The 48,539-nt window shown below is 67.3% G+C and carries 46 protein-coding genes and 2 pseudogenes; 27 read left to right on the top strand and 21 right to left on the bottom strand.

Features of this window, described 5'->3' with window-relative positions; all coding sequences use genetic code 11:
* Positions 1–526: 526 nt before the first annotated feature.
* Together JZ791_RS24455 and JZ791_RS24460 are read right to left on the bottom strand one after the other, a co-directional pair.
* A complete protein-coding gene (locus JZ791_RS24455) occupies positions 527–1,021 on the bottom strand; it encodes a rhodanese-like domain-containing protein (protein WP_216897551.1) in 495 nt (164 codons plus the stop codon).
* Positions 1,022–1,285: 264 nt separating this feature from the next.
* Positions 1,286–2,644 (bottom strand): MFS transporter, encoded by a 1,359-nt coding sequence (locus tag JZ791_RS24460; RefSeq protein ID WP_216897552.1) that lies wholly within the window; start codon positions 2,642–2,644, stop codon positions 1,286–1,288.
* A gap of 267 nt (positions 2,645–2,911) precedes the next feature.
* On the opposite strand from JZ791_RS24460, the gene JZ791_RS24465 reads away from it, so the two are divergent.
* Positions 2,912–3,742 carry an IclR family transcriptional regulator gene (locus tag JZ791_RS24465; RefSeq protein ID WP_216897553.1) on the top strand — a complete coding sequence of 277 codons (831 nt, stop codon included), beginning with the start codon at positions 2,912–2,914 and terminating at the stop codon, positions 3,740–3,742.
* 13 nt (positions 3,743–3,755) lie between these two features.
* Positions 3,756–4,565, top strand: a complete 810-nt coding sequence (locus JZ791_RS24470) for an NAD(P)-dependent oxidoreductase (RefSeq protein ID WP_216897554.1) — start codon at positions 3,756–3,758, stop codon at positions 4,563–4,565.
* A gap of 32 nt (positions 4,566–4,597) precedes the next feature.
* Here JZ791_RS24470 and JZ791_RS24475 read toward each other — a convergent pair whose 3' ends face one another.
* The 3 genes from JZ791_RS24475 to JZ791_RS24485 form a co-directional block, all read right to left on the bottom strand.
* Positions 4,598–6,220 (bottom strand): FAD-dependent oxidoreductase, encoded by a 1,623-nt coding sequence (locus JZ791_RS24475; RefSeq protein WP_216897555.1) that lies wholly within the window; start codon positions 6,218–6,220, stop codon positions 4,598–4,600.
* Positions 6,217–7,059: a sugar phosphate isomerase/epimerase family protein gene (locus tag JZ791_RS24480; RefSeq protein ID WP_216897556.1), complete on the bottom strand. Its 843-nt coding sequence runs from the start codon at positions 7,057–7,059 to the stop codon at positions 6,217–6,219. The genes JZ791_RS24475 and JZ791_RS24480 overlap by 4 nt, the downstream gene beginning before the upstream one ends.
* Positions 7,060–7,187: 128 nt before the next feature.
* On the bottom strand, positions 7,188–8,618 hold the full coding sequence (locus JZ791_RS24485) for an aldehyde dehydrogenase family protein (protein ID WP_216897557.1): 1,431 nt from the start codon (positions 8,616–8,618) through the stop codon (positions 7,188–7,190).
* 133 nt (positions 8,619–8,751) lie between these two features.
* Between JZ791_RS24485 and JZ791_RS24490 the strand changes: the two genes are divergently transcribed.
* The 4 genes from JZ791_RS24490 (at position 8,752) to JZ791_RS24505 (ending at position 13,483) form a co-directional block, all read left to right on the top strand.
* A complete protein-coding gene (locus tag JZ791_RS24490; RefSeq protein ID WP_216897558.1) occupies positions 8,752–10,524 on the top strand; it encodes a thiamine pyrophosphate-binding protein in 1,773 nt (590 codons plus the stop codon).
* 57 nt (positions 10,525–10,581) lie between these two features.
* Entirely contained in the window at positions 10,582–12,003 is a 1,422-nt protein-coding gene (gene tcuA, locus JZ791_RS24495) for an FAD-dependent tricarballylate dehydrogenase TcuA (protein WP_308163065.1), read from the top strand.
* Positions 11,990–13,153, top strand: coding sequence for a tricarballylate utilization 4Fe-4S protein TcuB (gene tcuB / locus JZ791_RS24500; RefSeq protein ID WP_216897559.1), 1,164 nt, complete (start codon positions 11,990–11,992; stop codon positions 13,151–13,153). The genes tcuA and tcuB overlap by 14 nt, the downstream gene beginning before the upstream one ends.
* 114 nt (positions 13,154–13,267) lie before the next feature.
* Positions 13,268–13,483, top strand: coding sequence for a hypothetical protein (locus JZ791_RS24505; protein WP_216897560.1), 216 nt, complete (start codon positions 13,268–13,270; stop codon positions 13,481–13,483).
* 4 nt (positions 13,484–13,487) lie between these two features.
* Here the strand turns inward: JZ791_RS24505 and JZ791_RS24510 are convergent, their stop codons facing one another.
* From JZ791_RS24510 to JZ791_RS24530, 5 genes are all read right to left on the bottom strand, one after another.
* The gene (locus JZ791_RS24510) at positions 13,488–15,239 is read right to left on the bottom strand and encodes a glycerol-3-phosphate dehydrogenase/oxidase (protein WP_216897561.1); all 1,752 of its coding nucleotides are present in this window, start codon (positions 15,237–15,239) and stop codon (positions 13,488–13,490) included.
* 227 nt (positions 15,240–15,466) lie between these two features.
* Positions 15,467–16,642, bottom strand: a complete 1,176-nt coding sequence (locus tag JZ791_RS24515; RefSeq protein WP_216897562.1) for an aminotransferase-like domain-containing protein — start codon at positions 16,640–16,642, stop codon at positions 15,467–15,469.
* A 95-nt stretch (positions 16,643–16,737) separates the two neighbouring features.
* A complete protein-coding gene (locus tag JZ791_RS24520; RefSeq protein WP_216897563.1) occupies positions 16,738–18,024 on the bottom strand; it encodes a DUF8176 domain-containing protein in 1,287 nt (428 codons plus the stop codon).
* A gap of 111 nt (positions 18,025–18,135) precedes the next feature.
* Entirely contained in the window at positions 18,136–19,245 is a 1,110-nt protein-coding gene (locus JZ791_RS24525) for a hypothetical protein (RefSeq protein ID WP_216897564.1), read from the bottom strand.
* A gap of 310 nt (positions 19,246–19,555) precedes the next feature.
* Positions 19,556–20,959 (bottom strand): NAD(P)H-quinone dehydrogenase, encoded by a 1,404-nt coding sequence (locus JZ791_RS24530; RefSeq protein ID WP_216897565.1) that lies wholly within the window; start codon positions 20,957–20,959, stop codon positions 19,556–19,558.
* A gap of 184 nt (positions 20,960–21,143) precedes the next feature.
* Between JZ791_RS24530 and JZ791_RS24535 the strand changes: the two genes are divergently transcribed.
* Positions 21,144–21,617 (top strand): gamma-glutamylcyclotransferase family protein, encoded by a 474-nt coding sequence (locus JZ791_RS24535; protein WP_216897566.1) that lies wholly within the window; start codon positions 21,144–21,146, stop codon positions 21,615–21,617.
* Between the two features lie 81 nt (positions 21,618–21,698).
* On the opposite strand, the gene JZ791_RS24540 is transcribed toward JZ791_RS24535, so the two are convergent.
* The 4 genes and pseudogenes from JZ791_RS24540 to JZ791_RS24555 all read right to left on the bottom strand — a co-directional run bounded on the left by JZ791_RS24540 (position 21,699) and on the right by JZ791_RS24555 (position 26,018).
* Positions 21,699–22,844, bottom strand: a complete 1,146-nt coding sequence (locus tag JZ791_RS24540; protein ID WP_216897591.1) for a M20 family metallopeptidase — start codon at positions 22,842–22,844, stop codon at positions 21,699–21,701.
* A gap of 128 nt (positions 22,845–22,972) precedes the next feature.
* Positions 22,973–24,163: a M20 family metallopeptidase gene (locus JZ791_RS24545; RefSeq protein ID WP_254206247.1), complete on the bottom strand. Its 1,191-nt coding sequence runs from the start codon at positions 24,161–24,163 to the stop codon at positions 22,973–22,975.
* A gap of 179 nt (positions 24,164–24,342) precedes the next feature.
* Positions 24,343–25,045, bottom strand: a pseudogene (locus JZ791_RS24550) (enoyl-CoA hydratase-related protein).
* Between the two features lie 55 nt (positions 25,046–25,100).
* A complete protein-coding gene (locus tag JZ791_RS24555) occupies positions 25,101–26,018 on the bottom strand; it encodes a ribonuclease Z (protein WP_308163070.1) in 918 nt (305 codons plus the stop codon).
* 240 nt (positions 26,019–26,258) lie between these two features.
* On the opposite strand from JZ791_RS24555, the gene JZ791_RS24560 reads away from it, so the two are divergent.
* Together JZ791_RS24560 and JZ791_RS24565 are read left to right on the top strand one after the other, a co-directional pair.
* Entirely contained in the window at positions 26,259–27,038 is a 780-nt protein-coding gene (locus tag JZ791_RS24560; RefSeq protein WP_216897569.1) for a purine-nucleoside phosphorylase, read from the top strand.
* Positions 27,038–28,885 carry a phospho-sugar mutase gene (locus JZ791_RS24565; RefSeq protein ID WP_254206239.1) on the top strand — a complete coding sequence of 616 codons (1,848 nt, stop codon included), beginning with the start codon at positions 27,038–27,040 and terminating at the stop codon, positions 28,883–28,885. The genes JZ791_RS24560 and JZ791_RS24565 overlap by 1 nt, the downstream gene beginning before the upstream one ends.
* Here JZ791_RS24565 and upp read toward each other — a convergent pair.
* Positions 28,831–29,454 (bottom strand): uracil phosphoribosyltransferase, encoded by a 624-nt coding sequence (gene upp / locus JZ791_RS24570; protein WP_216897570.1) that lies wholly within the window; start codon positions 29,452–29,454, stop codon positions 28,831–28,833. The genes JZ791_RS24565 and upp overlap by 55 nt on opposite strands.
* A 44-nt stretch (positions 29,455–29,498) precedes the next feature.
* Here upp and JZ791_RS24575 point away from each other — a divergent pair, with 44 nt between their 5' ends.
* Genes JZ791_RS24575 through JZ791_RS24595 form a run of 5 tightly spaced genes read left to right on the top strand, consistent with a single transcriptional unit; the run spans position 29,499 to position 32,977 of the window.
* On the top strand, positions 29,499–29,888 hold the full coding sequence (locus tag JZ791_RS24575; RefSeq protein WP_308163066.1) for a DUF2563 family protein: 390 nt from the start codon (positions 29,499–29,501) through the stop codon (positions 29,886–29,888).
* Positions 29,885–31,003, top strand: a complete 1,119-nt coding sequence (locus JZ791_RS24580) for an NlpC/P60 family protein (RefSeq protein ID WP_308163067.1) — start codon at positions 29,885–29,887, stop codon at positions 31,001–31,003. Before JZ791_RS24575 ends, JZ791_RS24580 begins: the two co-directional genes overlap by 4 nt.
* A gap of 10 nt (positions 31,004–31,013) precedes the next feature.
* Positions 31,014–31,361: a hypothetical protein gene (locus JZ791_RS24585; protein ID WP_216897571.1), complete on the top strand. Its 348-nt coding sequence runs from the start codon at positions 31,014–31,016 to the stop codon at positions 31,359–31,361.
* Positions 31,358–31,690, top strand: coding sequence for a YbaB/EbfC family nucleoid-associated protein (locus JZ791_RS24590; protein ID WP_216897572.1), 333 nt, complete (start codon positions 31,358–31,360; stop codon positions 31,688–31,690). The genes JZ791_RS24585 and JZ791_RS24590 overlap by 4 nt, the downstream gene beginning before the upstream one ends.
* A gap of 33 nt (positions 31,691–31,723) precedes the next feature.
* Positions 31,724–32,977 (top strand): SatS C-terminal domain-containing protein, encoded by a 1,254-nt coding sequence (locus JZ791_RS24595; protein WP_216897573.1) that lies wholly within the window; start codon positions 31,724–31,726, stop codon positions 32,975–32,977.
* A gap of 87 nt (positions 32,978–33,064) precedes the next feature.
* On the opposite strand, the gene JZ791_RS24600 is transcribed toward JZ791_RS24595, so the two are convergent.
* Positions 33,065–34,162, bottom strand: coding sequence for an adenosine deaminase (locus JZ791_RS24600; RefSeq protein ID WP_216897574.1), 1,098 nt, complete (start codon positions 34,160–34,162; stop codon positions 33,065–33,067).
* A 527-nt stretch (positions 34,163–34,689) separates the two neighbouring features.
* Entirely contained in the window at positions 34,690–35,976 is a 1,287-nt protein-coding gene (locus JZ791_RS24605) for a thymidine phosphorylase (RefSeq protein ID WP_216897595.1), read from the bottom strand.
* A 179-nt stretch (positions 35,977–36,155) separates the two neighbouring features.
* Here JZ791_RS24605 and JZ791_RS24610 point away from each other — a divergent pair, with 179 nt between their 5' ends.
* Genes JZ791_RS24610 through JZ791_RS24620 form a run of 3 tightly spaced genes read left to right on the top strand, consistent with a single transcriptional unit; the run spans position 36,156 to position 37,111 of the window.
* On the top strand, positions 36,156–36,425 hold the full coding sequence (locus JZ791_RS24610) for a hypothetical protein (protein WP_216897575.1): 270 nt from the start codon (positions 36,156–36,158) through the stop codon (positions 36,423–36,425).
* 10 nt (positions 36,426–36,435) lie between these two features.
* On the top strand, positions 36,436–36,753 hold the full coding sequence (locus JZ791_RS24615; protein ID WP_216897576.1) for a hypothetical protein: 318 nt from the start codon (positions 36,436–36,438) through the stop codon (positions 36,751–36,753).
* A 10-nt stretch (positions 36,754–36,763) separates the two neighbouring features.
* On the top strand, positions 36,764–37,111 hold the full coding sequence (locus JZ791_RS24620) for a hypothetical protein (protein ID WP_216897577.1): 348 nt from the start codon (positions 36,764–36,766) through the stop codon (positions 37,109–37,111).
* Between the two features lie 113 nt (positions 37,112–37,224).
* Here the strand turns inward: JZ791_RS24620 and JZ791_RS24625 are convergent, their stop codons facing one another.
* Complete coding sequence (locus JZ791_RS24625) at positions 37,225–37,626, bottom strand: cytidine deaminase (RefSeq protein ID WP_216897578.1); 402 nt, start codon at positions 37,624–37,626, stop codon at positions 37,225–37,227.
* Between the two features lie 356 nt (positions 37,627–37,982).
* Between JZ791_RS24625 and sdhC the strand changes: the two genes are divergently transcribed.
* The 7 genes from sdhC (at position 37,983) to JZ791_RS24660 (ending at position 42,873) form a co-directional block, all read left to right on the top strand.
* Positions 37,983–38,384, top strand: coding sequence for a succinate dehydrogenase, cytochrome b556 subunit (gene sdhC / locus JZ791_RS24630; protein WP_216897579.1), 402 nt, complete (start codon positions 37,983–37,985; stop codon positions 38,382–38,384).
* Between the two features lie 7 nt (positions 38,385–38,391).
* On the top strand, positions 38,392–38,823 hold the full coding sequence (locus JZ791_RS24635; RefSeq protein ID WP_216897580.1) for a succinate dehydrogenase hydrophobic membrane anchor subunit: 432 nt from the start codon (positions 38,392–38,394) through the stop codon (positions 38,821–38,823).
* Positions 38,824–38,838: 15 nt separating this feature from the next.
* Entirely contained in the window at positions 38,839–40,620 is a 1,782-nt protein-coding gene (gene sdhA, locus JZ791_RS24640) for a succinate dehydrogenase flavoprotein subunit (protein ID WP_216897581.1), read from the top strand.
* Complete coding sequence (locus JZ791_RS24645) at positions 40,620–41,393, top strand: succinate dehydrogenase iron-sulfur subunit (protein ID WP_216897582.1); 774 nt, start codon at positions 40,620–40,622, stop codon at positions 41,391–41,393. Before sdhA ends, JZ791_RS24645 begins: the two co-directional genes overlap by 1 nt.
* Positions 41,394–41,548: 155 nt before the next feature.
* Positions 41,549–41,761: a type II toxin-antitoxin system VapB family antitoxin gene (locus JZ791_RS46580; protein WP_308163068.1), complete on the top strand. Its 213-nt coding sequence runs from the start codon at positions 41,549–41,551 to the stop codon at positions 41,759–41,761.
* Complete coding sequence (locus tag JZ791_RS24655) at positions 41,758–42,192, top strand: PIN domain-containing protein (RefSeq protein WP_216897583.1); 435 nt, start codon at positions 41,758–41,760, stop codon at positions 42,190–42,192. The genes JZ791_RS46580 and JZ791_RS24655 overlap by 4 nt, the downstream gene beginning before the upstream one ends.
* Positions 42,193–42,453: 261 nt before the next feature.
* A complete protein-coding gene (locus JZ791_RS24660; protein WP_216897584.1) occupies positions 42,454–42,873 on the top strand; it encodes a hypothetical protein in 420 nt (139 codons plus the stop codon).
* A gap of 9 nt (positions 42,874–42,882) precedes the next feature.
* Here the strand turns inward: JZ791_RS24660 and JZ791_RS24665 are convergent, their stop codons facing one another.
* Positions 42,883–44,535: an L-lactate permease gene (locus tag JZ791_RS24665; RefSeq protein ID WP_216897585.1), complete on the bottom strand. Its 1,653-nt coding sequence runs from the start codon at positions 44,533–44,535 to the stop codon at positions 42,883–42,885.
* A 182-nt stretch (positions 44,536–44,717) separates the two neighbouring features.
* Here JZ791_RS24665 and JZ791_RS24670 point away from each other — a divergent pair, with 182 nt between their 5' ends.
* Complete coding sequence (locus JZ791_RS24670; protein ID WP_216897586.1) at positions 44,718–44,921, top strand: type II toxin-antitoxin system VapB family antitoxin; 204 nt, start codon at positions 44,718–44,720, stop codon at positions 44,919–44,921.
* Between the two features lie 84 nt (positions 44,922–45,005).
* Entirely contained in the window at positions 45,006–45,881 is an 876-nt protein-coding gene (locus JZ791_RS24675; RefSeq protein WP_216897587.1) for a phenylalanine 4-monooxygenase, read from the top strand.
* Here JZ791_RS24675 and JZ791_RS24680 read toward each other — a convergent pair.
* On the bottom strand, positions 45,878–46,447 hold the full coding sequence (locus JZ791_RS24680; protein ID WP_254206250.1) for an acyl-CoA-like ligand-binding transcription factor: 570 nt from the start codon (positions 46,445–46,447) through the stop codon (positions 45,878–45,880). The genes JZ791_RS24675 and JZ791_RS24680 overlap by 4 nt on opposite strands.
* A gap of 64 nt (positions 46,448–46,511) precedes the next feature.
* Positions 46,512–47,969 (bottom strand): MFS transporter, encoded by a 1,458-nt coding sequence (locus tag JZ791_RS24685; protein ID WP_254206251.1) that lies wholly within the window; start codon positions 47,967–47,969, stop codon positions 46,512–46,514.
* A gap of 347 nt (positions 47,970–48,316) precedes the next feature.
* Here JZ791_RS24685 and JZ791_RS24690 point away from each other — a divergent pair.
* Positions 48,317–48,539: pseudogene (locus JZ791_RS24690) on the top strand (hypothetical protein); the annotation flags it as partial.

A 48,539-nucleotide genomic window follows, 5' to 3' on the forward strand; every position in this document is an offset into this window, starting at 1 on the left:
CCACCCACCCTGGCGCCCCTACGTCTACGGCCGCCACCGCCAACCCTGCCGCCGCTGCGACACGAACCTCACCATGACCCTCATAGGCGACGGCCCCACCACCGAACGAGGCGTCTACTTCTGCCCCGGCTGCCAGGCGTAACCAACCGCCGCCGCACCCGGTACCGATAATTCGCTCGTACTCGATGGTCATCCGAGAACCCCGAACGATGGATCTACGGAAAGCCATGCAGCACTGGTATATCCATGGGGCGGCGACCACCTCACGATGCACCCGATACTCGATGTACCTGGGCTTCCTCCCGGCAGGCCCGGATTGGGGCAGCGCGAACGGCCCTGTGCCAGGCGACCGTGGACGCCGGGAACTCTGTACGGCGCGCCCGAACACTACCCTGAGCTCGAGCTGGAACCTCGCTGCCCGACGGTCCAGAAACCACGAGAGGACGGCTTACGACTCGCACGATGTCTGTTTTCGGCGATTCACGCACTCAGGCGCCGAGACGGGTTGCGGCGCTGGCGGACCCGCTCAGCACGCGCAGGATGTCGTGCCGACCGGAGCCGTCAGCGGGTCGGTCGCCGGGCTGAACCGTCCCTGCTTCGACTCATAGGCGAAGCCCTCACGCACCCAGTACTCGAATCCGCCGATCATCTCCTTGACCGGGTAGCCGAGCTCGGCCAGTGCCAAGGCTGCCTTTGTCGCGCCGTTGCAGCCGGGCCCCCAGCAATAGGTCACGACCGGTATGCCTGCCGGAAGGAGCGGGTCCAGTGCTCCGGCCGCGGCGCGCCGCACGATCAGTCGGGTCGGCAGATGGACGGCGCCGGGGATATGGCCCTGGTCCCAAGACTCGTCCGAGCGCGTATCGACCAGCACAAAGGCATGACCGAGCTGCCCTGACTCGAGATCGGCGTGCACGTCGGAGACATCGGCCTCGAACGACAGACGCGCCGCGAAGTGCGCGACGGCGACCTGGTTCGCAGCAACCGGACTCGACAACACCGCACTTGCCACCACCTGCGACATCCGCACCAATCCCCTTCGCTCACAAGACTCGCTTTCCGACGTGATCATCCTCGCGCGAATCCGCCCCCCACCCCAGTGGCACGAACGCCACCTACCGCCAAAATCGCGCCATACTCGTCGCGGCGGAACGCCTACACACTCCCGGACAACCCGCAAACGAACTCGGCAGAACCACCACCACCGCCTCTGGAACTTGCCGGGACCACCTCATGGGTGGCATCGATCAGTGCTCACCATCCCGGTTCTATGCTCCTGGGCGCAAGGTCAGCCGATGGTCTGGACGCCTGGGGCCGAGTCTGCCGGCACCTGTTCGATGAGGCTGTCGGTGTGGGTTTCGCGGGCCGCGTACAGGGAGACCATGCTGATTGCACCGGCGGCCATGATGTACAGGGACACCGGCCAGTACGCACCGCCGGCCCAGCTGGCCAAGGCGGTTGCGATGAAAGGGGCGGGGCCGCCGCCGAGCACGATCGATAGGTTGTAGCTGAATGATGCGCCGCTGCAACGGTATCGCGTTGCGAACAGTTCCGAGTACAGGGCCGCGCCGATCGCCCACATCGAGGCGTGGCCGATGCAGAAGGCCAGGATCAGCCCCAGCCAGGCCAGGGCCGGGGAAGTGGTCTCGGCAAGAGCGAACATGGGAAACGCGATGGCGATGCACGACAGCGCGCCACCGATATAGACCGGGCGCCGGCCGACTCGGTCGGACAGCATTCCCCACAGCGGTACCACGAGGATCTCGACGGCCGCCGCCACCGACACCCCGACCAGCATGACGCCCGAGGACACGCCGAGATGATGCTGCTGCGCGTACGTGATCATGAAGGTGGCCGCGATGTAGAAGATGATGTCCGGTGCGAAGCGGGCGCCGATGCCGATCAGGAAGTTTCGCGGTTCGCGGCGCACCGCCTGCAGTACCGGCTGATTCATCGCACCCTGCGCCTCGATGGCACGCATGAACTCCGGGGACTCCATCACGCGCAGCCGGATGAAGATTCCGATCGCCACCATGATGATGCTCAGTAGGAACGGCACTCGCCAACCCCACAGCTGGAACTCCCGCGTCGGCAGCAGCGATACCAGACCGAACACGCCGGACGCGAGCAGAAGCCCTGCGGGAGAGCCGTTCTGGACGACCGCACCCAGCAGGCCGCGGCGGCCGGGCGGCGCGTATTCGGAGATCAGAACGGTGGCATTGCCCCACTCCCCGGCCACCGCGAAGCCCTGAATGACGCGCAGCGTCACCAAGAGGGCCGGAGCCCACAGGCCGGCCGTGGCGAACGTCGGCAGCAGGCCCATCCCCATCGTCGCCAGTCCCATGACCAGCAATGTGACGATGAGCACCGATTTGCGTCCGATCCGGTCACCGAAGTAACCGAAGACGATCGCCCCGATGGGCCGGGCGAAGAATCCTGCCGCGAAGATCGCGAAAACCGCGAGGGTTCCTGCGGTCGGACTGAATTTGGGGAAGAACAGTTTCGGCAGTATCAGCGCGGCCGCGGTGCCGTAGATGAAGAAGTCGTAGTACTCGACGGTGGTGCCGAACGCCGCGGCGACGGTCACCCGCCGGTAGGACGAGACGGTCCTCTCCTGGTCACTGGAGAGGGAATTGCTGGGGACCATTTCGGACCTCGATCCCTTGGGTTGTCAGGCCGTCACGATGGGCGGAACTATGTGCCGCACGTCACATCTTGACGTTCCGCCCAGGCTCCCATAACGTCGCCTATTACGCAATGGATTGCACATAGGGCAAAGCTCAGGGGAGTTCAACGATGCTGCGACGCACCATCGAAGACCTGGTGCGCAGGGACGCCGACCGGTTGTTCGTAGGCTGTGGGTGTACGTGCACGCGCTGGCGACCGCCTGCGCCCGGAGATTCGGAGCGCACCGATGACGATCCCCGAGACCGGTTCCGACCGAGGCAGACTGGTCGGTGCGCTGTTGCACGGCCTGGCGATCCTGGACATGTTCGAACGAGACCGGCCGGTCATCGGTATCGGGGAGATGGCACAGGAGCTCGGCACGCACCGATCGACCACGTCCCGGCTGGCCGCGACGCTGGCCGCGGCCGGATATCTGGAGTCGGTCGGGGAGCCGGGCCGGTATCGGCTGTCCGGCAAGCTTGCGGCGCTGGGGCAGCTGGTCGCCTCCGAGGACCAGGTCCGGCGGGCGGCACGGCCGGCGCTGGAGGAATTGGTCCAGCGGCTCGGCGAGACGGGACACCTGGCGATACTCGACGGTGCGGAGGCCGTCACGATCGAGGTCGTCGACGGCTGGCACACCGTGCGCATGCATTCCTGGGCGGGCAAACGCTCACCGGCACACTGCAGTTCGATGGGCAAGGCACTGCTGGCGGGGCTGTCCGAGACGGAGGTGAAGTCCCGGTACCCGAAACCGCGACTGGCCACGCCCACCGATGCCACCATCGCCGATCGAGCCGAACTGATGCGGGCGCTGGCGCGGATACGCGCGGAGGGATACGCGGTGGACCTGCAGGAACTGGAGCCGCATCTGTGCTGCGTCGCCGCGCCCATCTTCGATTCCACCGGTGCGGTGGTGGCCAGCATCAGCGTGTCGGGGCCGGATATTCGCATATCGACGGCCACCGTCCCGGACATCGCCCGGGCGGTGCGCGAGGCCGCGTGGCGAATCGGTACCAGACTGGGCGCCGCCCGCCCGATCCCCGGCTGGGCGCCGCCCGACGAACAACCCTCCGTATGAACAGGAGTCGACAATGAATACCGCATTTCTCGGTTTGGGCCGTATGGGCCTGCCGATGGCCGGGCGCGTGCTCGATGCCGGACATGACCTGACGGTGTGGAACCGCTCCCCCGAGCGCACGAAAGACCTCGTGGCACAGGGCGCCCGGGTGGCGCGGACCCCGGCCGCCGCCGCGCGCGACGCCGAGGTGGTGATCACCATGCTCGCCGATCCGGAGGCGTTGGAGGCGGTCGTGTTCGGGCCCGACGGGGTCGCGGCGGGGCTGCGATCCGACGCGGTGCTCGTCGACATGTCCACCGTGGGACCCGAAGCTGTGCTGTCGCTGCACGATCGACTCGGCGACACCGAGTTCGTGGATGCCCCCGTGATGGGCAGTGTCGGCCCGGCCCGCAACGGCACATTGACGGTGCTGGCCGGTGGTGCGGTCGAGCGGGTCGAAACGCTACTGGGCACGTTCGGCACCGTAGTGCGTTGTGGGGCAGTGGGTTCCGGCGCTGCACGTAAGGTGGTGCTGATCACCGCGGCACTGGCCGGGATGACCCTGCTCGGCGAGGTGGTCGCACTCGGCGAGGCGCTCGGCATCGACCGCGACACCGTGCTGGACGGTCTGGCGACCGGTCCGCTGGGCGGCGTGGTGGCGCGGGCCCGCAACGCCGACAGCGATTTCGCGATCGATCTGGCCGCCAAGGACGTCGGCTTGGCCCTCACCTCCGCCGACCTGCCCCAGCTCACCGCGGCCCACGCCTGGCTCACCGCCGCCGCCGATGCCGGGGACGGGCAACTCGATCTGCGTAACGTACTGGCCCACATTCAGACCGACTGATCCGCACCGTCGATACGCCGATACGGTCCTGATCAACGGAGCCGGGCGGCGGCACGACCTGCTCGTGCGCCCATCGTCATGGCGACCGCCAACGTCGCGCCGGGGCCGGGGTAACCGTCGGCGGTCCAGAACGCGGAGGCGTTTCCGGCGGCGAACAGCCCGGCGATCGGGACGCCGCCGGGACGCTGGACCTGTCCGTTCAGATCGGTGACAGGGCCGCCCTTGGTGCCGATGGTGCCCGGCAGTACCTGAACGGCGTAGTAGGGCGCGGTGTCGATCGGGCCGAGATTCGGGTTGCCGGGCTGGTCCGGGTCACCGTAGTAACGGTCGTAGGGGTTGTCACCGCGCCGGAAGTCCTCGTCGATTCCCTTCTTGCAGAGCATATTCCAGCGCTCGACCGTGCCGCACAGACCGCCCGGGTCCACGCCGATGCGGGCGGCCAAGCCGCGCAGATCATCGGATCGCGCCACCCAGTCGGGGGTTTCGGCGCCCGGTGGTAGTCCAGGAAGCGGGTAGCGCCGCCGGAAGAGGTCATCGAAGATCAGGAAGGCGTCGCGGTTGGGGTAGCTGCCGTCGGTGGCACGGTGGTGCAGTGCCTTGCCGAATTCGTTGTACGGCACCGACTCGTCCACGAATCGGCGCCCGGCGCGGTTGACCAGAATCTGCCGCGGGGTGCCGCGTTCGCGAATCAACGCCCGGGCGTAGGGATGTCCGTCGACGGTGTCACCCGGAATCGAGATCGCGGGCATCCACCATCCCTCGGCCGTATTATCCACCGCCGCACCGAGTTCCCGCGCGATACGCAGTGCCGTGCCGGTATTGCTCGGCGCCGCGGTACTGGTCGCCAGCGGCCCGGGCAGCAGATCCTCGCGCAGCCGCGCGTCCCAATCGAATCCGCCGGTGGCCAACACGATCGCATTGGCGTGCAGGACGACCCGGGAACCGTCGTATTGCACTTCCGCGCCGCGCACGCGGCCCTCGTCGACCAGCACGCCCACCAGTGGGGTCGAGCCATAGACCCGAACTCCGGCCCGCACCACGCCGTCGAGCAGTCCGGCCACCAAAGCCACTCCACCGGTGCGGATCCCGTCTCTCATCCGCTGTGACAGCAGCTCGTGATCGAACCGGTCGGGATATCGCCAACGCTCCCACTCGGCATGGGTCATCGGCGAATATCCCGGCGGCACCCGGATGGCGCCGGTCTGCGGCGCCAGATCACCGAGCCGCGCCGGCTCCATGTCCAGGCACCGCCCGCCGAGAGTGACCCCCGGCAGCTCGGTGTGATAGTCGGGATAGTTCGGGCACACCACGAACCGGTGCGCACTGTGCCGCTGCACGAATGCCATCATCTCCGGCGCGGACTCGACGAACATGTCCACGAATTCCGGATATCGTGAGTCGAAGATCGCCCGCAGATAGGTCCGCGCCGCCTCCGCCGAATCCCCCGCATTCGCCGCAGTCCCATTGACCGGCACCCATACCCGCCCACCGCCGAGCGCGGTGGTACCGCCGAACTCCGCCGCCGACTCCACCAGCAGCACCCGCGCCCCCGCCACAACGGCCGCCAACGCCGCGGTCAGACCCGCTGCCCCGCTACCGGCAACCAGCACATCTACCCGCTCCGGCAACGGCTCTGCGGGCGCCGCGCTGCTCATCGCGTACCTACCGGGAGAGTGTGCACCGACCAGCCGTAGCCGGCGAGCGCGGCGAGGTCGGTGGGTAGACGGTCGTCGGGTGGTTCGCCGTCCACGAGTTCGTAGACAGTGGGGCCGTCGAAACCGAGTTCCGCCAATGTTGTAGCGAACGAACCGAAGTCGACCTCTCCGCGACCGACCGAGGTGTGCGCCCAGCGGTGTTTCCAGGTGTCGCTGATATGGGCCAAGGCCAGTCGAGAGCCCAGGAGCCGCAGCCCTGCGGAAGGGTCCTCGGCTGCCAGGGCGTTGGCCACGTCGTACGTGACGGCCAGGTGCGGGGAGTCGATTCGGTCCACGACCTCACACAGTTCGGTTGCGGTGGCGAGGAATCCGTAGGGGTTGTTCTCCAGGGCGATCGTGACGCCCAGGCGCCGCGCTCGTTCCAGCAGACGGTCCAGGGCATCGTCGAGTACCCGGGCCGCCGCGTCCAGCGGGGCGGGTGCGAGCTGATGACGACGGCCACCGATCACCACTACGAACCGAGCGCCCAAGTCGGCGGCCAATTCCAGCTCCGCCGCGATCTGCGCCTCGCTGACCGCGCGGATCTCCGGATTGGTGCTGACCAGATTCAGGTCACCGAAGCTCGGGTTGACCGAAATCACCTGGAGACTCAGCGAATTCAATGTACGAAGCAGTTGCTGTCGCTCATACGGGCCGTATGCCGAGGTGAAAAGATGCGGTGGCGCGGTAGTCAATTCGAGGGTGCGATATCCGTGAGTCGCCAGTTGTCGTAAGGCGTGATCCAACGAATTCTGGTGCAGCCAACCATAACTACATCCGGACAGAGGCAACGTTGTCACCGATGATCCGACGGGGGTTCCGGAATCGGTTAGAGGGGTGGATGTCATGCGGATTCCTCGGGGTCGGCGACCGAGATCAGGATGGTCTCGCGTCAGGTCGATATCGGGTGGCGAACCATCGCGACAGGTCAAGACCGCGGCGGGCGCAGATTGAACACGACGATGCGAGGGTCGGTCATATCCTCGACCGCGTAACGCGGCCCCTCCACCCCGTATCCGCTGTCCTTCACCCCGCCGTACGGCATGGCGTCGGCGTGATAACTGGAGGTGTCGTTGACCATCACCCCGCCGACCCGCAACCGCCGCGCGGCATCGAAGGCCCGGTCGAGGTCGCGGGTGAAAATCCCGGCTTGCAACCCGTAATCGCCCGCGTTCATCAGCTCGATCGCCCGATCCATCGACTCGACCGGCACCACGGCCACCACCGGCGCGAAGATCTCCGTGCACATCAGATGGCTGTCCGGCGCGGGCTCGGCGACCAAGGCCGGGCTCAGCAGCGCGCCGTCACGCTCACCCCCGCACAGCACTCGCCCGCCCCCCGGTTCGGTGATCCATTCCCTGGCCCGCTGCGCCTCCGCCGGGGCGATCATCGGCCCGACATCGGTCTTCGGATCGCGCGGATCACCGACGCGCAGGGCGGTGATCCGCGCGGTGAGTCGCTCGGTCAATTCGTCGAGCACCTCCCGATGCACCAGCAGCCGCTGCACACTCGTGCACACCTGCCCGGCCTTGCGGAAACCAGCCCGCGCCACCAGTTCTGCCACCAGGTCCAGGTCCGCGTCGGCGCCCACCAGCGAGGCGCTGTTGGCGCCGAGTTCCAGATGTGTCTTGGCGATACCGGAACGCTGCTTCACCAGCAGACCCACCGCGCTGGACCCGGTGAAGGTGAAGTACCGGATGCGCCGGTCGGCCACCAGTGCCGCGCCCGTCGTCTCGCCGGGACCGCACACCAACTGAAGAAATCCTGGTGGCAGCCCGGCGTCGTGCAGCGCCTCGACCAGCGCGATCGAGCACAGCGGGGTCGCCTCGGCCGGTTTGAGCACGACCGCGTTTCCCGCGGCCAGTGCCGGGCCGATCTTGTGCGCCACGGTATTGAGCGGAGCGTTGAACGGTGCGATAGCACCTACCACGCCGACCGGTACCCGAATGGTGAAGGCCAGCCGGTTCTCGCTGCCCGGCGTTGCCGATACCGGAATCTCCTGCCCCGCAACACGAACAGCCTCACCCGCGCACAGCCGCAAGGTTCCGACCGCGCGTGCGGATTCGGTGCGTGCGTCTGCGAGGGTGAATCCGGTCTCCGCGACATAGGTCCGCTCGATCTCGGCGGCGCGCTCCTCGAGCAGCTCGGCGGCGTCCAGCAGTATCCGTTCGCGACGCGCCGGGGGTAACGGATCATCGGCCGCACGCCGGGCCGCACCCACCGCGGCATCGACCTGCGCCGGGCCGGCGACGGCCAATTCGGCGATCGGCTCGCGCAGGTACTTGTCCGTCACGGTGAACCGCTGATCGGATTCCCGCCACTGCCCCTCGACGAACAGTCCGGTCGGCCGGTGCCCCATAGCTGGCATCCTCCCGTCGCGTTGCGCCGCAACCCGGTTCATGGGTTCCAGCGCACGGTGTTGACGATCATCCCAAGACTACCTACTGTCGGCTATAACGCAACCCATTGGTAATTACGCAACGGAGGCCGCCGTGGGTGACTGGAGCGGTGCAGAGCTGATCACCGAACACCTGATCCGGGAGGGCGTGCCATACGTGGTGGGACTGTGCGGCCACGGGGATCTGGGCCTGCTGGACGCCCTGTTCGACCGGCGCGACGACATCCGGACGATATCGACACATCATGAGGCCGCCGCCGGATTCATCGCCGACGCCTACTATCGGGTGCGCCGAGAACCGTTGGCCACCTTCACCTCCTGCGGTCCCGGCTCGGCGAATCTGCCGGTAGCCCTCGGCTCGGCGCTGATGGACGACTCCGCACTGCTGGCGATCACTGGGAACGTGGCCACCAGCCAGTTCAACCGCGGGCCGTTCCAGGAGGCGGGCCGCCACTACCAAGCCGATTTCCCCAGCGCCCTGCGACCTTTCGTGAAGCGCGGCTATCAGGCCACCCGGGCCGAACAGCTGCCGCTGATGCTGCGCCAGGCCTTCGCCACCATGCGGGCGGGCCGGCCGGGGCCGGTACATCTGGACGTACCGCTCGATGTCTTCGTCGAACGAACCACCACCGAACCGGCCGAACCCGACCTGTGGCGTGGTGCCGGCAGCAACCGCGTCGCCGCCGCGAGCGACGATATCGAGGCGGTGCTGGATCTGTTGGAGGCTGCGCAACGACCGGTACTGGTAGCCGGATCGGGGGCCGAATCCGCCGCGGCCGAACTGCTCGCCTTCGCCCGCGCCGCGCAACTCCCGGTGGCGACCTCCCCATTGGGCAAGGCCGCGATCGGTGGCAGCGATCCACTGTCGCTGGGCGCCACCGGACGTAACGGCAGCTATCCGGCCAATCGGGCCTGTCGCACCGCAGATCTGGTGATCGCACTGGGCACCCGGTTCGACGACCGGGCTACCAGTTCGTGGCTACCGGGATACACCTACGCCATCCCGCCGACCCGGCTGGTACATGTGCATATTGATCCAGCCGAGCTGTCGCGGAATTACCCGGCGACCGTCGGCATCGCGGCATCGCCCGGAGAAGTATTGCGGCAGTTGACCGTTCGATGGGGCGCAAAGGCGCCGCCGCCGAGTCGCCGCACCTGGCTGGATCGAATCACCGAATGGGCCGACGAGTGGGAGCGGCATATCGCACCACATCGATGGTCCACCGCCACCCCGATTCGGCCCGAGCGCGTCCTCGCCGAACTGCGCGGCGCACTGCCGGCGGACGCGATCCTCCTGGCCGACGTCGGCGCGCACCACAACTGGATCGTGCAACAGTGGTATCCGCATCGTCCCGGAACACTCTTGCAGAGTTGGGGTTTCGCATCGATGGGGTTCGGCGTGGCGGGTGCGCTCGGCGCCCGTCTCGCGGCGCCCGACACACCGGTGCTGGCCGTGGTCGGCGACGGTGGATTCCTGATGCTGCCCAGTGTGGTGGCCACCGCCGTCCAGTACGACCTGCCGGTGGTGTGGTTGATCTGGAACAACGGCGGCTTCATATCCATCCGTGACCAGCAACGCGGGTACTTCGGCCGAAATCGTGAGCTGGCAACCACATTTCGGATCGATGCGACCGGAGAGCCGCACCGTACCGACTTCGTCGCCCTTGCCAGGTCGATGGGCGGCGAGGGCCTGCGTGTGGAACATCCCGGCGACCTGGGTGACGCCGTGCGCGTGGCGCTCGACGCACACCGGCCGTTCGTGCTCGATGTCACGGTCGACGAGGCGGCCACGATGCCCTCGGCCGCCACCTGGGAACTGGCGCCACTGCCGCATCCGGAACCAAGCTTCGGCTGGCCGGACATGTGACCCCGTACCCGAGTTCGCTGCCCGAATGACCTCTCGCACCATACTCTCGGAGGATAGGTGACCGAAATTATCGACGCCCGTGGCGATCTCGCCGGATCGTGGGATGTGGTCATCGTCGGCGGAGGCAACGCCGCGCTCGTGAGCGCGCTGAGCGCACACGATCACGGCGCACGAGTACTACTGCTGGAACGGGCGCCGAAGGCCATGCGCGGGGGCAACAGCCGACACACTCGCAATATTCGCTGCGTCCATGACAGCGGGGATGAGTTCAACAGCGGCCCATATCTTTTCGACGAACTCTGGAACGATCTGTGCGGAGTCGGGACGGGCCCGAGCGATGCCGAACTCGCCGAATTCACGGTGCGGGAATCGGCATCCGTGCCGGGCTGGATGAGCGCACACGGCGCCCGCTGGCAGCGCCCGCTGCACGGCACGCTCCACCTCGGCCGAACCAACCGCTTCTTCCTCGGCGGAGGAAAGGCATTGGTGAACACCTATTATCGCGCGCTCGCCCGACGCGGCATCACCGTGCGCTACGAGACGACCGTGACGGATTTCCAGATCGACGGCGATCGGTGCACCGGGCTGGTCGTGGAGGCCGACGGGCTACGACAGCGCGTGAGCGCCCGGACGGTGATCTGCGCGGCGGGCGGATTCGAGGCGAATCTCGCTTGGCTGCAACAGTATTGGGGCGAGGCCGCGAACAATTATCACATTCGCGGGACCGAGTTCAACGACGGGATTGTCCTGCGACGGCTGCTGGACTCGGGTGCGCGCACCGCCGGCCAGGAGCGCGGCTTCCACGCGGTGGCCGTGGACGCCCGCTCTCCTCGATTCGATGGCGGTATCGCCACTCGGCTGGATTCGATCCCGTTCGGCGTCGTGCTCAACCGGGACGGGCGACGCTTCTACGACGAAGGCGAGGACATCTGGCCCAAACGCTATGCCATCTGGGGACGCAACATCGCCGAGCAGCCGGACCAGATCGCCTACTGCTGCTGGGACGACAAGGTGGACGAACTGTTTCTGCCGCCCATGTACGGCAGCTATCGTGCCGACACGATCGAGGATCTGGCCGCGAAAATGGGACTGTACCCGGTGACGGCCACCGCGACCATCGACGAGTACAACCGCGCCGCACCCGCCGAGGGAACCTTCGATCCGACCCGTCCGGACGGCCTTGCGACAACGGGATTGACGGTGTCCAAATCGAATTGGGCGCAACGTCTGGACACACCCCCGTTCCGTGGAGTGGTCGCCCGACCCGGAATAACCTTCACCTACCTGGGTGTGGCCGTGGATCGCTCCGCCCGGGTGCAGCGGATCGGCCAATCCCCATTCGCGAACGTGTTCGCCGCGGGCGAGATCATGTCCGGAAATATCCTGTCCAGCGGATATCTGGCGGGATTCGGGATGACCATCGGCACGGTCTGGGGCCGCGTCGCCGGACAGGAGGCCGCACGCCATGCCCTCGGATGATCAGGAACGTGGCCTGATCGGACGGAATCTACTCGGCGCCGACACATTCGACGCCGATCTGTTCGACGAGGCCCGGCGGCAGTTGACGGTGTGCAACGCGTGCCGCTACTGCGAGGGCTACTGCCCGGTCTGGCCCGCATTGGAATTGCGGCGCGAACCCTCCGACCTCGACATCACTCACTTGGCCGACCTGTGCCACGACTGCCGCGACTGCTTCACCGCGTGCATGTACACCACACCGCACCAGTTCGCACTGGATCCGCCACAGGTCTTCAGCGCGGTCCGAGCCCGCACGTATGCCGAGTACCTCCGCCCCGCGCCGATTTTCTCTGGCCTGCGGGGGTGGGCGCGGCGCGGCGCGGCGCTCGTCGCGACAGCATTGCTATTGATCATGCTGGCGTTGCTGACAACCGGCGGACGGGCGTTCACCACACGCTCGCGCGGCTCGGCCTACGATCTGATCTCGCACTGGGTGCTGATCGCCGTGGTCGCCGTGCCCGCGGTGTGGTCGGCCACGGTGCTGAGCGGCGCGGCGCTGCGTTACTGGAAAGACCTCAACGGCGACTATCGCGGTCTCACCGAGGTTCGGGCATGGGGACGGACCCTGTCCCGGGCCGCCCGGCTGACCCATCACGACGCCGGCGGCGAGGGTTGCGCCTACCCGGACACCGAACCGGACGCCGAACCGTCCTCGCTGCGCCGCCGGCTGCACCATCTGGTGATGTACGGTTTCCTGCTGACATTCCTCTCCACCTGCGCTGCGGCCGTGGAGGAAAACCTGTTCGGGCTGATGCCGCCCTACGGATATCTGTCGGTGCCGGTGCTCACCGGCATGAGCGGCGGGCTACTGGCCACTGCGGGCTGCGCCGGATTCCTCGTACTGGACCGCCGATCGCCCGAACACAGCACACCACGGATGCGGCACGCGGACCGCTCATTCCTGTGGGCGCTGGTGGCGCTGATGGTCTCCGGTGTACTCACCACGGCGCTGCGCTCGACGGTGGTCTTCGGCCCGATCCTGGTCGCGCATCTGGCCGCGGTGATCGTCGCGTTCGCGGTCGCTCCGTACACCAAATTCGTGCACTGGATCTTCCGCCTGCTCGCGATGCAACAGGACGATATCGAAAGGCATGGCTCGACCGCGAGCTGATCGTGGCGCACGACGCGCCGACGGAAATCGTGTCATTTGCCACTTCATTGCTAACGCCGTGCACACTTACCGCGACACCCTCGGGACGGCATACACGGCACGGGAAGTGGAACGATGACAGCGGCGACGGTCACAGTGCGGCGATTCGCGCGCATCACCGCGCAACTGATGCGGGCACTGATCATGGCAGCTGTCGCCGTCGTACTGGGTTATCTGCTGATACACCCGCACGCCCGCCCTGCCCCACCGCACTCACCCGCATCGCAGGCTCCGACGGTCGCGGTGATCGCTCCGCAGCGGCCCGGTGTGGTGAACAACCCCACCGACTGACCGCCTACCCGTCCAACGGCACCGGCTCCAGAATCTCCGGGCGCGGTTCCGGTGCGGCGGCCCGCAGGGCGTCTGCGGCGACGTCATCGGGCTGGGTCTGCGAACGGATTTCCGCGTCCACGCGGGCCTTGTATGTGGCTACCTCGTGGTCGATCCGATCCTCGCTCCAGCCCAGGATGGGCGCGACCAGGCGCGCGACCTCCTCGGCGCAGCTCGCGCCGCGGTGTGAGTATTCGATGGAGATCCGGGTGCGGCGGGCCAGGATGTCGTCCAGGTGCAGCGCTCCCTCGGCGGCCGCGGCGTAGACCGCCTCGACCCGCAGATACGTCGGCGAGTCGGTGATCGGTTGCAGCAGTTCGGGTTTGCCCGCCGCGAGATCCAGCACGTCGGTGACCAGGGAGCCGTAGCGGTTGAGCAGATGCTCGACACGGTAGGGGTGGATGCCGTATGTCTGTGCGAGTTGCGGGGCCTGGTTGAGCAGGGCGAAGTACCCGTCCGCGCCCAGCAGCGGGACCTTCTCGGTGATCGTGGGCGAGACCCGCTGCGGAATATCCTGCGCGGCGGCATCCACCGCGTCGTAGGCCATGACCCGGTAGGTGGTGTACTTACCGCCCGCGATGGCGATCAGTCCGGGCGCGATCCGCGCGACCGCGTGTTCACGCGAGAGTTTGGAGGTCTCGTCGCTCTCCCCCGCCAGCAGTGGCCGGAGGCCCGCGTACACACCCTGGATGTCGTCGTGGGTGAGCGGGGTGACCAGTGCCTGGTTCACCCGTTCGAGCAGGTAATCGATATCGGCCTTGGTCGCCGCCGGGTGGGCGAGGTCCAGGTTCCAGTCGGTGTCGGTGGTGCCGATGACCCAGTGACTGCCGCCCCACGGGACCACGAACAACACCGAGGTCGGGGTGCGCAGGATCAGTGCGGTATCGCTGGCGATCCGGTCGCGCGGCACCACGATGTGCACACCCTTCGAGGCCCGCACGTGGAACCGGCCGCGCTGGCGGGCCAGCGCCTGGACCTCATCGGTCCACACACCGGTCGCGTTGATGACCACATGCCCGCGCACCTGTGTGGTCCGGCCGTCCTCGCTGTCGCGCACGTTCACCCCGACGACCCGGTCGGCCTCCCGCAGGAACCCCACGACCTGGGTGGAGGTGCGGATCACCGCACCGTAGTGTGCGGCCGTGCGGGCCACCGTCATGGTGTGCCGGGCATCGTCGACGACGGTGTCGTAGTAGGTGACGCCGCCGATCAGCGCGCTGCGCCGCAACCCCGGCGCCAACCGCAGCGCGGCCGAGCGAGTCAGATGATGCTGCCCCGGAACGGACTTCGACCCGCCCATGGTGTCGTAGAGCACCAACCCCGAAGCGACATAAGGCCTTTCCCACACCCTATGGGTCAGCGGATACAGAAACCGCAGCGGCTTCACCAGATGCGGCGCAAGGGTTTTCAGGCTCAGCTCACGCTCGTGCAATGCCTCGCGCACCAGCCCGAAATCCAGCTGCTCGAGATACCGCAGACCCCCGTGGAACATCTTCGAGGACCGGCTGGAGGTCCCCGACGCCAGATCCCGGGCCTCGACCAACGCCACCTCGAGCCCCCGCGTGGCCGCGTCCAGCGCGATACCCGCGCCGACCACCCCGCCCCCGACTACGACAACATCGAAATGATCCCTCCCCAACCGCTCCCACGCCGCTTCCCGCTGCGCCGGCCCCAGCTCACCGCCCGATAGTCCCTGCCCTTGCGATCCGTTCGCCATCCTCGACTCCTCCAGTCGATGCCGACCAGCCCGTTGGTGACGTACCCCGTTACCGCCAGGTAACTGGACACCACAGTAATGCATCACCCATCCGGGCTGGTCGACACCTGATCACCGCACGCAATCTCAGCCAGCGGTGCCGGTAACCGCAATCACCCCTAGCCGAGCGGCGAGCACGGCCCAGGCTGACACCATCCGGTCCGGACATAAACAGTGAGTCATAGCGTCTATGCGTCGATGGCGCACGCCAACCGGTCAACGGCCTCCCGCAACACCGGCGCCTCGGAGGTGGTGAAGCACAGGCGCATCGCGGTGCGGTAGTCGGTGCTCACCGCGAAGGCGGAACCGGGGACGTAGGCGACGCCGTGATCGACTGCGCGCGGGAGTAATTCGGCGGTATCGGTGCCGTCCGCGAACTCGGCCCAGACGAACATGCCGCCCCCGGCCTCGCTGCTCACGACACGGTCGCCGAAGCGCTCACGGATCGCGCCGACCAGAGCGCCGGCGCGTTCGCCGTAGATGCGACGGATCTTGTCCACATGGGCGCCGAGCCAGTCGGTATCGGCGAGCAGCTCGGCGGTGATCTGCTGGGTCAACGCCGAACCACACAGGTCCGCACCCTGTTTCAGCAATTCCACGCCTCGGCAGACCGCGTTCGGCGCGACCATCCAGCCCGCACGCAACGACGGCGCCAGGATCTTGGACGCGCTCGACAAGCGAATCACGTTGGGCGAGTAGATCGCAACGGGCTCGGGCGACGGATTGTCGAACCACAGCTCGCCGTAGGGATCGTCCTCGATCACCCAGAAGCCGTACCGGTCGGCGAGGTACGCCAGTTCGCGCCGCCGCCCCGGGCTCATGGTCACCCCGCGCGGATTGTGGAAGTTGCTCACCGTATGGACCACCGCCGGGCGTTCGCCACGCTCCAGCAGTTCGGACAGGGCATCGGTGCGCATCCCCTCGGCGTCCAGCGGCACCGCGACGATTCGCGCCCCTGCCGCCCGGAACACCTGCAATGCCCCCACATAGGCGGGATCCTCGACGACGACCAGTGCGCCCGGGTCGAGCAACACCTCCCCCAGCAGCGACAATGCCTGCTGTGAGCCGTGGGTGACGAACACCTCCTCGATGGGCACCGCGCGCCGCAGCCGCACCGACTCGCGCGTCGCCAGCACCTCGCGCAGCGGGCCCCACCCGGCGGACTGGGTGTACTGCAGCCGCGAACGATCCGCCAGGGCCGCCTCGGCCGCCAGCGCTATCCGGTCGCGCGGCATCAGCTGCTCATCCGGCAGGCCACCGGCCAAGCCGATCACTTCGGGGCGCTCGGTGAGCTTCAGCAGGTCACGAATGGCCGAGCTCTGCAGGCCGTCCAGACGGCGTGACAACGAGGGAGTGATGGACATGGGCACCTCCGAGGCGAGCGCGATTACCCCACCCTCGCACAGGGAGTGCCACAGAATGAAATTATTATCTCATATTATGGGATAGACCGGCGATGTCAGTGATTCTGGGGAATCATGTTGATCAGCACCTTGCTATTGACAGTCTGCGTATAGATCGACTCGTCGTAGACCCTGCTGGTCCCATCGGGATGATGCTCGGTGATCTCCACTTCGAACGTATCCGGTGCAAGTGTCGTGATGCGCAGGCAGTAGCTGACTCCCGACGGATACTGCTGATCAATGATCGCCTGGGTGAGGGCGAATCTGCCGGGCACCGTGAAACTCAATGCCTTCTCGGCGTTGCGATCGGTATAGATCCCATGTTCGAATCCCAGGATCGCCTTCGGCCCGCTGGTCGTATCGCCTGGACCATTACCGATGGTGGTGGTCGCATTGGTGAATGCCTGACAGTCGAGGGCGCCCGACGGCGGCGGAGCAGTCACCGCGGCGGTGTTCTTACTGTTCTTGCCGGGCAGGACCAGCGCGACCACCGCGATGATCACCACGATCACCACGACCGCGGCGGCGATACCCCCGTACAGCACTCCCCGGCTGCGACGGGGTTCGACCGGCGCCGAGGACGCGCCCGACCGGGGCGTCATCTGCGCGAGGCTATTGGCCAGATCGGCGTCGTCCCACAGCGATCCCCCCGATGACGAACCCTTGCCCTTGGGCGTCGCGGGGGCGGGTTCGCGGGGCGCCTGAAGCTTCTTGGCCAGGTCGTCGTCGTCCCAGAGCGAGCGCGGCGCGGGCCGCTGCCCCGACGACGGAGTTCCCGCCTGCGCGTACTGCTGTCCCGCCTGTCCGGACTGCTGCGTGGTCTCGGTCTGCCACCAGGTCCCCTGGTCGCCTTCCTTCGGGCCGCCGCCCTGGTCCGGATACCGCACCGTCTCGTGCGTCCCGGTGGGGTACTGCTGTGCCGGTCCACGCACGGTCTCGTGCGAACCCGAGGTGTACTGCTGACCGCGCACGGTCTCGTGTGAGCCGGAGGTGTACTGACCGCGCACCGTCTCCTGAGAGCCTGTCGAATACTGCTGCGGCGGACGCACCACCGGACGCGAGCCCGTCGAATCCGGCGCTCGATACTGCGGCGGCGGCGCCGGAACCGTCGGCGGGGCGTCATCGGGCTGCCAGCCGACACTCGGACCGTCGGCCGGCTGCCAGCCGACGCTGGGACCGTCGGCGGGCTGCCAGCCGACCGCTCCCTTATCCCCGGTCGGTGGACCGAAAGCATCCAGTGGCGGACCGAACTCCGACACGGGCGGACCGAAGTCCGACCCGCCGCCCGAGGGCGCTACCGAATCCTCGGATTCGTCGTGGTTCGCATCGTCCATGGAGGCCATCACCGCTCCTTCCCCATGACACACGCGTGGGGCGGTCTACAACGACCGCCCCACGCGCCGAATCAGCCTGTACCGGTGGCGTCAGGACCCGCCTCCAGCACCGAATCACATTCAGTTCTGGACCGAACCACTCACCTGTGCGGTGGCACCGGCAACTTTCACCGTCTTCGGGGCGTAGTTCCCCGCAGGAAGCTTACCAACCTGAGCCGCCGCATCAATTGCCGCGACGCCACCCGGCTGCATCCGGATCCAGCCCTCTACCGCCGCCTTGGCCGCATTGGCCTGGGTGGTGTCGATGAAGGTCGTGTTCTTGACGTCGGGCTTGATTCCGGTACGGGCCTCGAGTGCATCCAGGCCCGTGGTGTGGGTGTATGTGGTGACCTTGATCTGGTTGGCCTGGACGTACTCGATCGAGATACCAGCGTCACCCGCGTTCTGGGGGGTGCGGTAACCGACCGTGCCGACGTAGCCGTTCGCGTTGTTGAAGTGGTGCGTATTGGCCACATAGCCGGGCAGCAGGCCGCCGCCGTCGATATTCGCGCCGACCTCGGTGTGCGGGCCGGTCATGTGCACGATCGGCGCCGCGGGCGCGGACCGCAGGCTCGGTGAACTCCAACTCGGAGCCGTGTATTGGGTCGGCTGCGACTGGGTGTTCTGCTGCGTGGGACCGGTGGCCGGCGAGTTGGTGCCCGGGGCCGTCTCCTGACCCGGCTGCGGCTGGCCCGGCTCCACGGGCGGCATCTGACCGGGCTGCCCCGGCGCCGGCTCCGGCATGATGGCCGGCTGCGCCGGGCCGCTCTGTCCGGGCACCGGCAGCGGCGCGACGCGGGGGGCTGTCACGCCCGGCTGCACCGGCCCGGCCAAGCCCTCTTGGTCCGGCCCGCCGTTGTTCGGCGTGGTGACGCCGGGCTGTGGAGTGGTGAGACCCGGCTGCGGGGTGGTGACGCCGGGCTGCGGCGTCGTGACACCGGGCTGCGGGGTGGTGGCGCCCGGCTGCGTGGAGGGTGCCGGAGCCTGTGTAGTGGGTGGGGTGTTGTTGTCGATCGGCGCAAGGGGGGTGCCGTTATCCATCGGCAGCACGGGGGCGGTGATCCCACCTACAGCCACTGGACTGGCGCCCGCCGGCGCCGCGAGAAGAGTCGCCACCGCTGCGGCGGTGGCCAATGGCAACGAGGTGCCGGCCACGGCCCGATACACCCGGTTCGGATTACGATGCTTCACTTGTCGCGGTCCCTTTCCCGAGCCCGCCTCCACACCTCGTGCTGGGCGATCTCCAGTTATCCCTCATCAGATGCCGGACCACTGCCGCGGACCCGGGGGCCGCTCGTGAGTTCCGGTTCCGGGGAACCGTGAAATCCCCCCGCACGCAGAACCTACCAACCGCCCACCATTAGCATCTCTGCGGGAAGTGAACCACACCAGCGGGATTGAGGCAACACGTTTCGAATTCCCGCTGTGGGGGGCACACTCTCGATTCGATTACACCTTGTCGAGGGGGGTGGATCGGCGCAGTTCGGCGCAGTTCAGTGGGCTAACCCAGATCGTCGTGCCGCATCAGCTGACGGGCCGCCTCGGTGATCGATCCGGACAACGACGGATACACCGAGAAGGTCTGCGCGAGATCGTTGACCGTCAGGTTGTTCTGCACCGCCAGGGCGATCGGCAGAATCAGCTCCGAGGCGATCGGCGCGACCACCACGCCGCCGATCACCACGCCCGTCGCGGGGCGGCAGAAGATCTTCACGAAGCCGCGTCGCAGGCTCGACATCTTCGCCCGCGGGTTGGTGTTCAGCGGCAGCATCACCGTGCGCGCGGGCACCTCGCCCGAGTCGATCAGGGTCTGGCTCACCCCGACCGTGGCGATTTCCGGACGGGTGAACACCGCCGAGGCCACCGTCTTGAGCCGGATCGGCTGCACGCCCTCGCCGAGCGCGTGATACATCGCGATGCGGCCCTGCATGGCCGCCACCGAGGCCAGCGGCAGCAGACCCGTACAGTCGCCGGCTGCGTACACACCCGGCACCGAGGTGCGCGAGACGCGGTCCACCCGCAGATAACCGCGCTTGTCCAGGGCGATGCCGACCCGCTCCAGGCCCAGGCCCTCGGTATTGGGGACCGAGCCCACCGTCATCAGGGCGTGCGAACCGGTGACCGTGCGGCCGTCGGACAGCTTGACCACGATCCCCTCGGCCGTGCGCTCCACCGCGTCGGCGCGCGCCTGCTTGACCAGCTCCACACCGCGTTCGGCCAGGGCGTCCTCGAGCACGAGCGCCGCGTCGGCATCCTCGCCCGGCATGATCCGGTCCCGGCTGGACAGCACCTTCACCTGCACACCCATCTCGGTGTACGCGGAGACGAATTCCGCACCGGTGACACCGGATCCGATGACCACCAGGGTCTCCGGCAGCTCGGCGAGGTCGTAGAGCTGACGCCAGTTCAGGATTCGCTCGCCGTCGGGCTCGGCCCCGGGCAACACGCGCGGGCTCGCACCTGTGGCGATCAACACCACCTCCGCCTCGAGGACCCGCTGGCCGCCGTCGCTCAGGTTGGCCCGCACCAGGTGCGTTGCCAGGCCCGGGATCTGGTCGATCAGCTCGCCGGAACCGTTGAGGATCTCCACGCCCGCGGCCTGCAGCTTGGACCGGATGTCGGAGGACTGCGCGTGCGCCAGGGCTTTGACCCGCGAGTTCACCTCGGACAGGCTCACCTTCACCTGCGCCTGATGCAGCGTGATACCCAGATCGCGAGCGCGGCGCAGATCGGTGCGCACGCCGGTGGAGGCGATGAACGTCTTGGACGGTACGCAATCCCACAGCACACATGCGCCGCCGACACCGTCGCTGTCGATCACCGTGACCGACGCGTTGTGCTGGGCGGCCACCAGCGCGGCCTCGTATCCGGCTGGTCCGCCGCCGATGATTGCGATGCGGGTCATGGATACCTCCGCGCTCGTGCTGTCCGACCGGGATCTCCGGCACGCAAAAAGGGTAGCTGGGCGTATCCTTCCGCCCCGCCGTAGGGGCGACCCACCGGGCACGACGCTCCCGCAGCGGGTGCCGTGGCACACCGTATCGGTGGGATGGGGGCGAGCCCGCGCGGACATTAGATACTCTTGCCTCGTGCCGATATACGCCGCCTACGGATCCAATATGGATCCCGAGCAGATGCTCAAGCGCTGTCCGCACTCCCCCGTGTACGGAACCGGATGGTTGGAGGGCTGGCGCCTGACATTCGCCGGGGACGACATCGGCTGGGAGGGACCGCTGGCGACGGTGGTCGAGGAGCCTGGAGCGCGGGTATTCGTCGTGCTCTACGACGTCCCGGACGAGGACGAGGTGAGCCTGGACCGCTGGGAGGGCTCCGATTTCGGTATCCACAAAAAGATCCGCCTGCGCGTCACCCCGAGTTCGGGCACCGGTACCGAACCGGTACTGGCCTGGCTGTATGTCCTGGATGCCTACGAGGGCGGCCTCCCCTCGGCCCGCTACATCGGCGTGATCGCCGACGCCGCCGAAAAGGCGGGGGCCCCCGCCGATTACGTCCACGCTTTGCGTACTCGCAACTCCCGCAACGTCGGCCCAGGCTCTATCTGACCCCCGTCTCAGGGGATCAGCCGAACGGCCGAATGCCACATTCGGCTCGATCGGCTGAACGTGACGTTCGGACAGGGTGAGTCAGCGGGAGGCGCCGAGGACCAGGTTGGTCATCACGCGCACACCGACCGCCAGCGCACGCTCGTCGAGGTCGAAGGTCGGCTGGTGCAGGTCCAGCTGATTGCCCTCACCGGACCACACGCCCAGCCGGGCCATGGCGCCGGGAACCTCTTCGAGGTACCAGGAGAAGTCCTCGCCGCCGCCGGACTGCGGTGTGTCGGCCAGCGCATCCGGCCCGACGGCTCGGATGGCGTCCTCGAACATGCGAGTGGCCTGCTCGTCGTTGACCACCGGGGGGACGCCGCGCTTGTAGTTCAGTTGATATCGCACACCGGTCGGGGCCAGCAGGCCGTCCACGATCTCGCGGACCATCGGCTCGAGCAGCGACCAGGTGGCGTGGTCGCCGGTACGCACGGTGCCGGTGAGCATGCCGGTCTGCGGAATCGCGTTGGGCGCCTTACCCGCCGACACCGCACCCCACACCATGACGGTGCTGGTGCGCGGGTCGATACGACGGCTCAGCAGGCCGGGCAGTCCCGTGATGACGGTGCCGATCGCGTACACCAGGTCGCTGGTCAGGTGCGGGCGTGAGGTGTGCCCGCCGGGTGAGTCCAGTACCAGCTCCACGGTGTCGGCCGCCGAAGTGATGGCGCCCACTCGCACGCCCACCCTGCCCGCCTCCAAGCGGGGATCGCAGTGCAGCGCGAACATCCGCGACACGTCCTCCATCGCACCCGCGGCGACCATATCGATCGCGCCGCCGGGCATGACCTCTTCGGCGTGCTGGAACACCAGCCGCACACCGACCGGCAGATCGGGCACCTGCGCCAGCGCGGACGCCGCGCCGAGCAGCACGGTGGTGTGCGCGTCGTGCCCGCAGGCGTGTGACACACCCGGGACGGTCGAGGCGAACGGAAGTCCGGTGTACTCCTGCAACGGCAGCGCGTCCATATCGGCGCGCAGCCCGATGCGCGGGCCCTCGGGGCCGATATCGCAGATCAGGCCGGTTCCGGTGGGTAGCTTGCGAGGCTGGAGCCCGGCCTTGACCAGCCAGGTCTCGACGAATTCGGTCGTCGCGAACTCGGTGCGGGACAGCTCGGGGTTGGCGTGCAGATGCCGTCGCCAGCCGACGAGATCGTCCGCGTTCTCGCGCAACCAGCCGTCCACGATCCTGCGCCCGAGACCGGCCGCCTCGGACTCATCCGAACCGATCGCCGAACCCGTGGAATCCTCCGCCACCGCTCCCGCCGAGCCCGATACGGCGCTCGCCACCGCCGGAACCCGGCCGCCAGTACTCACCGAATATCCTCCTGTCGCTGAATGTCTCGTCGCTGAATACAGCGCTCCAACAACCTGTCCCTGTGCACCCGGTCACCCGCAACCTGTATCGCTGTCCGCGCCAACGCCGTTGCTCCGTCGATCACCGCGAGATCCGCCGACGCGGTGACGCATGCCGCCGCGAACTCGGGCTGATGGGTGACCGCGCCCGCGGCATCGATGCCGATAACCGGATGGATACCGGGGATGGCATTGGTGACATTGCCCATATCGGTACTGCCCAGCGGCCGAGCCGCCTCGAGCTCCGGCGACAGCGGCACACGCCCGATACCGACGATTTGCTCGCGGTAGGCATACAGTACTGCCGCATCCGGCGTGAGCTCGGTATAGGTGGGCGCGAGTGTCCGGATTTCATGGGTAGTTCCGGTCGCCAGCGCCCCCGCCTCGAAACAAGCCGATGCGCGTCGCATCAGATCATCGAGGGATGCGGAGTCGGCTGCCCGTAGGTAATACAGCAGTTCCGCGTGGTCGGGCACGATATTGGGGGCTACGCCGCCCGCTTTGACTATACCGTGCAGTTGCTGCTCGGGCGCGAGATGCTGACGCAGCAAACCCAGCGCGACCTGCGCGATGGTCACCGCGTCACCGGCGTTACGGCCCCGTTCGGGAGCGGCGCTGGCGTGTGCGGCACGACCGTGGAACACGATCGACAGGTCGGCCAGCGCGAGCGACGGCGCGCCGACGATGTCGTACGGCCCCGGATGGACCATCATCGCCAGCGCGACGCCGTCGAATACACCACGCTCGAGCATCAACACCTTGCCGCCGCCGCTCTCCTCGGCCGGCGTGCCGAACACCTGCACGGTGATCCCGCACGCATCGGCCACCTCGGCCAGACCCAGCGCCGCACCCACCGCCGAAGCGGCGATGATGTTGTGCCCGCAGGCGTGGCCTATCTCTGGCAACGCGTCGTATTCGGCGCAGATTCCCACCACCAGCTCGCCGCTGCCGTAACTGGCGGTGAACGCGGTGGGCAGGTCGGCAACCCCCGACTCGATGGTGAAACCGGCCGCGCGCAGCGGCTCGAGGGTTTTGGCGACGCTGCGGACCTCGGCGAAGGCCAGTTCGGGCTCGGCATGGATGGCGTGTGACAGGGCGAGCAGTTCAGCACTCGCCCGGGCGATACCCGTGTCAGCGGCCGCTGTCAGCGCGGGATCGGCCGCCGCGACGGGGGCGCCGCGCGACGAAGCATCGGCATCGGGCCGCACCGCGTCGGGTGGCAGGCCCGCGTATCGTTCGCCGCTGCTTGGCATAGGACCCAGTCTCGCACCCGCAACCGCTGGTCCGCCGTTTCAGCTGGATGAGCTGTGCGGTTGCCGCCGGAACATCACGGGGCGAAGGACAGGTTCTCCGCCGTCGTCGGCACCGCGAGGCCCGCCAGCGCCCGGCCGTGCAGTGCGCGCTTGATGACCGGCAGATTCGGCTTGTGGTTACCGGCCAACGCCGCGGCGCGTTCGACCGCGGCCGACAGCACGGCGTCTGCCTCGGCTGTGCCGTCGACGATTCCGGCGGCCAAGGCGTCGTGTGCGCCGTACCGGCGGCCGGTGGTCATCGCCTCCACCGCGACCTGATTGGTCAGGCGCTCGGTGACCAGGGCGTTCATCGCCACGGTGAAGGGCATGCCCAGATTCACCTCGGGCAGGCACCAGTAACCGCGGTCGCCGCGCATCACCCGGAAGTCGTGCGAGGTCGCCAGCATCGCCCCGGCGCCGAACGCGTGGCCGTTGATCGCGGCGACCGTCGCCATCGGGAAGGTCAGCAATCGGGTGAACATGCTGTGCACCCGGTCCAGATACCAGTGATTCCGGTCGTAGTTGCCGAACAGCCAGTCGGTATCCAGGCCGTTGGTATAGAACTTCCCGGTCGAGACGGTGACCAGGGCGGCCGGGCCCTCGGCCGCCTCGACCTCGTCCAGCAGGCCGTGGAAAGCATCGATCCAGTCGGGGTGGAAGCGGTTCTCGTTGTCGGTCTGGCCCTCGTTGCCGAGGTAGAGGACGAAACACGTCCCCGTCACGTTCCAAATACGGCATATGCGGAGCATAACGGCACCGGCAGACGGCCTTGGCGCGAGCGCCGCGGCGTAAGTTACCGGCGAGTCGGCACCGGGATGCGCATGAGATCCTCGGCCACCACCAGCTCGCCGTCGAAATGTTCACGGGCCTCGCGGCGATGATCCTCGAGATCGGCGTAACGCTGCGAGAAGTGGGTGAGCACCAGGGTGCGCACACCGCCCGCCTGCGCGGCCCGCGCGGCCTCGGCGGCGGTGAGATGGCCGTAGTCGCGGGCCAGTGCGGCGTCGGCGTCCAGAAACGTCGCCTCGATCACGAGCATATCGGCGTGCCGCGCCAAATCCTCGACGCCCTCGCACATTCGGGTGTCCATCACGAAGGCGAAGCGCTGTCCGCGGCGCACGGTGGACACCTCGTCCAGGCCGACCACGCGCCCACCGGGCAGGCGCAGCGTGCCTTCGCGCTGCAGACGGCCGATATCCGGGCCGCTGACGCCGAGTTCGGCCAGCCGGTCCGGCAGGATGCGACGCCCGTCCGGCTCGGTGAGCCGGTAGCCGAAGGTCTCGATGCGGTGGTCCAGCCGGACCGCCTCGAGCGTGAACGGCATGTCCGGCAGCAGAATCGGGCCCGCCTCGTCGACCGGGCCCTCGCGCAGCCCGGGGAACGGGGGCACCACGTCGCGCAGCCGCCGGTAGAATTCGCCGCCGGATCCCGGAAAACACACGTCGACCGGGTGCGTTACCTGATCCAGGTTCAAGCGCGCGAGCACACCGGGCAGCCCGAGACAGTGATCGCCGTGGAAATGGGTCAGGCAGATCCGAGTGATCGCGTTGGCCGACACGCCCGCGAACGACATCTGCCGCTGGGTGCCCTCACCCGGATCGAACAGGAGTCCCTCGGCGTCCCAGCGCAGCAGATAGCCGTTGTGATTGCGCTGGCGCGTCGGCACCTGACTGGCGGTCCCCAGTACTACCAACTCCCGCGACGCGGTCACCGGCAGATCTCCCGTCGCGTCCGGCCGACCGCGCCCGGGGCCGGTGTGCCGGTCGCAAGGCTCCGAGCCGTCGCCCGGCAGCGAGGTTTCGTGCGGGTTCGCACCGGTGCCGATCTCACTGTTCTTCCCATCCACGCCGTATGACGACGATTTCGAGCCAGCGCGACCGTACCAGCACGGCGCGCTCGCGGGCCGTGGCCGGGCGAGCGCGCCGGGTCCGGGCGCACTATCGTTGGCCACATGCTTGCCGAACAGGCTGCCGCGGCGATCGCGGAGCGTACGGGAGTTCCGCACCATCGAGTCGCCGTCGTCCTCGGCTCGGGCTGGCAGGAGGCCGCCGCCGAAATCGGCAATCCGACAGCGACGGTGCCGATGGCCGAGCTGCCCGGGTTCGACGCGCCGACCGCCCAGGGCCATCAGGGCACCGTGCACTCGGTGACGGTGAACGAATCGCCCGTGCTGCTGATGATGGGCCGCCAGCATCTCTACGAGGGCTACACCCCGGAGCAGGTCGTGCACAGTGTGCGCACGGCCATCGCCACCGGGGTGCGGACCGTGGTGCTGACCAATGCCGCCGGTGGTATCCGCCCCGGCCTGCGCGTCGGCGAACCCGTATTGATCGGCGACCACATCAACCTCACCGGGCACACCCCGCTGACCGGCGCCACGTTCGTCGATCTGGTCGATGCGTGGGATCCCGAGTTGCGCACGCTCGCACGGGAAATCGACCCCGAACTGACGGAGGGCGTGTACGCGGGCCTGACCGGTCCGCAGTACGAGACGCCCGCCGAGATCCGCATGCTGGGCGTCGTGGGCGCCGACCTGGTCGGCATGTCCACGGTGCTGGAGGCGATCGCCTGCCGTGCCCTGGGCGCCAGGGTGCTGGGTATCTCGCTGGTCACCAACCTGGCCGCCGGGGTGACCGGCGCGCACCTGTCGCACGCCGAGGTCCTGGCCGAAGGTCATGCCGCCGCACCACGATTGGGCAAGCTGCTGCGCGGCGTGCTGGAACGCCTCTGATGCTGCGGTTCGGAACGGCCGGGCTGCGGGGCCCGATGCAGGACGGCCCGGACGGCATGAATATCGACACGGTGCAGCAGGCCACGGCCGGACTGGCCGAATGGCTGCGTGGACGCTGTCTCGGCGGTGGGCTGGTGATCGTCGGCCGTGACGCCCGGCACGGCTCGGCGCGATTCGCCGCGGCCACCGCGGAAGTGCTCGCCGCCGCGGGGTTCTCGGTACTGCCGCTGCCACGTCCGCTGCCCACACCCGTGGTCGCGTTCGCGGTGCGGGAGTTGAAGGCGGTGGCCGGGGTGCAGATCACCGCATCGCACAATCCGGCCACGGACAACGGATACAAGGTGTACCTGGACGGCGGCTCCCAACTGATCCCGCCCGCGGACGCCGAGATCGAGGCGTGCATCGCGGCAGTGCGCGAACCGATTCCGCGCACCGATCCCCATCCGACCGCGCCCGCGCCGGATCTGCTGGCGCTGCCCGCGGACGCCTCGGTCGCGGATATGGGCGAGGAGATCGTGCGCCGCTACCTGGCTCGCGTCTCGGCGCTACCTCGGCTGCTGGGTGAACCTCGTACACCGGCGGCCACGGCATCGGCCGACTTCGATCGCGCGGCGCGCCCGGACGGGATCCCGGATACCGCAGCCGATTCGGCCACACCCGCCGGCGCGGGAGCCGACGGCGCGGCGCTCGCGGCCGTATCCGATACACGCTCTGGCCCGGGAGCGAATGGCGCAGTGCTCGCGGCCGTATCCGATAGCGGAGCAAACCCGGTGCGGCGCAGCGATCTTCGGATCGCGCTGACGCCCATGCATGGCGTCGGCGGCGAACTCGCCGTCGCGGCGCTGCACGCCGCCGGATTCACCGACGTGCATGTGGTGGAAGAACAGTTCGCTCCGGATCCGGACTTCCCGACCGTGGCGTTCCCCAATCCCGAGGAGCCGGGCGCGTCGGACCTGCTGCTGGCCCTGGCCGAGAAGGTCGAGGCGCACGTCGCGATCGCCCTGGATCCCGACGCCGACCGATGCGCGCTCGGGGTGCGGGGGCCGGGCGGGTGGCAGATGCTGCGCGGCGACCAGACCGGTGTCCTGCTGGCCGACTATGTCTTACGCACCGCCGAACCCGATGCGCTGGTGGCGACCACCCTCGTGTCGTCGCGACTGCTGAGCAAACTGGCTCCGGCTCGCGGCGCGCGCTACACGGAAACGTTGACCGGCTTCAAGTGGCTGGCCCGCGCCGGCAACGGTCTGGTGTACGCCTACGAGGAGGCGATCGGCCACTGCGTCGACCCGAAGGCGGTGCGCGACAAGGACGGTATCTCCGCGGCCGTGGCGGCAGCCGACCTGCTGGCCCGATTGCGCGCTCGCGGCCGCACCCCGCTGGATCTGCTCGACGACTACGCGCTCGAATTCGGCCTGCACGTCGGCGATCAGGTCTCGCTGCGCCTGGCCGATCAGCGTGCCGCCGCGGCGGCGGTCGAGCGGCTGCGCGAGGAACCGCCGGAGACGCTGGCGGGCGAACAGGTCGTCTGCACCGACATGTCGCGGATCCGCGGGCAGATGCGCACCGACGCACTGATTTTCCAGGGCCCCACCCAGCGCGTCGTGGTCCGCCCCTCCGGCACCGAGCCGAAACTCAAATGCTATCTCGAAGTGGTGGAACAGGTTTCCGACCGCGACGCACTACCTGCGGCGAAAGACGCTGCAACGCAACGCCTTTCCCGACTTCGAGAATTCTTTTCCGCGCTGAGCCGACCCGCCCCCGCCGACCTACCCTCGCCCGGAACGCAAGCCCCCTATCTCGGCCCGAATTGGCGGTCACCCGCGTCGCCCAATCCGGGCACGATGTAGGCGTTCGAATTCAACCCGTCGTCCACGGCCGCAGTGACCAGCCGCACCGGCAAGCCCGACCGCTCGAGTGCTGCCACGCCCTCGGGCGCGGCCACCACGCACACCGCGGTGATGTCGGTGGCTTCCCGCGCCGCCAGCAATTCCAGCGTGTGCCGCATCGAGCCGCCGGTGGCAAGCATCGGATCCAGGACGAATACCGGCACCCCGGCCAGGCTCTCGGGCAGCGATTCCATATAGGGCACCGGCTGATGGGTCTTCTCGTCGCGGGCGATCCCGACAAAACCCACGCGCGATTCGGGAATCAGCTCGCTGGCCGCGTCCACCATGCCCAGCCCGGCTCGCAGCACCGGCACCAGCAGCGGCGGATGCGCCAGCCGCACACCCGTGGTGGTCGCGACCGGCGTCATGACCTCGAACGTCGCCAGCGGCGCGGCGCGCAGTGCCTCATAGATCAGAATTCCGGTCAGGTCGCGCAGCGCGGCGCGAAACGCCGGATTCGGCGTGCGGGCATCACGCATAATCGTCAGCAGGGCAGCGGCGAGCGGATGATCCACGGTGTGCGTTCGCATGAGGGAACGATAAAGTCTCCTCGGGCCGAGGCGGAACCGATCCCGTGGGGACTGCGTCAAAGTACTCCGATGACGTAATCTGCCAGCAGACCAGCACGATGGGGGATGTGATGTCCAAAATCTCGGTCGACACCGAGGGGGTTGCCGCCTACGGTGTGACAGCCGGCGGCCTGGCCGCCGAGATGGCCTCGGCCGCGGCATCCGCGGCCGCCGCCGATCCTGCTCTGCTCGGGCCGATATTCGGTCTCGTCGGAGGCGATTTCGTGACCGCGTACACGGCCGCGCACGCCGGGCATGTGGCCTCGATCGGTCAGCTGTCGGCGGTTCTGGGCTCGATCGGCACCGCTGCCGCCGGCGCGGCGAGCACCTATGCCGAGTCCGACGCCGAGCACGCCGCGGCCACCCGTGCGGTCCAGGAGGGTATCCAAGCGTGATTGCGGGAATCGACCTCGACGCCCTGGCCAAACCCCTGATCGATCTGGTCACCAGCTTCGGCACCGGCGTCATGCCCAACGGCGGCACGTCCGACGCGCTGCGCCGGACCTCGAGCACGATCGACGGCATCCACAAGGCCGGCAGCAACAGCATCAACCAGATGACCAACGCCTGGAACGGTGGCGCCGGTGATGCCGCGATGGACAAGGCGATGCGGGTGCAGACGTCCGCGGCCTCGATCTCCGACCGCGGCAACGATATGGCCGACGTGGTGGGCAAGGCCGCGGCCACGGTGCAGACCGGACAGCAGAAGCTCACCGGAATCCTCCAGGATTTCGTGCACCAGGTGAACATGCTCGGCCCCGCCGCCACCACCCCGATGGGCCTGACGACCGTGGTCAGCTCCGCGATCGACCACTTCGGCCAGGCGGTGGGCGTGGTCGGGCAGGTGCGCTCCGATCTCGATACGCATACCGCGTCGATGGCCCAGCTCACCCCGCCACCCTCGACCCCGAGCCTGGCCGGCGCCCCGGTGAATCCGTCCGCGTTCGTCTCTCAGCTCGGCACCGGCGTCCAGGCGGCCTCGTCGGTGCTCGGCGGTGTGGTCTCGGCAGCGGGCTCGCTGGTCAGCCCGGCCTCTCACGGTGCGGAGCGCTCCGCGAGCGCGGTCGCGCCGGCGTCGCCCAACGGTCGGACCAAGCCCGGCCGGCACGGCGGCGTCATGATCACCCTGCCGAACGGAACGCAGGTGGAGGCGCCGAATCAGAAGGCCGCCACCGCGGTACAGGCCGCGATCCGCTGTTGCGGCACCCCGTACGTCTGGGGCGGCAACAGTCCTGGGCATGGACTGGACTGCAGTGGCCTGACCAAGTACGCCTACGCCCAGGCCGGTGTCGACCTGCCTCGCCTGGCGGCCGATCAGAGCCAGGGCGCCACGCCGGTCAGTGCCGGTGATGTGATGCCCGGCGACCTGGCCATCTGGGATGGTCACGTCGCGATGGTCGTCGGGGACGGAAAGATGGTCGAGGCCGGTGATCCGGTGCAGATAGATCCGATTCGAACGGAGAACATGGGAATGGCGTTCCACGGCTTCTACCGGCCTACGTCGTCATGAGCGGGGAGCAATGAGTCAACCGAAGCAGCAGATACCCAACGTCACCGTGGCCGCCAGCAGCAATCGCTCCGGCACCATCACCGTGCGGGCCACCGATCAGGGCATGCCCGTCGAGATCAAGTTCGAGCGCAGCGAATACCGCTACGGCGCACAGGCTCTCGCTTCCGAGATACTGCGCCTGACCAAGCGCTCGGCGATCGTCGCCAAGGCCCGTCGTCGCGAGCAGCTGGCCGAGACGGGGATGCCGGTCGAGATCCTGGACAAGCTCGGCCTGCCCACCCGCCAGGCGGCAGTGGACGAACTGGACCGCATGGACGACGAGGACACCGGGCCCACCAGCTGGATGAGGCAGGTATGAGCGCAGAGATGGATGCTCTGGTCGCTGCGGCGACCGACAAGCTCGAGGCGCTCGAGGCCGCGCTGTACGGCCTCGGTCAGGTGCGCGGGCGGCACACCACCGAGGACGGCCTGGTGACTGTCGAGGTCGACAGCAACGGCGCGCTGGTCGGGCTGCGGCTGGCCGAGTCGATCACCTCGCACAGCCCCGCCGAAGTGGGACAGGCCATCATCTGGGCCTGCACCCAGGCGGCTCAGGACGCGGGTGAACAGCGTTCGGCGGTGGTGTCGAATCTCAATTCCAGCTTCGCTTCACCGGAGCCGGGAAATAGTGGGGGGCGGGCCGAATAGTGCCACACCCGGCGGCTCGATAGGCTCACGGTCATGGCTTCTGGAGACATCGTCCCGATCGAGCTCGGCCTGACCGACGGCGATCTCGTCACCCTGTGGGCACCGCGCTGGCGAGACGGTGACGACGAGTGGGAGGCATTCCTCGGACACGAGGACGCGCTGTACGGCTTCGCCTCCGTCGCGGAACTGGCCGCATTCATCCGGACCAGCGACGATCACGATCTCGTCGACCATCCGGCATGGAAGGTCATCGGCGGATTGTCCGCGGCTCAGCTCGAGCCGGAGGAACATCACATCTTCGATCTGGTCGGGGTGCCGGAACTCGCTGCGGGCGATCCGGATCCGGATTCGCTGGGCGAGCTCGAGGAGACTCTCGAGATGGCGCGCACCATCGGCGAGGTGTGCGAGCTCGACGTGGTGACCAAGTTCTTCGGCTCGCATCCGGTGCTGGGCGCGCTGCCCTCCGGGATGAGCGCCTTCGTGGGGCGTGAGGGCCAGGAGTTGTGGGAGCAGATCGGGGCCGCCATCGCCAAGGACTGGGATCGGGTCGTCGACGCCATCGATGCGGTGGTGAAGTCGCCGGAGGTCGACGCCGAGGCCGTGTCGGTCGCGGAGGCCGAACTGCTGGCGGCGGAGGAGAACGTCGTCGACGCCGAGGATGCGGCCGAGACAGACGACGACGATGAGATCGAACAGGTCGACCTCGACGACGACTCCGACGAGGAAGACTCCGAGGAGGAGACGTTCTGGCACGGGGTCGGCATCGACCCGGTGCGGATCGTCACCTCCGAGGGCGAATTCTTCACGCTGCGTTGCTATCTCGACGACGAGCCGGTGTTCCTGGGCAACGACGGCTCGATCACGGTGTTCGGTTCCGAGCGTGCGCTGGCCCGCTACCTGGCCGACGACCACGATCACGACCTGGCCGCGGTGAGCACATACGGCGAGGTGCACACCGCCGCCATCGACGGCTCCCTGGAGGTGGAGGTCTCCGACGAGAACGTCTACGTCCTGCCCGGACTCGCCGACGACTTGTCCCAGGGCCCCAAGGCGGTCGATATCGAACAGCTCGACCTGGCCGTCGAATTGCTGAGCGACGCGGCCGATTACGCCGACGACGACACGGTCGAGCAGGCACTGGCCAAGTCCACCCCGCTCGGCTGGTATGTGTCCTATCTGCTCGAGCCCGATCCGAGCCGGCTGGCGCCCAGCCCGCCGTTCTCCGCCGAGGCCGATTCCTGGCGCACCCTCGAGCATGCCTTCGAGGCACGCCTGGCAAAGGGATGAGTTGATCCCCGGCCCTCATGAAATCAGTTGTTGCGTCCCCGTTTCCCGGTAGTTCGGGAAACGGGGACGAAACCAGGGCTTTCTTCGTCAGCCGAGTAGGACCGCGTAGCCGGGCTTGATGAGTTCGTCGATTATGCGCAGGCGGTCGGGGAACGGGATGAAGGCCGACTTCATGGCGTTGATCGTGAAGCGTTCCAGGTCGCTCCAGCCGTAGCCGAAGGTCTCCACCAGTTTGAGCATCTCGCGGCTCATGGTGGTGTCGCTCATCAGCCGGTTGTCGGTGTTCACGGTGACGCGGAAGCGCAGCCGGGCCAGCAGATCGAACGGATGCTTCTCCAGCGAGGGCACCGCACCGGTCTGCACGTTCGACGATGGGCACAGCTCCAGCGGAATCCGCTGGTCGCGAACATAATTGGCGACCAAACCCAAGCGCGGAGCAGAGCCGGTGTCGGCATCGAAGATGTCGTCGGTGATCCGCACGCCATGGCCGAGCCGTTCGCAGCCGCAGAACGCGACCGCCTCGTGGATGGAGGGCAGGCCGAACGCCTCGCCCGCGTGAATGGTGAAGTGCGCGCAGTTGGCCCGCATGTACTCGAAGGCATCCAGGTGGCGGCTCGGGGGGAAGCCCGCCTCGGCCCCGGCGATATCGAACCCGCCGACACCGCGCTCGCGCCACCGCACGGCCAGTTCCGCGATCTCCAGCGAGCGTGCCGCGTGCCGCATCGCGGTGAGCAGGCAGACCATCCGGATCGGCGTGCCCGCCTCGGCGGCCAATTGCTCGCCTTCCCGGAAGCCGGCCACGGTGTGTTCGACCACCTCGTCCAGGGTCAGGCCGCGGGCGAGATGTTGTTCGGGGGCGAAGCGCACCTCGGCGTACACCACGCCGTCGGCGGCCAGGTCCTGTGCGCATTCACTCGCCACCCGCCGTAGCCCCTCGGGGGTCTGCATCACCGCGACGGTATGTGCGAAGGTTTCCAGATATCGCTCGAGCGATCCGCTGTCGGCGGCATCGCGAAACCAGTGCCCCAGCGCGACGGCATCGTGTGCCGGAAGCTGGTCGTATCCGCACTGCGCGGCCAACTCCAGCACCGTCGCGGGCCGTAGCCCGCCGTCGAGGTGGTCGTGCAACACGGCCTTGGGGGCCTGGCGGATCGAGGCAAGGGTCAAAGGCATCGGTCCAGTCATGTAACGACGCTAGCTGCATTCGCCGAGTTCCGCAGCCAACTCTGTTCCGCCTCCCCGCGCATCAGGCCAGACTCGTGTGCCAGACCGGTTACGCCGGCGGCCGACGGTCAGTTGGTGGGTGAGTTGGCCGGTACCCGGCAAGTTACCCTCGACGTACGAAATCGACTGTTGCGTTGGCATCGCCAGACCAGGGTGCTGCGAGGCTCGCATCGGCGACTGGCGGTAGGTCGGTGAGTGGGTCAGCCTGCCCCCGGTGATACGGGTCTCCCGGTGATACCCGACATACGGCAGGAGAGCAGCGGGCGGTGGCAGAGTTGGGTCGAGGTACGAGGCGAACCACGCGGACAACACCCACCGACACACACAGTCGATTAACGCCGAGCCGCCCAGCCGGGCATGCGTCGAGAGTTCGGTCTCGGACGCGGTAGCGATCGGCTACCGCGCAAGTGCTGGAGCCAGCAGGTCGGGGCGGCGATCAGTGCTCGCCCGGACTCCTCGATCTCTTTCGGCGCACTGCCCCGGCGGCCTCAGGCTGCGGCTATGCGACCGAGTACGAGAGGCGCGGCGGAGGTAGGGGCCGGACCGATCGCGTAGGCATCGCGCAATGTCTCCAAAGCCACGGGAAATGCCTCGGGCGTGTCGGTGTGCAGGGTGAGCAGAGGCTGGCCCGCGGTGACGGTATCGCCGGGCTTGGCATGCATCTCGACGCCCGCGCCGAACTGGATCGGCTCGCCTTGGCGGGCTCGTCCGGCGCCCAGCCGCCACGCGGCCAGGCCGACGCCCATCGCGTCCAAGCGGGTCAGGATGCCGGATTCCTCCGCCGTGACCACTTCGGTGTGTGTCGCAACGGGCAGTGCGGCATTCGGGTCGCCGCCCTGGGCCCGGATCATCGCACGCCAATGATCCATGGCCCGGCCGTCGGCGAGTGCGGCGGCCGGGTCGACATCGGGAATTCCGGCCTGCGCCAGCATCTCCCGGGCCAATGCCACGGTGAGTTCGACGATGTCGGCCGGGCCGCCACCGGCGAGCACCTCCACCGACTCGGCGACCTCGAGCGCGTTGCCCGCCGTGCGGCCCAGCGGGGTGTGCATGGCTGTCAGCAGCGCCACCGTGCGCACCCCGGCATCGGTGCCCAATTCGACCATGGCCGTGGCCAATTCGCGGGCCGACTCCGCTGTCTTCATGAACGCGCCCGCACCGACCTTGACGTCCAGCACCAGCGCCGCGGTGCCCTCGGCGATCTTCTTGCTCATGATCGAGCTGGCGATCAACGGGATCGACTCCACGGTGCCGGTGACGTCGCGCAGCGCGTAGAGCCGCTTGTCCGCCGGGGCCAGATCGGCTCCGGCGGCGCAGACCACCGCCCCGATCGCGGGATCTGCCAGCATCCGGCGCATCTGCGCCACCGGCACATCGGCGCGCCAGCCGGGAATGGACTCGAGTTTGTCCAGGGTGCCCCCGGTATGGCCGAGGCCGCGCCCAGACAGCTGCGGGACGGCCGCGCCGCAGGCGGCGACCAGCGGCGCCAGCGGCAGCGTGATCTTGTCTCCGACACCACCGGTGGAGTGTTTGTCGACGGTGGGGCGGGGCAGATCGGTGAAATCCATCCGCCGCCCGGACTCGATCATCGCCCGCGTCCACCGCGCGATCTCACGCCGGCTCATCCCCCGCAACAGGATGGCCATCGCCAGCGCCGACATCTGCTCGTCGGCCACCTCGCCGCGGGTGAACGCGTCCACCACCCAGTCGATCTGCTCGTCCGACAACTCCCCGCCATCGCGTTTGGCCGTGATCACCGACACCGCCGAATGCACGCTCACCATGCCCGTCAGCCTCCCAGACCGCAGCCCCCACCGCACGGCCCCTCGGCGTGTATCCCCATGAAACGCGTGCGCATTCCAGCAGGGAGTGCGGCTGAGGATTTTTCGTGGCGCCCCCCTCCGAACCCGGGTACGGTCGCCACCACAGCGAATCGAGAGCAAGGGGGCATGACATGACATACGCAGATCTCGGCCACCGGATGACCAAGCTCGAGAACCGGGTAACGGACATCGAAGTAGGCCACAGCCAATCCATCTACGGGCTCACCCGGGACGTTCGCGGACTCACGCTCGACAACCGTCGGCTGATCGGCAGCATGAATTCCGTAGGACACAACATCACCCGCATCATGGCGCATCTGGGGATACCGGCCGTCCCGTACGAGGAGATCACCACGGCCACAGACGCCGAGATCGACGCCTCCTTCGAGGAAGAGCTCTGAGGTGGCCGCCATGACGTACGCAGACGTGGACCGCCGGATGACCAAGCTGGAAGGTCGTGTCTCCGATATCGAGGAGGGCCATGGTGGATCCATCTACCACCTGACCCGGGATATGCGGCGCCACGAACTGATCACTCGACGACTCGCCGTTCAGGCCAATGCGATCGGCCATGCGGTGACCATGATCAACAACTCCCTCGGCCGCAGTATGGCGATGATCCTGGAACGAATGGAGTTACCTCCCGTACCCATTCAGGAGATCATCATCCCAGAGGTCGTCATGCCCACCGAGGAAGAGGCCGACGCCTCCTTCGAGGAAGAGCTCTGAGGTGGCCGCCGTGACATATGCAAACCTGGAGTGCCGCACCACCGAACTCGAAGGGCGGCTGGCCGATATCGACTTCAGCTATCGCGAATCGATGCTCGCGCTGCTGCGGGTCTGTGTGGGCAGCCGGATCGAGACAACGCGCCTGATCGACCACGCGAACCGAATGAGCCGGGGCATGGAGCTGATCATGGACCGGCTCGATATCACCGATAGCCCGATCGGCACGGTCTCGCCGATGAGCGCGACGGAGGTGGACGAAATCATCGATGCGGTCGGGCTATACGTACCCCTGCGGGTGAGACCCAAGCCACAGCCACCCGCCGACGACGTCACCCCAGAGACCGATCTGTCGCCGTAATCTGCTGTCGCACAACACTTTCGACGATCGATCGCCGCGGCCCACGACACCCGGACGCCGCGGCGAGCCCGCCGCACGTCGCCCGCAGCATCCCCGACGTGCGAAACCTCACATCATTTCTGCCCCGCCGCAAGATCATCCGGCCCGAACGCATACGGCAGCAAACTATCCAGCGCAACCGGACCGTCGGCGTGATCGACGAGCAGATCACCGCCTCCATGCTCGTAGAGCAGCTGCCGACACCGTCCGCAAGGCATCAGCACCACCCCACGCGAGTCGCATACAGCAACCGCCAGCAACCTTCCACCACCGGAGGCACAGAGGTTACCGACGAGTACACACTCGGCACATAAGCCCAGGCCGTATGAGATATTTTCCACATTGCACCCGCGCACAATTCGACCATCGAGGGTGCGGGCGGCGGCGCCGACCGGAAACCGGGAGTAGGGCGCATACGCATTCTGCATAACTTCGAATGCATTGTGGCGCAAAATATTCCAGTCAATTTCCGACATACCGGACCTCCACTCGAACGAGTCGCCACTGACCGAAAGAACCGTACCGCAACCCTCCCACTCAATCAGGCAAGGCAAACCTAATAATGCGGAATTCGGACTCAACGCCCGGCACGCCGAATTAGTTCCGCAAATCCCCGGGCATTAGAGTTCTCGACAGATCGGTTCAGGTTCCAGCGGCGGCCGGCCACCGCTTCTGGGGTGTCGGCTCCGGGCAAGAGCTGGGGTTTTTCAGATCCAACGGCTCTCGCCCGCGCGCTGAATCTGCGACCGGGTCTGATTGCCGGCTCGCCGGCGCGACCGACTTGCCGGCTCGCCCGGCGTGTCCATCAACGACGTTGGAGGCACCGCACTCTATGACGACCCTGGAAGCTCCGGCTCAGCCGAAGCGGAAGACCCTGTATCGCGGCGACCCGGGCATGTGGTCCTGGGCCATGCACCGGATCACCGGTGTGACGATCTTCTTCTTCCTCTTCGTCCACGTGCTCGACACCGCGCTGGTACGAGTCAGCCCGGACACCTACAACCGGGCCATCGAGACATACAAGAACCCGATCGTCGCCCTGTTGGAAATGGGCCTGGTCGTGTGCGTGCTGTTCCACGCGCTCAACGGCATCAGGGTCATCCTGGTCGACTTCTGGTCCAAGGGCCCCAAGTACCAGCGCCTGATGCTCTGGATCGTGCTCGCGATCTGGGTCATCGTCGCCGGTATGGGCGTAGGCCGCCAGCTGTTCTACATGATCACGACGGAGCTCTGAGGCCACTATGACCGCACCTATTCTGGGCAAGTCGTACGACCGCCCCGCCAGCCTCGACGCGCCCCGCGCGCCCCGGCGCACCTCGGGCAACAACTTCGAGAAGTACGCGTGGCTGTTCATGCGCTTCTCCGGCGTGCTGCTGATCGTGCTCGTGCTCGGCCACATGACGATCATGTTGATGTTGGACGGCGGCGTGAAGCGCGTGAACTTCGCCTTCGTCGCCGGCCGCTGGTCCAGTCCGTTCTGGCAGTGCTGGGACCTGGCCATGCTGTGGCTGGCCCAGTTGCACGGCGGCAACGGCCTGCGCACGGTCATCGACGACTACGCCCGCAAGGACGCCACCCGCTTCTGGCTCAAGACCCTGCTGGTCGTGGCAATGGTCCTGATCATGGGCGTGGGCACCTACGTCATCTTCACCTTCGACCCCAACATCAGTTAGGAACAGGCCACATCGATGACCGAGAACCCGATTGAGGAACACCGCTACGACGTGGTGATCGTCGGTGCCGGTGGCGCGGGGATGCGTGCCGCGATCGAGGCCGGGCCTCGAGTCCGCACGGCCGTGCTGACCAAGCTCTACCCCACCCGCAGCCACACCGGCGCGGCGCAGGGCGGCATGTGCGCCGCACTGGCGAACGTGGAAGAGGACAACTGGGAGTGGCACACCTTCGACACCGTCAAGGGCGGCGACTACCTGGTCGACCAGGATGCCGCGGAGATCATGGCCAAGGAGGCCATCGACGCGGTGCTCGACCTGGAGAAGATGGGCCTGCCGTTCAACCGCACCCCCGAGGGCCGGATCGACCAGCGCCGATTCGGCGGCCACACCCGTGACCATGGCAAGGCGCCGGTGCGCCGCGCGTGCTACGCCGCCGACCGCACCGGCCACATGATCCTGCAGACGCTCTACCAGAACTGCGTCAAGCACGACGTGGAGTTCTACAACGAGTTCTACGTGCTGGACCTGCTGCTCACCGAGACCGACCGCGGCGCGGTCGCGACCGGCGTCGTCGCCTACGAGCTGGCCACCGGCAAGCTGCACGTGTTCCACGCCAAGGCGATCATCTTCGGCACCGGCGGTTCGGGCCGCATGTACAAGACCACCTCCAACGCGCACACCTTGACCGGCGACGGCATGGCGATCGTGTTCCGCAAGGGACTTCCGCTGGAGGACATGGAATTCCACCAGTTCCATCCGACGGGCCTGGCCGGCCTGGGCATCCTCATCTCCGAGGCGGTCCGCGGCGAGGGCGGCATCCTGCGCAACGCCTCCGGCGAGCGGTTCATGGAGCGGTACGCCCCCACCATCAAGGACCTCGCGCCGCGCGATATCGTCGCCCGCTCGATGGTGCTGGAGGTGGCCGAGGGCCGTGGCGGCGGACCGAACAAGGATTACGTGTTCATCGACGTGACCCACCTCGGCGAGGACGTGCTCGAGGAGAAGCTGCCCGACATCACCGAGTTCTCCCGCACCTACCTGGGCGTCGACCCGGTGAAGGAGCCGGTGCCGGTCATGCCGACCTGTCATTACGTGATGGGTGGCATCCCGACCCGCATCCACGGCGAGGTGCTGCGTAACAACACCGATATCGTGCCGGGCCTCTATGCCGCCGGCGAGTGCGCGTGCGTCTCGGTGCACGGCTCGAACCGCCTGGGCACCAACTCGCTGCTGGACATCAACGTGTTCGGCCGCCGCGCCGGAATCGCCGCCGCGGAGTACGCCCAGCGTGTCGAGTTCACCGAGCTGCCGGAGAACCCGGCAACGATGGTGACCGAATGGCTGGCCAACCTGCTGTCCGAGCATGGTAACGAGCGCGTCGCGGACATTCGCGGCGAGCTGCAGGTGACCATGGACGCCAACGCCGGAGTGTTCCGCACCGAGGACACCCTCAAGCAGGTGCTCACCGACATCCACGCGCTCAAGGAGCGCTACCAGTACATCACCGTGCAGGACAAGGGCAAGCGCTACAACAGCGACCTGCTCGAGGCCGTCGAACTCGGCTTCCTGCTCGAGCTGGCCGAGGTGACCGTGGTGGGCGCGCTCAACCGCAAGGAGTCGCGCGGCGGCCACGCCCGGGAGGACTACCCCAACCGCGACGACGTCAACTTCATGCGCCACACCATGGCGTACAAGCAGGTCGAGCCCGGCGAGCCGGCGAAGCTGATCGCCGATATCTCGCTGGACTTCAAGCCGGTCGTGCAGACCCGTTACGAGCCGATGGAGCGTAAGTACTGATGACTGCCGTAGCCGAAGCTCCCGCAGGACAGAAGCCGGCCCCCGTTCCCGACGGGTCGGTCATGATCACCGTGAAGATCGCCCGGTTCAACCCGGAGGACGACAAGGGCGCGCACTGGGATTCGTTCCAGGTCCCGGCTCTGCCCACCGACCGGTTCCTGAACGTGCTCATCTACATCAAGTCCTACCTGGACGGCACGCTCACCTTCCGCCGGTCCTGCGCCCACGGCGTCTGTGGTTCGGATGCGATGCGTATCAACGGCGTGAACCGGCTGGCATGCAAGGTGCTGATGCGCGACATGCTGCCCAAGAACGGCAAGACCCTCACCATGACAGTCGAGCCCATCCGCGGCCTGCCCGTGGAGAAGGATCTCGTGGTCGACATGGAGCCGTTCTTCGACGCCTTCCGCGCGGTCAAGCCGTACCTGATGACCTCGGGTAACGAGCCCACCCGCGAACGCATCCAGTCGCAGACCGACCGTCACCGCTTCGACGACACCACCAAGTGCATCCTGTGCGCCTGCTGCACCACCTCCTGCCCGGTGTACTGGAACGACGGCAGCTACTTCGGCCCCGCCGCCATCGTCAACGCCCACCGCTTCATCTTCGACAGCCGCGACGAGGGCGCCCGCGAACGCCTGGACATCCTCAACGACGTCGAGGGCGTCTGGCGCTGCCGCACCACCTTCAACTGCACCGACGCCTGCCCCCGAGGCATCGAGGTCACCAAGGCCATCCAGGAAGTCAAACGAGCCCTGCTCTTCGCCCGCTAGACCAGCAGTCGAACCCCGAAGGCCGCCTGCATCACTCGGATGCAAGCGGCCTTCGTCATGCCCGATTGATCCCATCCGTCCGGCCTACGGCACCGAATAACGGTTGGATGAAGAAGTATTGCCGACACCGGAGGGTTGGATATACCGTGCTCAATATGAAGACGATGATCGATCTGGATGACGAAGCTCTGGAGCTGGCCGCAAAGGAGCTTGGTACTCGAACCAAAAAGGACACCGTGAACGCGGCCCTGAGGTTCGTGGCCGAACGTCGACACCGGGTCGAGGCGCTCATGGAAGATTTTCCGTACAGCTTCGGCGTGGGGCCCGACATGTTCGATCCGGAGATCATGAAGGGGGCTCGGCGATGACAGCCGCGACAACACTGCGACTGCACTTGATCGACACCTCCGTCATGGCGCGCCTGCGGCATCCACCCGTACAGCGAGTAGTCGCCGGTCTCATTGCGGATAGAGCCGCAGCCAGTTGCGTCACACTCGATTTGGAGGCCGGATACTCGGGGCGCAACCTTGCCGAGGTACAGAACATCACGCAAAGCCGCCGCACCCGCTTCACCAACTTGTCGATCAACGAGTCGATCGCCGACCGCGCCCGTGAGGTACAGACGCTCATGGCCCGCAAAGGCCAGCAACGGGCAGCCGGTGCGATGGATCTGCTGACCGCTGCCGTCGCGGAGTTCCATGGAGCTGTCGTCTTGCACTACGACGAGGACTTCGAACATATCGCCAAGGTCACCAAGCAACCCCAGGCGTGGGTCGTTCCTCGAGGCACTGTCAGCTGAAGAATCCCCTGTCACCACCGACGACAGCATCGACAGCGGCACCATCGCACAGTGCCACCGCCGGGCTTCCAACTGGAAATACAACATAAATCACTGTGCCCCAGCAGATTTCGAATCGAGGGCACAGCACATGAGAGTAGTCACAACTTCTGCGATGACAGGGTCGCCGGGGAACTCGCACACCCGACCTCGGCGTTGGCAGTGCAGCAAGCTCGAAGTCCGGCTTCAGTGCACTGCCGGGCGTACGCAGAAGGAAGTCTCATGATCTGCTTCTTCGACCCGTCTCACGGACCGGCCGCCGTCACCGCGACGTGGCAGCCACAGTGGGGTGTGCCTCGTCCGGTCGAGGTTTGTCAGTTCTGCGCGCAGCGCATTCAGACCACGCAGCCGCCCTACTATCAGCCGATGCAGCAGGGGGGCTATCCGCAGCAGGGATATCCACAGCCCGGTTACCCGCAGCAGGGATATCCACAGCAGGGGTATCCGCGCCAGGGGCACAGCACCGGGGCAGTGGTCGGCGCGGGTGCGGCCGGTCTGGTTGGCGGAATGCTGTTGGGCGAGATGCTGTCCGATGACGACAACCGGGACGAGGAGCGCGCGTACGAGCGCGGATTCGACGACGCCGAATACCGCGACGACGCCCAGTACCGCGATGATCGCGACGACGGCGGCTTCTTCTGACCCCCTCCCCTAGGGCACCATCCACGACAGTACGGACGTGGACTGCAGCACCACCAGGATGCAGATCCCGGCCAGGAACAGCACGGTCCACCCGAACACCCGTCGGAAGATGTCGCCCTCGCGGCCGTCGAGACCTACCGCGGCGGCCGCGATCGCGAGGTTCTGCGGCGAGATCATCTTGCCCAGTACCCCGCCGGAGCTGTTGGCGGCGGCCATCAAGGTCGGAGACAGACCGGTCTTGGCGGCGGCGGTCACCTGTAGCGCGCCGAACAGCGAGTTGGACGAGGTGTCCGAGCCGGTGACGGCGGTGCCGATCCAGCCGAGGATCGGCGACAGCAGCGCGAACACTCCACCGGCGCCGGCCATCCAGGTGCCCAGGGTGATGGTCTGTCCCGAGATGTTCATGACGTAGGCCAGCGCCAGCACCGCCATCACCGTTACGATCGCGAACCGCAGCCGGTACAGCGTGCTGCCGTAGGCGCGCACCGCCTTCGGGATCGATACCGACAGCGCGATCATGGTGAGCAGCCCCGCGATCAGCATCTGTGTTCCGGGCGAGGTCAACAGGTTCAGAGTGAAGGTGACCGAGCCCACCTTCCCGCCCTTGGCGTTGACCGCGTGCAGTCCGGGCCAGGCGAAGGTGTAGGTCGCGTGGCCGAGCCAGCTCTTGATCGGGCCGATCTGGCAGATCACGAACACGATGATGACGATCAGATACGGCGCGTAGGCCCGCACGACCTCCCTTGGCGCATCGGGATGTTCGACCCGGCGCACGAAATCCGCGGGTGGCTCGTCGGCCGCGCCACCCGCGATCACCGGCGGGGTCGAGCCTCCCTCGGTGTACGTCACCGACGGCTGCCACACCCGCACCAACAGCACGACAGCACCCGCGGACACCAGCGACGCGATCACGTCGGCCAGCGGCACCGAGATGAAGTTCGAGGTCACATACTGCGCGATGGCGAAGGTGACGCCGCAGACGACCGCCACGGGCCAGGTCTGCCGGATCCCGTGCTTGCGGTCGACGATGAACACCAGCACGAGCGGCACGAACACCGACAGCACCGGCGTCTGGCGACCGACCATGGCGCCGAGCACATCGGACGAATGTCCGGTGACCGCGCCCAGGGTGATGATCGGCGTGGCCATCGCGCCGAAGGCGACGGGTGCGGTGTTGGCGGTCAGCGCGAGCGCGGCCGCCTTCAGCGGCGCGAAGCCCAGGGCGATCAGCATGACGGCGGTGACCGCGACCGGTGTGCCGAATCCGGCCAGCGCCTCGAGCAACGCGCCGAAGCAGAAGGCGATGAGGATGGCCTGCACCCGCTGGTCGGGGCTGACCCCGGCGAACGAGCGGCGCAGCACATCGAAATGCCCGGTGGCAACCGTCATGTTGTAGACCCAGATCGCATTGATGACGATCCACAGGATCGGAAAGAATCCGAACGCGGCCCCCTCGGTCCCGGCGAGCAACGACTGGCCGACGGGCATCCCGTACAGCCAGATCGCCACGACCAGCGACACGACCAGTGAGATCAGCGATGCGATCCAGGCGGCCCAGCGCAACACGCCCAGGAGAACGAACAGAACCAGCAGGGGTATTGCCGCCACGAGCGAACTCCAGCCAAGGGAGTGTGCGAGCGGATCGAGTACTTGGTGATACATGCCAACCTCCGACAAACGGACAAACAGCGGCCGTTGCCGAAGTTGTACTCCCGCGCGCACCCTCTCGTGCCGGAAATCGCCAATGCTCCTGCACCCCCGACCGATCCGGATATGCCGTAGCGCCGAATACTTGCGAGAAACGTGACCGCTCCCTCCGCCACATACGCCGCCCGGAGGCCCTGATGAAGAGCACTATCGAGTTGAACGACGCCGCTTTCGCGTTGGCCGCCAAGCATTTCGGAACACTATCGGTATCCGATACGGTCAATGCCGCACTGGAATACGTCGCCGAACGCAGACGCCGGGTCGAGAGACTGTCCGCCAACCGATCACCGCGAGGTGTGGATCTGACCAGCCAGATACTCGCCGAACGCGGTCCGCGGTAGATCTCGAGCTCGATCAGCTAGTCATTTTGTCAAGGTAACTGGGCAGTTGTTGTCGGATCAGCCCAGCGGTGCTTGCCTGGAGGCATGTTCACAGACGGTCGGCTGTACTCACCGGTGACCACGAGCACCGACGGCGATGTGACCGTGCACCTGAGCGACGAGCATCCCGGGGTGCACGATCCCGAGTACCGGGCCCGGCGCAATGCGATCGCCGCGCGAGCGCTGGCGTACCGCCCGGGGACCCCGGCGCCCCGCATCGACTACACCGACGACGAGCAGCAGGTATGGCGGATCGCCTCCGCCGAGCTCGCTCGTAAGCATCAGCGGTATGCCTCGGCGGAAGTGCTCGCCGCGGCACAGCATTTGGGCCTGCCGGGTGACCACATCCCCCAGCTCGACGAGGTATCGGAAAAGCTGGTGCCGCTCAGCGGATTTCGCTATGTTCCGGCGGCCGGCCTGGTGCCGTTGCGGGAGTTCTTCGGATCCTTCGCCCAGCGAATCTTCCACTCCACCCAGTACATTCGTCATCATTCGGCCCCGCTGTACACCCCGGAACCGGACTCGATTCACGAAATCATCGGCCACGCGAATCAATTGGCGAGCCCGCGTTTCGCCGCGATCTACGCCGAGGCCGGCGCGGCGGTGGCGCGGCTGGAATCCGAAGCGGCGCTGAAGTTTCTGGCCGACGTCTTTTGGTTCTCGATGGAGTTCGGGGTGGTGCGCGAGCACGGCGAAGTCCGTTGTTACGGGGCCGGGCTGCTCTCGTCGTATGGCGAGATCGAGGAGTTCCGCCAGGCCCGGCTACGCCCGCTCGATGTCCGCGAAATGGGCACCGCGACTTACGACATCACCCACTACCAACCCGTATTGTATTGCGCGAACTCGATTTCCGAGATCGAGGATGTGGTGGGCGGCTTCTTCGCCGATGTGACCGACGAGGTGGTCGCCGCGCACGGCTAGAGTTTCATGCCCGCTTCGAGAAAATCGACGATCCGCTCGAGCTTGTCCATGTCGAGCCCGACGCCGGGGGTGGGATCGAAGGCGGTCATCGCCGCGCCGATCAGTGCCCCCGCGAACGCCCGGACCTCCAGCTCATCGGCGGACCGGCAGACCCGATCGGCGACGAGCCGCGCGATCAGATCGACGTTGCGTTCGGTCTCCTGCGCAATCACACTGCGCAGCTCGGGCACCGAGTAGATCAAGGCCATCCGCTGCTGCTCGAACGCCAGGTCTTCCGGGTCCAGAGCTCGGAACACGTCGATGGTCGCCCGCATGAACGCGCGAAGCGGCGAGAGCTCCGCGGGCTGCTCCGCGATGGCCTGGATGACCAGGGGGTCCATATCGTCGGTCAGCGCGAGCCGCTCCTTGGACGGAAAGTACCGGAAGAAGGTGCTCGGCGAGACCTCGGCCGCCTCGGCGATCTGCTCGACCGTCGTCTCCGCGTAGCCCTGCTCGCGAAACAACCGCATGGCCTCGGTGCGGATGGTCCGACGGGTGCGCTCCTTCTTACGCTCCCGCAGGCCCATCCGAGATCGCGCTCCGAGCTGCGAAGCGATTCCCGGATGGGCCTGCCCTGGAGGTGCCTCCGAATCAGCCGACATGCACTGATTCTCCCGCATCGACACCCGCTACCGATCCGGGAGCCCGATTCCGGGCGAAGGTCGCGGCGAGCACGATGCCCAGCACGCAGATCCCGGTGCACACCCAGAACATGGCGGCCATGCCGCCGACGAAGGCCGAGTGCACCTGGGTCAGCATGGCCGCGTCGTGCGTCTTGTGCGCGACCAGCACCCCGGCGGTGACGCTGTCGGAGATCGGCGAATGGTTGTAGACGCCCAGCTCAGCGGCGTAGCGGGTGGACAGCACGGTGCCGAGCACCGCGACCCCGATGGTGCCGCCGGCCTGCCGCAGCGCCTGGATCAGTGCCGAGCCGGTGCCGGCGCGCTCGGCGGTCAGCTCACCCATCGCCATCCCCATCGCGGTCGGCATCACGAAGCCCATGCCCGCGCCGAGCAGGGTGATCCAGATGGCGGCATATCCGTAGCCGGAACCGACCGTGGTCAGCGCACCGATCACCAGGGCGGCGGTCAGGATCGCGAAACCGAGGATCAGCATCGGCCGCACGCCGAACCTGGGCAGCAGTTTGTCCACCACCCGGGTACCGACCAGCAGGCCGCCGATCAGCGGGAGCAACCGCAGACCACTTCCCAGTGTGTCGGCGCCCAGCACCGACTGGAAGTACTGGGGTGCGGTGAAGAACAGGCCGAACATCGCGAAGTTGATGAATATGGAATAGCCTGTGCCCCAGCTGAATCCGCCCGCCTTGAACAGACCGAGGTCGATCAGTGGATGCGCGGTACGGCGCTGCCAGGCGATGAAGGCGACCAGCAGCGCGACCCCGGCCGCGACCGTCGCCCAGCCCGGACCATCGCCCCAGCCGCGGCCGAGCCGGATGAAACCGTAGGTGAGGCCGAGCATTCCGCCGGCCGACAGCAGTACGCCGGGCAGATCGATCCGGAATACGTTGCCGCTGCTGGATTCCGGAACCAGGGTGGCCACGGCGATCAGGCCGACGACCACCAGCGGGACGTTGATCAGGAATACCGAGCCCCACCAGAAGTGCTGGAGCAGCCAGCCGCCGACGATCGGGCCGAGCGGCAGGCCGATCGCGGTGGAGGTGACCCAGACGGTCATCGCCCGCTGCTGCTCGGCCCGCACCGGGAACATGCTGGGCAGCACCGACATCGACAGCGGCATCATGACCGCCGCCGCCACACCGAGCACCGCGCGAGCGGCGATCAGCTCGCCGGAGGAGGTCGCGAATGCACAAGCCGCCGAAGCGATCCCGAACAGCACCAGCGCCGCGAGCAGGAACTTCTTGCGCCCGTAGCGATCTCCGAGCGCACCCGCGGGCAGCATGAGCGCGGCCAGCGCGAGCGTATACGCGGTGGTGAACCATTGCAGCGCAGAGGTATTCGCGTGCAGATCGACAGAGATGGTCGGCAGGGCAACGACCAGCACGGTCGTGTCCAGACCGATGGTGAGCATCGCCACCGCGAGCGCGCCCAAGGCCAGCCAGCGCGTGCGCGGCGAGGTGGATCCGGCGGTCGCCGCGGCGACGCCTGTGGGCAGCCGTATGCGTCGCGCATCGGCAGGCGGAGTCCGATCCTGCACATCCTCGGTATTCATGACATATCCAATCAGTTGAAGGACACTACTTTTTGATAGTAACTCTCATTTGCTTGCCTATGTCAATACACCGGCTGTTGTCCTGCCACAAATGAGACACTCGCCCAACTCCAGGGATAAGTCGGAAGGGCTTCCGCATAAGCTCGATACCGATGCGCACCCGTAAACGGCCCAGCCGCCACAGCACCCAACCGGCTAGGACACCGATGAGGCAGTCGACAAGGACACCTGGTCGACTGCTCTTCCGGCTCCGCCGCGCCGGGCAGCCCCGCCTGGCCGCGTTCGCCGTCGCGCTGGCCGCCGGACTCATCGGCGTCACCGCGCTGACCGGCCTCGATGCCGTACTGTCCCCCGCGGCGACGGCCGAACCGATCACGGGCGCCCCGTTCGTCACCCCGAACACCGACGCCTGCCCGGACAGGACGGCCC

This window comes from Nocardia alni, assembly GCF_019038435.1.
In the GTDB taxonomy this organism is placed as follows: domain Bacteria; phylum Actinomycetota; class Actinomycetes; order Mycobacteriales; family Mycobacteriaceae; genus Nocardia; species Nocardia alni.

Excerpts from the sequence above, each read along its gene's own strand:
- JZ791_RS24455 (WP_216897551.1), bottom strand. The coding sequence starts at position 1,021 with ATGTCGCAGGTGGTGGCAAGTGCGGTGTTGTCGAGTCCGGTTGCTGCG.
- JZ791_RS24460 (WP_216897552.1), bottom strand. The coding sequence starts at position 2,644 with ATGGTCCCCAGCAATTCCCTCTCCAGTGACCAGGAGAGGACCGTCTCG.
- JZ791_RS24465 (WP_216897553.1), top strand. The coding sequence starts at position 2,912 with ATGACGATCCCCGAGACCGGTTCCGACCGAGGCAGACTGGTCGGTGCG.
- JZ791_RS24470 (WP_216897554.1), top strand. The coding sequence starts at position 3,756 with ATGAATACCGCATTTCTCGGTTTGGGCCGTATGGGCCTGCCGATGGCC.
- JZ791_RS24475 (WP_216897555.1), bottom strand. The coding sequence starts at position 6,220 with ATGAGCAGCGCGGCGCCCGCAGAGCCGTTGCCGGAGCGGGTAGATGTG.
- JZ791_RS24485 (WP_216897557.1), bottom strand. The coding sequence starts at position 8,618 with ATGGGGCACCGGCCGACCGGACTGTTCGTCGAGGGGCAGTGGCGGGAA.
- tcuB (WP_216897559.1), top strand. The coding sequence starts at position 11,990 with ATGCCCTCGGATGATCAGGAACGTGGCCTGATCGGACGGAATCTACTC.
- JZ791_RS24505 (WP_216897560.1), top strand. The coding sequence starts at position 13,268 with ATGACAGCGGCGACGGTCACAGTGCGGCGATTCGCGCGCATCACCGCG.
- JZ791_RS24510 (WP_216897561.1), bottom strand. The coding sequence starts at position 15,239 with ATGGCGAACGGATCGCAAGGGCAGGGACTATCGGGCGGTGAGCTGGGG.
- JZ791_RS24515 (WP_216897562.1), bottom strand. The coding sequence starts at position 16,642 with ATGTCCATCACTCCCTCGTTGTCACGCCGTCTGGACGGCCTGCAGAGC.
- JZ791_RS24520 (WP_216897563.1), bottom strand. The coding sequence starts at position 18,024 with ATGGCCTCCATGGACGATGCGAACCACGACGAATCCGAGGATTCGGTA.
- JZ791_RS24530 (WP_216897565.1), bottom strand. The coding sequence starts at position 20,959 with ATGACCCGCATCGCAATCATCGGCGGCGGACCAGCCGGATACGAGGCC.
- JZ791_RS24560 (WP_216897569.1), top strand. The coding sequence starts at position 26,259 with ATGCTTGCCGAACAGGCTGCCGCGGCGATCGCGGAGCGTACGGGAGTT.
- JZ791_RS24565 (WP_254206239.1), top strand. The coding sequence starts at position 27,038 with ATGCTGCGGTTCGGAACGGCCGGGCTGCGGGGCCCGATGCAGGACGGC.
- upp (WP_216897570.1), bottom strand. The coding sequence starts at position 29,454 with ATGCGAACGCACACCGTGGATCATCCGCTCGCCGCTGCCCTGCTGACG.
- JZ791_RS24585 (WP_216897571.1), top strand. The coding sequence starts at position 31,014 with ATGAGTCAACCGAAGCAGCAGATACCCAACGTCACCGTGGCCGCCAGC.
- JZ791_RS24590 (WP_216897572.1), top strand. The coding sequence starts at position 31,358 with ATGAGCGCAGAGATGGATGCTCTGGTCGCTGCGGCGACCGACAAGCTC.
- JZ791_RS24595 (WP_216897573.1), top strand. The coding sequence starts at position 31,724 with ATGGCTTCTGGAGACATCGTCCCGATCGAGCTCGGCCTGACCGACGGC.
- JZ791_RS24600 (WP_216897574.1), bottom strand. The coding sequence starts at position 34,162 with ATGACTGGACCGATGCCTTTGACCCTTGCCTCGATCCGCCAGGCCCCC.
- JZ791_RS24610 (WP_216897575.1), top strand. The coding sequence starts at position 36,156 with ATGACATACGCAGATCTCGGCCACCGGATGACCAAGCTCGAGAACCGG.
- JZ791_RS24615 (WP_216897576.1), top strand. The coding sequence starts at position 36,436 with ATGACGTACGCAGACGTGGACCGCCGGATGACCAAGCTGGAAGGTCGT.
- JZ791_RS24625 (WP_216897578.1), bottom strand. The coding sequence starts at position 37,626 with ATGTCGGAAATTGACTGGAATATTTTGCGCCACAATGCATTCGAAGTT.
- sdhC (WP_216897579.1), top strand. The coding sequence starts at position 37,983 with ATGACGACCCTGGAAGCTCCGGCTCAGCCGAAGCGGAAGACCCTGTAT.
- JZ791_RS24635 (WP_216897580.1), top strand. The coding sequence starts at position 38,392 with ATGACCGCACCTATTCTGGGCAAGTCGTACGACCGCCCCGCCAGCCTC.
- sdhA (WP_216897581.1), top strand. The coding sequence starts at position 38,839 with ATGACCGAGAACCCGATTGAGGAACACCGCTACGACGTGGTGATCGTC.
- JZ791_RS24645 (WP_216897582.1), top strand. The coding sequence starts at position 40,620 with ATGACTGCCGTAGCCGAAGCTCCCGCAGGACAGAAGCCGGCCCCCGTT.
- JZ791_RS46580 (WP_308163068.1), top strand. The coding sequence starts at position 41,549 with ATGAAGACGATGATCGATCTGGATGACGAAGCTCTGGAGCTGGCCGCA.
- JZ791_RS24655 (WP_216897583.1), top strand. The coding sequence starts at position 41,758 with ATGACAGCCGCGACAACACTGCGACTGCACTTGATCGACACCTCCGTC.
- JZ791_RS24660 (WP_216897584.1), top strand. The coding sequence starts at position 42,454 with ATGATCTGCTTCTTCGACCCGTCTCACGGACCGGCCGCCGTCACCGCG.
- JZ791_RS24665 (WP_216897585.1), bottom strand. The coding sequence starts at position 44,535 with ATGTATCACCAAGTACTCGATCCGCTCGCACACTCCCTTGGCTGGAGT.
- JZ791_RS24670 (WP_216897586.1), top strand. The coding sequence starts at position 44,718 with ATGAAGAGCACTATCGAGTTGAACGACGCCGCTTTCGCGTTGGCCGCC.
- JZ791_RS24675 (WP_216897587.1), top strand. The coding sequence starts at position 45,006 with ATGTTCACAGACGGTCGGCTGTACTCACCGGTGACCACGAGCACCGAC.
- JZ791_RS24680 (WP_254206250.1), bottom strand. The coding sequence starts at position 46,447 with ATGGGCCTGCGGGAGCGTAAGAAGGAGCGCACCCGTCGGACCATCCGC.
- JZ791_RS24685 (WP_254206251.1), bottom strand. The coding sequence starts at position 47,969 with ATGCTCACCATCGGTCTGGACACGACCGTGCTGGTCGTTGCCCTGCCG.